General features: G+C 38.2%; 49 protein-coding genes (2 of these 49 cut by a window edge). 30 read left to right on the forward strand and 19 right to left on the reverse strand.

The features are described from left to right. Together tssB and ACT4_RS09300 are read right to left on the reverse strand one after the other, a co-directional pair. A protein-coding gene (tssB, locus tag ACT4_RS09295; RefSeq protein WP_007481647.1) for a type VI secretion system contractile sheath small subunit crosses the window boundary here: on the reverse strand, positions 1-13 show its beginning. The gene continues 491 nt to the left of window position 1, outside the view; the window shows 13 of its 504 coding nt (coding positions 1-13); its start codon is at positions 11-13; the stop codon falls past the left edge of the window. A gap of 19 nt (positions 14-32) precedes the next feature. Next, a complete protein-coding gene (locus ACT4_RS09300) occupies positions 33-734 on the reverse strand; it encodes a hypothetical protein (protein ID WP_007481649.1) in 702 nt (233 codons plus the stop codon). Positions 735-1,097: 363 nt separating this feature from the next. Here ACT4_RS09300 and tssH point away from each other — a divergent pair, with 363 nt between their 5' ends. Genes tssH through ACT4_RS09335 form a run of 6 tightly spaced genes read left to right on the forward strand, consistent with a single transcriptional unit; the run spans position 1,098 to position 8,663 of the window. Continuing rightward, positions 1,098-3,767 carry a type VI secretion system ATPase TssH gene (gene tssH, locus ACT4_RS09310; RefSeq protein ID WP_007481650.1) on the forward strand — a complete coding sequence of 890 codons (2,670 nt, stop codon included), beginning with the start codon at positions 1,098-1,100 and terminating at the stop codon, positions 3,765-3,767. Between the two features lie 27 nt (positions 3,768-3,794). Then, the gene (gene tssA / locus ACT4_RS09315) at positions 3,795-4,892 is read left to right on the forward strand and encodes a type VI secretion system protein TssA (protein ID WP_007481652.1); all 1,098 of its coding nucleotides are present in this window, start codon (positions 3,795-3,797) and stop codon (positions 4,890-4,892) included. Between the two features lie 16 nt (positions 4,893-4,908). Beyond that, a complete protein-coding gene (gene tssK / locus ACT4_RS09320) occupies positions 4,909-6,273 on the forward strand; it encodes a type VI secretion system baseplate subunit TssK (RefSeq protein WP_007481653.1) in 1,365 nt (454 codons plus the stop codon). Between the two features lie 10 nt (positions 6,274-6,283). After that, positions 6,284-7,093, forward strand: a complete 810-nt coding sequence (gene icmH / locus ACT4_RS09325; RefSeq protein ID WP_007481655.1) for a type IVB secretion system protein IcmH/DotU — start codon at positions 6,284-6,286, stop codon at positions 7,091-7,093. 10 nt (positions 7,094-7,103) lie between these two features. Next, positions 7,104-7,703, forward strand: coding sequence for a hypothetical protein (locus tag ACT4_RS09330; protein WP_007481657.1), 600 nt, complete (start codon positions 7,104-7,106; stop codon positions 7,701-7,703). A 3-nt stretch (positions 7,704-7,706) separates the two neighbouring features. Then, entirely contained in the window at positions 7,707-8,663 is a 957-nt protein-coding gene (locus ACT4_RS09335) for a M15 family metallopeptidase (RefSeq protein WP_007481659.1), read from the forward strand. A gap of 99 nt (positions 8,664-8,762) precedes the next feature. Here the strand turns inward: ACT4_RS09335 and ACT4_RS09340 are convergent, their stop codons facing one another. Then, positions 8,763-9,134 (reverse strand): DUF962 domain-containing protein, encoded by a 372-nt coding sequence (locus tag ACT4_RS09340; RefSeq protein WP_007481661.1) that lies wholly within the window; start codon positions 9,132-9,134, stop codon positions 8,763-8,765. 177 nt (positions 9,135-9,311) lie between these two features. Between ACT4_RS09340 and ACT4_RS09345 the strand changes: the two genes are divergently transcribed. Beyond that, positions 9,312-10,757, forward strand: coding sequence for a CYTH and CHAD domain-containing protein (locus tag ACT4_RS09345; RefSeq protein WP_007481663.1), 1,446 nt, complete (start codon positions 9,312-9,314; stop codon positions 10,755-10,757). 348 nt (positions 10,758-11,105) lie between these two features. Here the strand turns inward: ACT4_RS09345 and ACT4_RS09350 are convergent, their stop codons facing one another. Continuing rightward, a complete protein-coding gene (locus ACT4_RS09350; protein ID WP_007481665.1) occupies positions 11,106-11,738 on the reverse strand; it encodes a hypothetical protein in 633 nt (210 codons plus the stop codon). A 104-nt stretch (positions 11,739-11,842) separates the two neighbouring features. Between ACT4_RS09350 and ACT4_RS09355 the strand changes: the two genes are divergently transcribed. Next, positions 11,843-12,226: a DUF3144 domain-containing protein gene (locus ACT4_RS09355; protein WP_004878403.1), complete on the forward strand. Its 384-nt coding sequence runs from the start codon at positions 11,843-11,845 to the stop codon at positions 12,224-12,226. A gap of 74 nt (positions 12,227-12,300) precedes the next feature. On the opposite strand, the gene ACT4_RS09360 is transcribed toward ACT4_RS09355, so the two are convergent. The 3 genes from ACT4_RS09360 to ACT4_RS09370 form a co-directional block, all read right to left on the reverse strand. Further along, positions 12,301-13,266 (reverse strand): calcium/sodium antiporter, encoded by a 966-nt coding sequence (locus ACT4_RS09360; RefSeq protein ID WP_007481668.1) that lies wholly within the window; start codon positions 13,264-13,266, stop codon positions 12,301-12,303. Positions 13,267-13,405: 139 nt separating this feature from the next. Continuing rightward, complete coding sequence (locus ACT4_RS09365; protein WP_007481670.1) at positions 13,406-16,174, reverse strand: pitrilysin family protein; 2,769 nt, start codon at positions 16,172-16,174, stop codon at positions 13,406-13,408. 145 nt (positions 16,175-16,319) lie between these two features. After that, positions 16,320-17,138 (reverse strand): PhzF family phenazine biosynthesis protein, encoded by an 819-nt coding sequence (locus ACT4_RS09370; RefSeq protein WP_007481672.1) that lies wholly within the window; start codon positions 17,136-17,138, stop codon positions 16,320-16,322. Between the two features lie 272 nt (positions 17,139-17,410). Here ACT4_RS09370 and ACT4_RS09375 point away from each other — a divergent pair, with 272 nt between their 5' ends. After that, the gene (locus ACT4_RS09375; RefSeq protein ID WP_007481674.1) at positions 17,411-18,034 is read left to right on the forward strand and encodes a DJ-1/PfpI family protein; all 624 of its coding nucleotides are present in this window, start codon (positions 17,411-17,413) and stop codon (positions 18,032-18,034) included. Between the two features lie 76 nt (positions 18,035-18,110). On the opposite strand, the gene icd is transcribed toward ACT4_RS09375, so the two are convergent. Next, positions 18,111-19,367 (reverse strand): NADP-dependent isocitrate dehydrogenase, encoded by a 1,257-nt coding sequence (gene icd / locus ACT4_RS09380; RefSeq protein WP_004878398.1) that lies wholly within the window; start codon positions 19,365-19,367, stop codon positions 18,111-18,113. 194 nt (positions 19,368-19,561) lie between these two features. Between icd and ACT4_RS09385 the strand changes: the two genes are divergently transcribed. Beyond that, positions 19,562-20,365 carry an rRNA large subunit pseudouridine synthase E gene (locus ACT4_RS09385; protein WP_007481676.1) on the forward strand — a complete coding sequence of 268 codons (804 nt, stop codon included), beginning with the start codon at positions 19,562-19,564 and terminating at the stop codon, positions 20,363-20,365. A 263-nt stretch (positions 20,366-20,628) separates the two neighbouring features. On the opposite strand, the gene ACT4_RS09390 is transcribed toward ACT4_RS09385, so the two are convergent. After that, complete coding sequence (locus tag ACT4_RS09390; RefSeq protein ID WP_007481678.1) at positions 20,629-21,099, reverse strand: hypothetical protein; 471 nt, start codon at positions 21,097-21,099, stop codon at positions 20,629-20,631. Positions 21,100-21,290: 191 nt separating this feature from the next. Further along, positions 21,291-23,522, reverse strand: a complete 2,232-nt coding sequence (locus ACT4_RS09395; RefSeq protein WP_007481679.1) for an NADP-dependent isocitrate dehydrogenase — start codon at positions 23,520-23,522, stop codon at positions 21,291-21,293. Positions 23,523-24,013: 491 nt separating this feature from the next. Between ACT4_RS09395 and uraH the strand changes: the two genes are divergently transcribed. Then, positions 24,014-24,412 (forward strand): hydroxyisourate hydrolase, encoded by a 399-nt coding sequence (gene uraH / locus ACT4_RS09400; RefSeq protein WP_007481680.1) that lies wholly within the window; start codon positions 24,014-24,016, stop codon positions 24,410-24,412. A 72-nt stretch (positions 24,413-24,484) separates the two neighbouring features. Here uraH and ACT4_RS09405 read toward each other — a convergent pair whose 3' ends face one another. Next, positions 24,485-26,188, reverse strand: a complete 1,704-nt coding sequence (locus tag ACT4_RS09405) for a M61 family metallopeptidase (protein ID WP_007481681.1) — start codon at positions 26,186-26,188, stop codon at positions 24,485-24,487. A gap of 170 nt (positions 26,189-26,358) precedes the next feature. Between ACT4_RS09405 and ACT4_RS09410 the strand changes: the two genes are divergently transcribed. From ACT4_RS09410 to ACT4_RS09450, 9 genes are all read left to right on the forward strand, one after another. Beyond that, on the forward strand, positions 26,359-27,678 hold the full coding sequence (locus ACT4_RS09410) for a D-alanyl-D-alanine carboxypeptidase PBP6B (RefSeq protein ID WP_007481682.1): 1,320 nt from the start codon (positions 26,359-26,361) through the stop codon (positions 27,676-27,678). A gap of 93 nt (positions 27,679-27,771) precedes the next feature. After that, a complete protein-coding gene (locus ACT4_RS09415; protein WP_007481683.1) occupies positions 27,772-29,058 on the forward strand; it encodes an NAD(P)/FAD-dependent oxidoreductase in 1,287 nt (428 codons plus the stop codon). Positions 29,059-29,171: 113 nt separating this feature from the next. After that, complete coding sequence (locus ACT4_RS09420) at positions 29,172-29,654, forward strand: peptidylprolyl isomerase (RefSeq protein WP_004878390.1); 483 nt, start codon at positions 29,172-29,174, stop codon at positions 29,652-29,654. A gap of 114 nt (positions 29,655-29,768) precedes the next feature. Beyond that, entirely contained in the window at positions 29,769-31,217 is a 1,449-nt protein-coding gene (locus ACT4_RS09425; protein WP_007481686.1) for a deoxyribodipyrimidine photo-lyase, read from the forward strand. A gap of 151 nt (positions 31,218-31,368) precedes the next feature. Further along, positions 31,369-32,115, forward strand: coding sequence for a hypothetical protein (locus tag ACT4_RS09430; RefSeq protein WP_004878388.1), 747 nt, complete (start codon positions 31,369-31,371; stop codon positions 32,113-32,115). Next, complete coding sequence (locus tag ACT4_RS09435) at positions 32,116-33,018, forward strand: hypothetical protein (RefSeq protein WP_007481688.1); 903 nt, start codon at positions 32,116-32,118, stop codon at positions 33,016-33,018. Next, positions 33,005-34,255 carry a glycosyltransferase family 2 protein gene (locus ACT4_RS09440; RefSeq protein WP_007481689.1) on the forward strand — a complete coding sequence of 417 codons (1,251 nt, stop codon included), beginning with the start codon at positions 33,005-33,007 and terminating at the stop codon, positions 34,253-34,255. The genes ACT4_RS09435 and ACT4_RS09440 overlap by 14 nt, the downstream gene beginning before the upstream one ends. Further along, entirely contained in the window at positions 34,256-36,103 is a 1,848-nt protein-coding gene (locus ACT4_RS09445) for a hypothetical protein (RefSeq protein WP_007481691.1), read from the forward strand. 54 nt (positions 36,104-36,157) lie between these two features. Continuing rightward, complete coding sequence (locus tag ACT4_RS09450) at positions 36,158-36,958, forward strand: hypothetical protein (RefSeq protein WP_007481693.1); 801 nt, start codon at positions 36,158-36,160, stop codon at positions 36,956-36,958. Here the strand turns inward: ACT4_RS09450 and ACT4_RS09455 are convergent. After that, on the reverse strand, positions 36,955-38,169 hold the full coding sequence (locus tag ACT4_RS09455; protein WP_007481694.1) for a M48 family metallopeptidase: 1,215 nt from the start codon (positions 38,167-38,169) through the stop codon (positions 36,955-36,957). The genes ACT4_RS09450 and ACT4_RS09455 overlap by 4 nt on opposite strands. 228 nt (positions 38,170-38,397) lie before the next feature. Here ACT4_RS09455 and ACT4_RS09460 point away from each other — a divergent pair, with 228 nt between their 5' ends. The 5 genes from ACT4_RS09460 to ACT4_RS09480 all read left to right on the forward strand — a co-directional run bounded on the left by ACT4_RS09460 (position 38,398) and on the right by ACT4_RS09480 (position 43,662). Beyond that, a complete protein-coding gene (locus tag ACT4_RS09460) occupies positions 38,398-39,099 on the forward strand; it encodes a VIT family protein (RefSeq protein ID WP_007481695.1) in 702 nt (233 codons plus the stop codon). 183 nt (positions 39,100-39,282) lie between these two features. Continuing rightward, the gene (locus ACT4_RS09465; RefSeq protein ID WP_171054792.1) at positions 39,283-39,735 is read left to right on the forward strand and encodes a DUF2946 domain-containing protein; all 453 of its coding nucleotides are present in this window, start codon (positions 39,283-39,285) and stop codon (positions 39,733-39,735) included. A 155-nt stretch (positions 39,736-39,890) separates the two neighbouring features. Next, positions 39,891-41,324 carry a cytochrome ubiquinol oxidase subunit I gene (locus ACT4_RS09470; protein WP_007481698.1) on the forward strand — a complete coding sequence of 478 codons (1,434 nt, stop codon included), beginning with the start codon at positions 39,891-39,893 and terminating at the stop codon, positions 41,322-41,324. 2 nt (positions 41,325-41,326) lie between these two features. Next, positions 41,327-42,328, forward strand: coding sequence for a cytochrome d ubiquinol oxidase subunit II (cydB, locus tag ACT4_RS09475; protein ID WP_007481700.1), 1,002 nt, complete (start codon positions 41,327-41,329; stop codon positions 42,326-42,328). A 290-nt stretch (positions 42,329-42,618) separates the two neighbouring features. After that, positions 42,619-43,662 (forward strand): nitronate monooxygenase family protein, encoded by a 1,044-nt coding sequence (locus ACT4_RS09480; protein WP_034604873.1) that lies wholly within the window; start codon positions 42,619-42,621, stop codon positions 43,660-43,662. An 88-nt stretch (positions 43,663-43,750) separates the two neighbouring features. Here ACT4_RS09480 and ppk1 read toward each other — a convergent pair whose 3' ends face one another. Together ppk1 and mtgA are read right to left on the reverse strand one after the other, a co-directional pair. Next, on the reverse strand, positions 43,751-45,829 hold the full coding sequence (gene ppk1 / locus ACT4_RS09485) for a polyphosphate kinase 1 (protein WP_004878374.1): 2,079 nt from the start codon (positions 45,827-45,829) through the stop codon (positions 43,751-43,753). Positions 45,830-45,939: 110 nt separating this feature from the next. Next, positions 45,940-46,614 (reverse strand): monofunctional biosynthetic peptidoglycan transglycosylase, encoded by a 675-nt coding sequence (mtgA, locus tag ACT4_RS09490; RefSeq protein WP_007481704.1) that lies wholly within the window; start codon positions 46,612-46,614, stop codon positions 45,940-45,942. A gap of 106 nt (positions 46,615-46,720) precedes the next feature. Here mtgA and ACT4_RS09495 point away from each other — a divergent pair, with 106 nt between their 5' ends. After that, complete coding sequence (locus tag ACT4_RS09495; protein WP_007481705.1) at positions 46,721-47,527, forward strand: rhomboid family intramembrane serine protease; 807 nt, start codon at positions 46,721-46,723, stop codon at positions 47,525-47,527. Here the strand turns inward: ACT4_RS09495 and ACT4_RS09500 are convergent. Both ACT4_RS09500 and ACT4_RS09505 read right to left on the reverse strand, forming a co-directional pair. Continuing rightward, on the reverse strand, positions 47,524-50,007 hold the full coding sequence (locus ACT4_RS09500; RefSeq protein WP_007481706.1) for an ABC transporter permease: 2,484 nt from the start codon (positions 50,005-50,007) through the stop codon (positions 47,524-47,526). The genes ACT4_RS09495 and ACT4_RS09500 overlap by 4 nt on opposite strands. Next, positions 50,004-50,708, reverse strand: coding sequence for an ABC transporter ATP-binding protein (locus ACT4_RS09505; protein WP_007481708.1), 705 nt, complete (start codon positions 50,706-50,708; stop codon positions 50,004-50,006). The genes ACT4_RS09500 and ACT4_RS09505 overlap by 4 nt, the downstream gene beginning before the upstream one ends. Positions 50,709-50,750: 42 nt before the next feature. Here ACT4_RS09505 and ACT4_RS09510 point away from each other — a divergent pair, with 42 nt between their 5' ends. Then, positions 50,751-51,374 carry an arylesterase gene (locus ACT4_RS09510; protein ID WP_171054795.1) on the forward strand — a complete coding sequence of 208 codons (624 nt, stop codon included), beginning with the start codon at positions 50,751-50,753 and terminating at the stop codon, positions 51,372-51,374. Between the two features lie 29 nt (positions 51,375-51,403). Here ACT4_RS09510 and ACT4_RS09515 read toward each other — a convergent pair whose 3' ends face one another. Then, positions 51,404-52,018 (reverse strand): carbonic anhydrase, encoded by a 615-nt coding sequence (locus ACT4_RS09515; RefSeq protein ID WP_004878368.1) that lies wholly within the window; start codon positions 52,016-52,018, stop codon positions 51,404-51,406. A 237-nt stretch (positions 52,019-52,255) separates the two neighbouring features. On the opposite strand from ACT4_RS09515, the gene ACT4_RS09520 reads away from it, so the two are divergent. Together ACT4_RS09520 and ACT4_RS09525 are read left to right on the forward strand one after the other, a co-directional pair. Continuing rightward, the gene (locus ACT4_RS09520) at positions 52,256-53,269 is read left to right on the forward strand and encodes an alpha/beta fold hydrolase (protein ID WP_029424850.1); all 1,014 of its coding nucleotides are present in this window, start codon (positions 52,256-52,258) and stop codon (positions 53,267-53,269) included. Between the two features lie 23 nt (positions 53,270-53,292). Then, positions 53,293-54,300, forward strand: a complete 1,008-nt coding sequence (locus ACT4_RS09525; protein WP_007481715.1) for a hypothetical protein — start codon at positions 53,293-53,295, stop codon at positions 54,298-54,300. 32 nt (positions 54,301-54,332) lie between these two features. Here the strand turns inward: ACT4_RS09525 and ACT4_RS09530 are convergent, their stop codons facing one another. Continuing rightward, entirely contained in the window at positions 54,333-56,342 is a 2,010-nt protein-coding gene (locus ACT4_RS09530) for a ligand-gated channel protein (RefSeq protein WP_007481716.1), read from the reverse strand. A 226-nt stretch (positions 56,343-56,568) separates the two neighbouring features. Continuing rightward, positions 56,569-57,207 (reverse strand): Fe-S biogenesis protein NfuA, encoded by a 639-nt coding sequence (nfuA, locus tag ACT4_RS09535; RefSeq protein WP_004878363.1) that lies wholly within the window; start codon positions 57,205-57,207, stop codon positions 56,569-56,571. A gap of 152 nt (positions 57,208-57,359) precedes the next feature. Here nfuA and ACT4_RS09540 point away from each other — a divergent pair, with 152 nt between their 5' ends. Beyond that, a protein-coding gene (locus tag ACT4_RS09540; protein WP_007481717.1) for a rhomboid family intramembrane serine protease crosses the window boundary here: on the forward strand, positions 57,360-57,671 show its 5' portion. Its footprint extends 306 nt past the window's final position; 312 of the gene's 618 nt are visible here — the first part of the coding sequence; its start codon is at positions 57,360-57,362; its stop codon lies off the right edge, out of view.

Below are 57,671 nucleotides of genomic sequence, written 5' to 3' on the forward strand. Positions count from 1 at the left end.
CTCTTTTCGCCATAACTCTATACCTCTGATTGTTATTTCAACGAATCGAATGGATTCGAACCTGTCTTTTGAACAGTATTTGGTTGTTTAGAAACAGTTGGGGTCACTGTTGTTTGACGTTTCGTAGTCGTGTTGACCTGATTTACTGTTTTTCGGGTTGATTGTGTAGTCCGAGTTTTCTGCCTATTGGAGGTACGGCGAGAATTCGTAGTTTGCTGAATTTCTTTTTGAAGCGACTCATCCGTAATTGCTTTACTTGTCGATGTATCTGGTGCCGGAATTGCACTGCGAATATTGTCACTCAATTGCTTTGCAGGCGGATAAGTTGAGTCATTACTGAGATAACGCATTTCTTCAGAACGCATATGCTTTAAAGCATTATTTGCAATTTCTACACTTGCAAGAAAAGTTACATCTGTGAGTGTCGCGCCTCGCACGTTTTGTTGTTGCAATTGATTTGCTAACTGCAATGCATTCATGGGTTGCTTTAACTGATACATACGCATGGCCGCTTGAGCTAACAAATCATTAACTCGCGAAGCATTGTCTTTATCACACACCTGTTGGTAAATATTTAATAACTCTTGATCCGTCTGATTCGCAGCTAATGGGTTGTGTCTAATACACTTACTTTTTAATTTAATTGGCTTAATTTCTTGATCTCCAGCATAAACAGAGCTGTCTACCAGACAAATCGTTATACAAAGAGTTGATATTAAAATACCTTTTTTCAAAATATGCCTCATCATTATTTAGTTTATAATTGAAGAGTGGACAATTATTGTTAAAAAACCCTCTTACTCGTCAATTTTTATACACACAGAACATTTCGGCGAATTTAACAAAAAAATCACACAGAAAGTCAATACTAATTACGTTTATTAACATTATTATTTTTTTGATAGAATTTTTTTTAATAATTCTGATGCAATTTTTGTTTAAAAGTGACAATTTTTGTAGTAGAATAATCTGTATACCTTTACAAGGTTTAGATAAGTTTTTGATTTTATTCAAAAAATATACATTCAACATAACAAACATATCAAGTCAAAATTTATGAACTAGTGCTTGGTATTCGAAAAACTTGTGAGTCATAAATGAGTAACCTTAAGGTTTTAATTACAAAACTATCCCAACCTACTCGTTCAGCTTTAGAAAAATCTGCAAATTATTGTATTAACCAATTGAATTATGAAATAGAAATAGAACATTTATTTGTAGAATTATTAAATCAAAAAGACCCCAATGATTTACTTATTTTATTAAAGAAAAATAATATATCTTACGAAGCATTAATTAATGATTTAAAAGAAACTATTCTATCCTTACCTAAAGGCAATACTAGAACCCCTATTTTTGCAAAATCTATTGTTAAATTATTTGAACAAGCATGGTTATTAGCTTCTGCAGAACAAACACCTATCATTCGTAGCGGCCACTTGCTTGTTGCATTACTAACTGCACCTGATTTGCAACAAATTGCCGCGCGAGCTTCAAGTTTATTTGAGCTATTCCCAATAGATACAATGAAACACAAGTTCCTTGATATTTGTGAACAAAGTAGCGAACAAACCCAAATTGAAAATAGCCTTTCGATAGATGGGCAACAGAATAAATCTCAAAATGCTCCGATCCCTGTTAAGACGCCAGCCTTAGATCAGTACACAATCAATTTGACCGAAAAAGCGCAAAAGGGATTGATTGATCCAGTGATTGGTCGTGAATTCGAAATTCGTTTAATGCTGGATATTTTGATGCGTCGTCGTCAAAACAATCCAATTTTGACAGGTGAACCGGGCGTAGGAAAAACGGCTGTTGTTGAGGGCTTAGCTTTAAAAATTGCTCAAGGTCTGGTTCCAGAGGCACTCAAGAATGTACATATCCATGTTTTAGATATGGGATTATTACAAGCAGGTGCTAGCGTAAAGGGTGAGTTTGAAAACCGATTAAAACAAGTGATTCAAGAAGTTCAAGCATCAACACATCCTATTATTTTATTTATTGACGAAGCACACACGTTAATCGGTGCTGGTGGTCAAGCGGGACAAAATGATGCTGCGAATCTACTCAAGCCTGCTTTAGCACGTGGTGAGTTAAGAACGATTGCCGCAACAACATGGGCTGAATATAAACAATACTTCGAAAAAGATGCGGCACTTAGCCGTAGATTCCAAGTTGTCAAAGTTGAAGAACCCACAGAAGAAGTTGCTATTGATATGCTACGTGCCATGATCCCAGTCATGCAAAATCATTTCAATTTACATATTGATGATCAAGCAATAATTACTGCGGTTCAAGCCTCTCATCGTTACATTAGTGGTCGACAACTTCCTGACAAAGCGGTTAGCGTATTAGATACGGCAGCAGCCCGTGTTGCATTAACCCAGAATGCTCAGCCAGTTCTTCTGGATCAACTTAAAGCACAGCAACACAACTTAAACCTTGAGCAACAGATTTTAATTCAAGAACATCAGCATTTCCCTATTCATCATGAACGATTAGAGTCACTTAAACAGCAACTTGCGACTTTAGATCAAGATATTCAGGCAACAGAGGAAAAATGGCAGCAAGAATTAAAACTTGTACAAGAAATTAACCAACTAAATACTCAATCTGAGGATGAATCAGCACATTCTAAAATTGAGGCTTTAAGGACAGAATTAGAGCAACTGCAAGGCCAAGCACCATTGGTATTTGAACGTGTAAATGCACGTATTATTAATGAAATTATTTCTGACTGGACTGGTATACCTGTTGGAAATATGGTCAATGATGAAATTAAGCAGATTTTAACCCTTGAAGATAAATTAGCAGAACGAGTTATGGGGCAAGACTATGCCCTGTCACAACTCGTACAAGGAATCAAAACTTCTAAAGCAAAATTAGAAGATCCAAATAAACCACAAGGTGTTTTTTTGCTGGTTGGTCCAAGTGGTGTAGGTAAGACAGAAACTGCGCTCGCGCTTGCAAATGAACTGTATGGTGGTGAACAACATTTAATTACGATCAATATGTCTGAATATCAAGAAGCACATACAGTTTCATCTTTAAAAGGTGCGCCTCCAGGTTATGTCGGTTATGGACAAGGTGGTGTCTTAACTGAAGCTGTGCGCCGAAACCCATATAGCGTGGTTCTATTAGATGAAATAGAAAAAGCACATAGTGATGTTCAAGAACTTTTTTATCAGGTCTTTGATAAAGGTATGCTTGAAGATGGAGAAGGTCGTATTATTGATTTTAAAAATACCACGATCTTGTTGACCTCAAATACTGGTTCAAGCGCGATTATGCAAGCCTGTTTAAACCAGCCTGTTGAAGATTGGCCAAATGCTGAGGATCTGATTGAGCATCTAAAACCAAGTTTATATAAACAATTTAAACCTGCTTTTATTGGACGTATGCGAATTGTTCCATACTTTCCATTACATGATGACCTACTTGTTCGAATCATTAAACATAAACTTGGCAAAATTATTCAACGTATTGAAAACCAATATGCAACGGCAGTTGAATATTCTGATGACCTCGTCGAATTACTTTTAAGTCGTTGTACCGAAGTTGATAGCGGCGCACGTAATGTCGATAACATTTTGAATTCAAGTGTATTACCTTCTCTCGCGACTGAGATTTTAGTGGCATTAGCTGAACATAAACTCCCTAAACGCATCGTAATTGATATTAAAGATGATGATATTAGCTATCAATTAGATCCAGCAGAGAAAGTCACTAAAATGCGCACTAGTAAGAAAACTAAAGCTGACGTTTAGTAAGTTAAAGATTGAGTCAACATTGTTATGTACATGGATATATCATCTCTCCTCACCCCAATTTACGAGCAAGCGCCGTGTGGTGAGGATTTTTCTTTTTCCAATGAGTTTCATGCAATTAAAAAAGCAAAAACTCAAGATGACCTACTATTAGATCAAGGTGATTGGGTTACTGAACCTAAACAAGCGGATTGGGATTTTGTCGCATCTACTTCAGTCGATTTACTTCAATCCAAAAGTAAAGATATTCGCTTACTTACTTGGCTCTCTGAAGCTTGGGCCAATCTTTATGGTTTTGAAGGGATCTCAAAAAGTCTTGAATTAAGTCATCAACTCCTTGAGCAATATTGGTTAAGCATACATCCAGAAGTAGAAGATGATGACTTAGATCAACGCATAGGTTTATTACAAGGCTTAATTAATCAACTTCCTTTATTAATCAAGAAAGTCCCGTTAATCAATCAAGCTCCTTTCTATCATCTTTTAGATTATGACAACTTTCTCTATCACGAAAATATTCGTCGCAAACAGAGCGATGAATATGAGAGCTCGCAGAATTCAACTGAGTTAGAATTATTTGAACAAGCTGTATCGAATACCGATAAAAATTTTGTTATCAAGAATTACCAATATTTTAATGAAATACTCCAGCAATGGTCTGTTTTAAAACAAGTATTGGATGACTTATTAGGCTTAGACTCACCAAGTTTTGCTTCAATAGATTCAAATTTAGATAACATTCATATCAGTCTGAAAAAAATTTATAAAACAGATAACTTTGTGCAAACCTCTCAGCGACACACAACTGTGACTGAAACAATAATGGCACCGACAACAACTGAAATATTGACTCAACAAAGCATTCCTCAAAACCAAATGTCTTTTCAGCCCCAAGTTCAATCCCACATTGAGAATCGTGAACAAGCAATGAGAGTATTACAGGACATTGCAACTTACTTTGAGAAAAATGAACCTCATAGCCCTGTTAGCTATATGCTGCAAAAAACAATTAAATGGAGTCAGATGCCACTTCATGAATGGTTAACACATGTAATTAAGGACGAACATCCACTGCAAATGTTGCAAGACACATTAGGTGTTCAACCAAAGAATGAATATGAATAAAGATTGGTAAGTAAAGATGTTTAAAGCAGAAAAAGTATTGTGGGGTGAAGGATTATTTTTACGCCCTCAACATTTCCAGATCCAAGATACCTATCATGAGCAGCGTTTGAATCATACTGTTCGAGCAATGATTCCTCATGCTTATGGCGTACAGAAACTAAAATTTGATTCAATACAACTTTCTACACACGTACTTGCTTTAGAAGATGTCGAAATTATTTGGCAGGACGGTGAAATCTACCACGCCCCTGCCCAAGATCTGTTACCTGAACCACTTTTGCTAGATGATCTAAATCTCCAAGGTGAAATGATTGTTTATTTGGCTTTGCCAATGTTACAAGCAAATAAAAAGAATATTGCAGATGACACTCGAACCGTATCAAGCCGTTATCATAATTATTTAACGGAAACCCATGATTTATTTACAGACGCAAGTCCTGCAGAACTCAATTTATTACGCCGTAGAGCTGAATTCAAATTACTCGAACCACATATTCAACCCAGCCAAAATTTGGATGGTTTCTTATATTTAGCGATTGGCAAATTAAAACGTCAAAGTTCTGGCAGCTTTGAACTTGATCAAAAATTTATTCCACCCATTTTACATATTGCAGCTTCAGAGTCTTTAACTGGAAATCTGAAACGTACGCTAAATGTCATTAAGGCAAAAATTAAAACGATCCAAAGTAATAATCGTGAGAATGAACAAAAACTGATTGAGTTCCGTTCTGGTGATATTGTCTCTTTCTGGCTAATTAATGCATTAAATACCGCTTATGCAGGTTTAAATCATCTTCAACAATATCCATTGGTACATCCTGAACGTTTATTCGCTGAATTGTTGAGACTTGCAGGTTCACTGCTGACATTTTCCACTGCTTATGATGTTGATCATTTACCACATTACCAACATCAACAGCTGCAAGACAGCTTTCAAAAACTGGATATTATTTTAAGAGACTTGTTAGACACTATTATTTCAAGTCGTTATTTCAATATTGCATTAAAAGAAACTCGACCATCTTATTGGGTCGGTAGTCTTGAGTCAGACAAAATTACCCGAGATACACGGTTATATATTGCTGTTTCAAGCAGCATGATGCAAACCCATGAACTTATTCAAATCGTTCCTTTACGCTTTAAAGTTGGCAGTACCATTGACGTGGAGCAAAGGGTTATTGCTGCACTTCCAGCTGTACCAATTCATCACTTAATGCAAGTTCCTACCGCAATTCCTGTGCGTTCTGGAGTGAGCTATTTTGAAATTGAGCCACATCATGAACTGTATCAACGAATGCTTGAATCAGAAACGATTTGTGTCTATGTCCCTGCGGGCTTTCAAGACATTAGCATTGAACTGATTGCTGTAATGAATACCTAAGAGAATAGCAATGACACAACATCCTACAGGCATCCCGTCTTTATTTGAGGATGGTAAAATTGGTTCAGGACTTCCAAGTTCTGATCACACGCAAAATAAAATTCAAGCAACAAATTTAATTGATTTATTGCATGATGGCTTTTACCTCGTCTTCTTGCTCCGAAACAAATATATTCCTTCAAATCCAAATGATTTTCGTGAAAAGATTTTGGATTTACTCAATCGCTTCGAACAACAAGCGAAACGATTACAATTTCCTGCTGATGATATTCACGATGCAAAATATGCCTTTTGTGCTTTAATCGATGAAACTATCGCAACACAACAAGATGCTGCTTACTTTAATCTACAAAACACATGGTTAATAAGCCCATTACAGCTTAGTTTGTTTGGTTCTCAACTAGCAGGTTATCGTTTTTTCGAAATCCTCGAACAACTTCGTAGCCGTGGAAAAGAACGCTTAGCATCACTTGAAGTTTTTCACTACTGCTTACTTCTTGGTTTTCAAGGTAAGTATCGTTTGGAATCAGTGGAAAGTCTAAACCATCTAGTTGCTCGTGTCGGTGATGAAATTGATTATTTAAAAGGGAAAAAAGCCGCCTTTTCACCTTTTGCTGCGATCCCTGATCAAATTAAAAATATTATCCATCATGAGTTACCATTTTTGTGGATTTTGATCTTCTTATTAATATTCAGTGTACTGACATTTTCAGGACTGAGATTTATGTTGTCAAAACAAAATCAAAGTGCTTTATCGCCTTATCAGAATGTTATTTCAGCACCAGCTGAAGAAGCACATATCACCATCCATTTACCTTAGTTGATAGCGCATGATTCAGGAAAAACCAACTTCTTTACGCTTATTACAAACCAATAAGAAAAAAAGTCTATCTCCTATCATTTATGTTTTGATTGGATTTATTTCAGGTGTAGCTTTTACTTTATTGATTAGCTTTGTTTTCTTTATGTCGCAACAGAAAAGCAATACAGAAGTAAATAATGTCCAAACGGAGCAAGAACACCCAGTATTACCAGTTGAAACCAAAAATGAATCATCAAAAGAAATTGTTGTAACCCCAACTCACGATGATGCTATGGGAGCAGAAGAGGACAATAATCTCGTACAACCTGGCAGTAATGACTTAAATAAGTTCTTCCAGCATGCACCAGCAGTACCTACCGCCCCAACAGAACAAAGGAGCTCTCCATTTGCAAATGAACCAAATAAAAAAGTGGCACATCCACCTTTAGTTGTTAAATCAACTACGACAGCAAACAGAACAACCTCACCGCAAAATAACAATATTTCGAAATCTATCCAAACAAACGAACCTAAATCACAAGTTACCGAACCAGAAGTTGAAGCACCTCAAGCAACAGTTCAAATTAAAGTGACGCAAAAACCTTTTACAGTGAACGAACTCCATTAAACAATGATTTGGTTTATTGCAATCTGCTTCATAAGTGTCGTCATTACACTAACACTATTAATGTCACACGAATTGCGTTTTAAAGTTAAGCAAAGTTTGCTGTCTGTGATTCCTGATAGTAAGAAGCGATTAGCAAATGCAATGCAGTTTGCTGAAAATATGCATCAAGCAGCATCTCCTTCACGAATCCAGTCGGATTGGCATTTACAACAATGGTGGATCTTAATTGCAGGTTTCTTTTTATTTTCTAGTATTCTGATCTTTGCATTTACACGGCCGATTGATTCTACTCGAATCGAAGCAGAATATTTGAAGGAAACTGATCCGCAAATATATGCGTTACTCGATGGAGAAATACTCAGTCCTCCACCAGAAGTAGATGAAACACTAGTTCAAGATGCAATTGTTGAAGCAACTCGATTAGAGCAAGCATATCAGGCTCAACATAATATGAGCATTGATGCATCTCAAATCGAGATTCCAATAACACACTCACATGGCAGTTTAGACTCGCCTCTTGTTGATCGTAAATGGGATAAAATTAATCCTCGTTATAAACAACGTCTACTTATGGTCTTTAAAATCATGAAGGAACAACATGGGTATGACCTTGTGTTACTGGAAGGTTATCGCAGCCCAAGTCGACAAAACATGCTAGCAGGCAATCCAAATACAACACGTGCTAAAGGTTATCAAAGCTATCACCAGTTTGGGCTTGCTGCCGATGTCGCATTTAGACGCAATGGAAAAATTGTGATTACGGAACGAGATCCTTGGGCAATGCGCGGCTATCAACTTTATGGGGAAGTTGCAGAATCTGTAGGATTGACTTGGGGTGGCCGTTGGAAGTCAATCAAAGACTATGGTCACACTGAATATAGAATGCCTGGTTTAAGAAAAACCAAAGAAATGGCAGAGCAACTTATTGCCGAAGGGCAGTTAACGGCAAGTCAATCTTAGCTTGTGTTTTAAATAAAAAATTAAGGCTTGTACTTCATCAAGTATTTAAAATATATCTATCTAAACTTATTTATCTAAATAGATATATTACAAAGATAATTAGCTATCAATCTTATCAAACTGACGATCAACTAAACTCAATCGTCCACGTACAACATCTGACAACATACGCCAATCTGAAATAAAGCTATATAAAGGTTGCTTGAAACTTGCTGGCTTATTATGTTCAAAGAAGAAATGCCCCACCCATGCACAAGCATAACCAGATAGTAGACCATAAACCAAATATTTTGCCTTGCGTTGGCGGATTGCTTTACTCCAGAAATACAAACCGATCGAACTGCCTACCACATGCATACGGCGACTCGTAATATTTCGATGCTCAGTTAAATAAAAACGGTAAAACTCATTATAGTTTTTAATAGGCAAAGAGAATTCCACTGGCTGAGGTAAATTTGCTGGTGCATTCATTTTATGATCATCCTAATCTTATAAGGTTTAGCACACGTTAATGCATTTTTTGTTCAAAATAAAGTCATTGCATGCCATCCTTTTCCAACTTAAAACAACTTTATAATGATTGTTAAGATCAACAGGTTATACTCATTTTTATATTTATCAGTCTCATTGATCAGGAGTCATTACATCATGGAAATAGAGTTAAAATTTCAACTTCCTGAATCTAAGAAAAAAAATGTCTTACAAACTTTAAATAAGCAAAAAGCACAGAAAATTCGTTTACAAGCTAAGTATTACGATACAGCAGACCGCCTACTTGCGAAAAATTACGTTGCGATTCGTCTACGTCAAGAAGGTGAACATTGGGTACAGACATTTAAAGCGGCGAGCAAAAATCATTTACAGCGTATCGAAGAAGATATTTTCTTGGGTAAATGCGCAGAAGAACCTGAACTCGATCTATCTCTTTATAAACATAACCAAACTGTTCAAAGTGTCCTACGTGATATTTTGGGTAATAATGCTCCAGAATTAATCTTGCAGTTTCAAACTGATGTACAAAGAAGCTTTCATGTATTTGAATTTGAAAACTCAAAAATAGAAGTCTGCTTAGATGACGGAGAAATCCGTACACCTACCGATCAAGCAAAAATCTGTGAGGTAGAATTTGAGCTGAAACAAGGTTCTGCTCAAGATTTAATTCTTTTCTCTAAAACTTGGGTAGAAAAATATCAGTTATGGCTCGATGTAAGAAGCAAAGCAGAACGCGGTAATTTATTGGCTATTGGCAAAAAAGTTTCTCCTGCCACCAAAGCTAAATCGTTAAATTTAGAATCAAATGCCAGTGCCGAACAAGCAATAAAACAGATTATTGAAAATACCTTGAACCATATTCTGCCTAATGCAGCTGCGATTGCAGATGGTGTAGCCAAAGCGACTCATGTTCATCAAGCGCGTGTCGGATTACGCCGCTTGCGTTCTGCTTTGAAACATTTTTCCAATTGGTCGACACAAATTGATCCAACATGGGAAAGCCAATTAGCTGAAATTTTTCAAGCTCTGGGAGAATCTCGTGATTTTGATGCAATCAAAGACGCTGTCATCCCTTTGGTTCAACAGGTGTCTCATTTTGAATTTGGGCTGATCACTAATCAGCCAAATAACATTGCCCAACAGTTTAGTCATCCCAAAACAACGCAGTTATTTTTATCACTATTAAACTTTGTGTATAGTGAAAATGAACATAAAGCCAAACTATCTAAACAGGTGGCAAAAAGCTTATCTCAATTGTACGCCAAAATTCTAAAAGACTCAGCTCAGTTTCTAGATCTTCCTGTTGAGCAACAACATCGCACTCGTAAACGTGTTAAACAATTGCGTTACTGCATCGACTTTATTGCAGGTCTTTATCCTGAGAAAAATATCCAACCGTTTTTAGATAAACTGGAGCCGATTCAGGAATATTTAGGATTTTATAATGATCTTTATGTTGCTGAAAAAATCTTTGAGCAACAAGCAGTAGGACAATCAGAGTTTCTATTTGCATTAGGTTGGGTCAAAGCGCAACAACCGCATGTTGCAAAGAAAGCAGATAAAAAGCTGAAAACTCTATCTATTCAAGACGCTTTTTGGTAATAAATTTTCATTTTCTAAGTTTATTTCATATCGGAGTCATGCCGACTTTTCATTCAATTTCAGAAGATACCTTCGGAGACCTACCTTGCGAAACGTTGTTTCTCATTTCGGGAAAAGTAGGTAAAACCTGAGTTGCGGTTATAGCAACGTAAGATCTACAAAACCTGAGGTACGAATAGCAAAGATTAATAATCTTTGCCGTACCGCAAGGTGAAAGCTTGCTTGAGCATGAACTACGCACTTCGTTTGTCTTGCGCTGTGCCAAAGCTTTAATCGCTTTGGCTTGCTCAGGTTGTAGATGACGCTCCCGACACTCATATTTGCGAGTAAAATACTCAATTAGATCATTTACCGATACTTTCCAAAAATTTTCCAAATCCCATTATCTGCAATCGGATCACTATAACTATCATTACGCTGCTTACGTGGCTTATCCCGTGCATCTACTAATTTAAAATGTGGCTCAACACTCAGAATCACACCATTCATATAAAAACGTGTTCGTGTATATTCACTTTGTCCATGCTGAAACACATAAGTTCGTAAATCAATAAATTCACGATGGGCAACTAAAGCTGCCGTGTCATCACTTCCCAACCATTCCTGCATCGCAAAAATTTGATCTGTATCAAATTGTCCACATTTCTCCACCAAAGCAGCCACACCACGAAAGGTCTTTGATTCTTTAGCTCGCGTTTTATTAATGCGAATTCGATCTACATGAAAGAAAAACAAGGGCAAATTTAAATGACTTGGAAGATGAATCGCTTCCACAGCTTCATCTTCCATAAATGGCTGGCACAACTGCTGTGCTCTTTCGATTAAAGGCTGCCATTGACGATAATACGCTTCAACTTCTTCTTTCAATCCATAATAAATTGGCAAACCTTCGACATGTTGTAAGTATTGTGGTGGATAAATATGTTGACGAAGTAAGGCTATATCTGTTTTTAGACTTTGAATGGCGATCGCATCTTGCATCATCTTGATCCGTATTGCTTAGGCTATTTTAGATTAAGGCAAAGGTTTAGTTTCGACAAGGCTTTGTCTATAATAATGTGTCTTATTTGTTGTTTGGAATTACCATGTCTCAAAAAATTAATGCCACTGATGTAACGGAAGAAGAAGCTTTAAATGCGGTGTTTTTTGAGCGTGCGGATGAGTTTATCAAGCAAGCAAATGATTTCTGTCGCCCACCGAAAGGTCAACAAGCAAAGCCAGAAGAATTACGTGGTCAAGTGAGCGCGGCTATGTTATTCGCCACTGCTCGTTTTAATACGTGGGTTGCTGCCAATAACTTTAAAGATGGCGAAGAAATGCGTGAAGCGAAAGAACAAGTGATGTCTTATTTACTCCAACAATTCCAAATGATGTTAGAAGATAATTTTGATGAATATTGCGAACAATTTGAAAACTATCTTCGCTTCCGTAAAAACGAAGACTTCCACGCACATAAGCATGATCACTAATTCGAATGTACGGGAATGACTATTTCATTCCTCAATAAGAAAAAGGCATTGAATATTTCAGTGCCTTTTTCCATTTAAAATGCAGTATTAATCAAATAACATGTGTATGCAACAAAACTAAATAGCCAGATACTACCTTTAACGCGTCCAATCCGCCCTTGCCCTTTAAAGCTCAACGTGAAAAGTAACAAGCTCAATGTCAGTGTGCCCATTACAACCATATCGCGCTGTAAAACTTCTGGCGGCACTATCGTAGGATGAATTATGCCAGCAAGCCCAACCACAGCGAGTGTATTGAACATATTTGAGCCGATCACATTGCCAATCGCAATATCAAGCTCTCCTTTTCGGGCCGCTGCAATAGAAGATGCCAACTCAGGTAAGGATGTACCAACAGCAACAACGGTTAAACCAATAATCAGCTCGCTCACACCAAAAGCTTGAGCGATTTCCACGGCTCCCCAAACCAATAGTCGTGAACTAATCACTAAGACAATCAGACCAAAAATCAACTGAAATACTGATGTCTTTAAAGGGACTTCTGTCTCTTGTAATTGGTGATCAAACTCATGACTTAATACATCACTTTGGTTCCGCATTCCTTGCCAAATCGTCCAGCCCATATATAGAACAAGCATCAACAGCATAATAATGGCATCATTTCGACTAAGCACGCCGTCAAAGATCTGGAAAATACAAATACCTGTCACAAGTAATAACAGAGGAAGCTCTTTACGCACAACAGCGGAATGCACCATGATCGGTTGAATTAGAACCGTAACACCAAGTATTAATGCAATATTTGCGATATTGGAGCCATAAGCATTGCCTAATGCCAGTCCTGGATTGCCATCTATCGCAGCCATCACAGAAACAACAATTTCAGGTGCAGACGTCCCGAAGCCAACAATCACCATACCAACCAATAAAGGTGGCATACCAAAATGACTTGCCGTTGCTGAAGCGCCATCAATAAACTTGTCTGCGCTCCAAACTAATAATACCAATCCGAGAATGACCGCGATCACAGCCCAAAGCATGATTTGTTCCTCTATTTATAATGATCAACAGCATAACAATTGATTGTACGCATAATAAAATGCAAGCAGAAAGAAATGATCTATCTACTTGCATCTAAGTAAAGTTGTGGGATAAAACTAACCCACTATATTCAATAAATTATTGAGAGTTCTGAGCCTGTCCATATTGATCAGCCATCACCTCAACGAAATGATCTAACTTGATGTATTTTTTAATCACCGCATCTACATCTGCTTTGGTTAATTTAGCAAGTGCTTGATCTCGAGTAGCACGATCAAGTAGCGTTTTATGACGCTCTAATTGACCAGTGAGCATCCCATGAATATTTCGTTCATCTTCCAAAGAAGTCACACGTTTTTTCATGATGTCTGCTTTTGCAGCTTCGACTTCTTGTTCAGTCACACCTTTACTCAAAAGCTCATTCAACACTTTATGTACAGATTGAGAAACTTGATCAGAACGACCAGAAGTGTAGTTTGCCGTAATACTTAGCGTACCATCATTCACATCTGGATCTAAGTCTAGGCCGCTACCAAAACCGTAAACTAATGCATTCTTCTCACGTAGCTCTTGCGCTAAACGAGAAGACAATTGCGAATTACCTAGAATATGGCTGAGTACAATCAATGCTGGTGCATCTTGATGATATGAACCTACAGGAAGTGCCAAAATACTTTGATAACTACCAAATTCACGCTGTTCAGAAAGTGCATGAACTTTCTGTGCTTTATAAACGGTATATTGCCCAGTTACCTTTTCATAAGGTTGTTTTGATTTCCAAGAACCAAAAGCTTTCTGCAACGTTTTTTGCATTTTCTTCGCATCAAAATCACCTGTTACAGCAATCTGAGCATGATCAGTAATAAAGAACTGATCATAGAATTGTTTTACTTGAGCTTGAGCCGAATTACTGATTTCTTTTTTAGCAAGTTCAGGTTCAAAGTGATAACGCAAATCGCCTGGCTGATAAATCTCTAGAATTTTAGAGAGTGTCATTGAAGCCACTACCGCAGGTTCAGTATATGGTCGATCTAAAACAGACAAGCTCTGATTTTTTGCTAGGTCAAATTCCGTTTGCGAGAATTTTGGTTGTTTAATGACATCAATAATGAAGTTTAAGAAATCCTCAAATTTATCTTTCTTCGCTTGAACAACGATCGTAAAACCATTGCCGTTTGAACTGACTGACGCACCACCACTTGCAGCAATGGCTTTATCAGTAATTTCTTGCAAGGTATGTTTCTCTGAACCACGCAGCATTAAATAACTGGTTAAATCTAAAGTAACACCTTTGCCAAACAATGATTTTTCGTTACCGAAATCTAAGCTAATCGTCGCATAGGTTTTATCATCACGAGTCGATGTTGGGAACAAAGCATAACGAATCCCATTTTTTAACTCACCGCGTTTGATCTTCTGCTCATTCTTTTGCAATTCTTGTGCAGACTGGGCTACAAACTGAGCAACCTCTTGTTTATAAACGCTTGGATCTTTCATTGGTTCAGGCTTTTCAGCAGTTTGATCCAAAGTTTTTGGTTTATCCTCTGCTTTTAAAGTCATCGCTTTCTTTTGATCTTCAGGCGTAGGTAATATGTCGCCTGAAATACGATGTGATGACACTAAAAACTGTTTCAGTGTTTTATTCGCATCATCAAGTTTTAAATCTTGAACTGCTTGTAAATCTTTAAAATATTGATCCCATTGACCATGAGATGAAACAGCATAATCACTTAAACGAGAACCTAAAGCCACCGCATCATTCATAATAGTATCAGCAGAGTTTTGGGTAATATTTTTAATACGCTGCAATTCAGCTTCAGTAAATGGTTGGCTATTTTCAACACCGACTTTTAATGATTCATCGACTTTTTTAGCATCATGATTTGGTGCGTAAATTGCCCCCATAAACACAACATTAAAATCTTGATCTAACCATGTTGTCGATTGCACAGCGGTGCTTATACCCGTTTCAACCATACTCTTATACAACACTCCACTTGGTTGCATTGTATATAGTGCAGGTGCGAGTGCTAAAGTTGGTTGTAATGCTGTATTTTTTCCATTCATGTAAATATGGAATTTGGCTAAGTCACTGCCCTTTTGAACGGTAAACTGACGTTGTTCAATTTTACTTGAATCTAAGACTGGCACTTGGACTGGTGCAGGTACAGGACGAGCAGCAATCGGACTGAAGTATTGGTCGATTTTGCTTAAAACTTCAGCCTTATCAAATTTTCCTGAAATCACCATCACTGCATTATTTGGTGCATACCATGTTCTATAAAACTGATTCAGCTCATTCATTTTTATAGATTTTAACTCTGGTAAATCACCAATCGGCAAACGACCTAAATATTGATTGCCATAAGCGGCTTTCCACATCTGATCTAATAAAACAGCAAAAGGTTGATCCATACGGATTTCACGTTCACGTTTTACGATTTCAATTTCAGAAGGAACGAACTTTTCTTGCAACACCAATTTATCCATACGCTCAGACTCAAGGTATAGAATTTCATTCAATGCATTTTTTTCAGGGCGAACAATATTTAAGTACTTAGTCGAATAATAATCCGTACTGGCATTGGTCATTAATGTGTATTGATCTAAACGGCGCTGGAACTCTTCACCTTTAACATTTTGTGTGCCTTTAAATGCCAAATGTTCAAGTAAATGAGCCAGACCACCTTTACCTTTTGGATCATTTAACGAGCCTGTTAAATAAACCGTATTTACATAAACTTTATTTTCTTTATCGTTTGGCGCAAGAATAACTCTAAAACCATTATCTAATTTATATTCCTCAATATTCTTTTCACTTTTTACGAGCACCGTCTGAGACCAAGACGCTGCACTCAACCCGATTAAACAAAGAGAGAGAGTAAGCTGCTTAAACCGCATTAACATAGATTATCCAATTATTTTTGGTGATTTAAATAAAAATGACAGACTATAGTAGAGAATGATTCGCATCTTTAATAGTTATGTTTTGAAAAAAGCTGCTTATTTAAACAGCTTTTTTCTTTGTTTTTATATTGATTTAGTTAAAAACTTAAAGCGTAAGTTCCGCTTGCATATACAGATGTGCATAACCTGAGATTTCAATACGATCTTCAGATGCGATAACACATTCTAAAATCCCACCACGTTTGGAAGCTTGTAAAGCAATTAATCTTGTCTGATCTAATTTTTCAGCCCAAAGAGGTACAATCGCAGTGTGGATTGAACCCGTTACAGGGTCTTCATCAATCCCAATTGCTGGAGCAAAATAACGGGATACACAATCAAACTGCCCTTCTCCTCGTGCTGTAATTGCAACATCTGGCTGAGATGCCGTAATCGCTGTACGGACTTGTCCCAATAATTTGAGTTTTTCCAAGTCAGGTCGCTCGTCCAATACATCTTGCACTGTTTCATACTCAACAATATAAGCTTGAGCATTTCGATAAACTGCTTTAAACGGCTTGGTTAATCCATCACGTAACGCTTGTGGATACTCAGAAACTAATTCAGCTTTACGAATCGGAAAGTTCATTTTTATTTTGCCATCTGCATCTTGGCTAACAATAAAAATCCCCAATTCACGTACATGGAATTGAATTGTTTTCGCCGTGGTAAAATCCTTAAAAAGAACAAAAGCACTGGCTAAAGTGGCATGACCGCAGAATGCAACTTCATCCGTTGGAGAGAACCAACGAATCTCATAGTTGCTCTCATCAAGCGTTTTCACAAAAGCCGTTTCTGATAGATTGTTTTCCATGGCAATATTTTGCATCAGCTGTTCATCTAACCATTCATCCATCACAAAAACTGCCGCTGGATTTCCTTTGAATAATTCTTTTGTAAAAGCATCAACTTGATACATTTTCATGTCACAGCACCTTCTCTAATTTTCAGTTATTTTGAACGTTTGGTAGATAAATCATAGATACAGTTTTTTCTAAATTTTCGATACACCTACTTTTTTGAATACTTGGTCTCTCGAATGTTCAAAAAATCTTCTAAATTCAGGCATCGCTTGCTTTCAGATCAACTCAAAAGTCCAATGATTTAGCATAAATAAAAATAAGCCATACAGTTATTCACACAGAAAAATAGGCAGATCTTTATGGTGTTATGCAGATTAAATCTGTGAGAAATAAAATGCCTATTCCAGTGAATGCTATCGTATTTGATGACTTTGAGACGCTCGATATTATGGGGCCCGTTGAACTCTTTGGCTTACTGCAAATGCATTATCAAGTGCAATTCTATAGTCTACATGGCGGATTAATTTCCAATAAACATGGGGTCACAGTTCAGACTCAAGCTTTTCAGGCAATGGAAATCAATAGCCAAAGTATTTTAGTCGTACCAGGGGGTATCGTCACTTTTGAACTGATTAAAAATCAAGCATTCCTAGATGAGCTAAAAACTTTAGCTTCACAAAGTGGCTCTGTGCTGAGTATTTGTACGGGTAGCTCACTGCTTGCTGCGACAGGTATTCTTGATGGAATCAAAGCCACTTCGAATAAAATGGCCTTTGAACTCGTCAAAAAGTTAAATGACAAAGTGTTATGGCAAGCACAAGCACGTTGGGTAGTTGATGGAAAATTTTATACATCTTCAGGTGTGAGTGCGGGTATGGATATGACCCTTGCATTTATCCACGAGACTCAAGGTGAAAAAGTTGCACAGTTATGTGCAGAAGAAGCAGAATATATTTGGAATAATGATCCAAATGTAGATCCTTTTTCTAAACTAACAACCACTGAAATAGTAGGCTAAAAATTACGTCAAGAATTCTTAGCTGAAAATAAAAAAGAGCGGATCATACCGCTCTTTTTGCTTAACTCAATAAAAGTTAATCTTCCATATGTTCAATGATCGCTCGACCAAACTCTGAACAACGTAACAAAGTTGCATTTGGCATTAGACGCTCAAAGTCATAAGTCACAGTACGAGCGGAGATTGCACCAGAAACCCCTGTGATAATCAAATCAGCAGCTTCTACCCAGCCCATATCACGTAACATCATTTCAGCTGACAAAATAATCGACCCTGGATTGACTTTATCCTGTCCTGCATATTTCGGAGCTGTACCGTGAGTTGCTTCATAAACCGCAATTGCACCACCAATATTGGCACCCGGCGCAATGCCAATTCCCCCAACCTCAGCAGCAAGCGCATCAGAAATATAATCACCATTAAGGTTTAATGTCGCAATCACAGAATAGTCAGCAGGTCGCATCAAAATTTGTTGCAAGAAGGCATCTGCAATCACATCTTTGATAATAATGTCTTTGCCTGTTTTGGGATTTCTAATTTTTACCCAAGGACCACCATCTAATAACTCACCACCAAAACGCTCAAGAGCCAATTCATAGCCCCATTCTTTGAATGCGCCTTCGGTGTATTTCATGATATTGCCTTTGTGAACAAGCGTCACAGAAGGTTTGTCATTATCAATTGCAAACTGAATTGCTTTGCGTACCAACCGCTGAGTACCTTCTTTCGAAACAGGTTTGATTCCAATGCCACAACCCTCTGGGAAACGGATTTTGGTCACACCCATTTCCTCTTGCAGAAATTTAATGACTTTTTTGGCTTCTGGAGAGTCGGCCTTCCATTCAATCCCAGCATAGATATCTTCTGAGTTCTCACGGAAAATAACCATGTCTGTTAGTTCAGGATGCTGTACTGGTGATGGTACACCTTCAAACCAGCGCACAGGACGAACACATACATATAAATCTAATTCTTGGCGTAAAGCGACATTCAATGAGCGAATACCACCACCAACAGGTGTGGTTAATGGGCCTTTAATTGATATAATAAACTCACGTAGAGCTTCAAATGTTTCTTCTGGCATGTATGTGCCATAAATTTTATCGGCTTTTTCACCGCAGTAAACTTCCATCCATTCGATCGAACGTTTGCCACCGTAAGCTTTTAAAACTGCAGCATCTACTACTGCTTTCATTGCTGGTGTAATATCCACACCAATACCATCACCTTCAATGAAAGGAATGATTGGATGATTTGGAACATTCAGTGACAGGTCTGCATTCACTGTGATTTTGTCACCATCTGCAGGAACCACGATCTTCTGATAACCCATTTTGCAGGTTCTCCCTCATGTATTTAGCGAATTTATACATGCCTTCTATGGCATACTTTCGTTTTTTATTACATGAAACAGTTTAGTTCAAAACAAAGGTTGTTTGCGATTTATACGGGAAATAACAACATTTTCCCTATAAATAAAAACCGTTACTTTTGTGATGCCGCCTAAAACCCAAGTAGTATATTTATATGAAAATAGTCGTATTTAACAAACCTTTCGACGTATTGTCGCAGTTCCGTGAGGATGAGGCTCATCTCACGCTTGCTCATTTTATTCACGACCCAGATTTACGTCTCGCAGGTCGATTAGATCTTGACTCAGAAGGTCTAATGTTTCTTACTGATCACGGCGGTTTAAATCAATACATTACCAACCCAGTGAATAAGAAATTTAAAACTTACCTCGCTCAAGTTGATGGTGATGTAACTGAAGAAGCACTGGAGCAACTTCGTAAAGGGGTTGAACTTGCTGATGGTATGACTTTACCTGCAAAAGCGATCAAGGTTGATGCACCTGAATGGTTATGGGAGCGTGATCCACCTGTTCGTTACCGTGCAAATATTCCGACGAGTTGGATTGAACTACAAATCTGTGAAGGTCGTAATCGTCAAGTTCGTCGTATGACAGCTGCTGTTGGTTTTCCGACTTTGCGTTTGATTCGTACTAAGATTGGTTCTATTGATTTAGTTCGTATGGGTTTACAACCGGGCGAGCAAACCGAAATCGAACCTTTGCTATATCCTGATTTTAAAGATGTGCCTGAAGATAAGCCTTATCGCTCTCGTTCTTACGTGAAAAAACCAGGTGGTACTGGCGGTAAGCCAATGCATCAGAAAAAGAAAGATGGCGATGCAAAAGGTGGGGAAAAGAAAAAGTCAGGTACAAAGCGTATTTGGCAAATGGATGAAAGCGAGAAACCACGTCGTAAGACTAATGGTACGACGCGTCCAAATACCAAAGCACCACGCGGTCGCACCCGTAATGGTCGTTAATATCTTTTAAAGTATTAGTATTAAGGAGCTATAAAATAGCTCCTTAATAACATATTTATTTTTCCAAATCTTTATGTTTAAACCTTAAATAGACTGAAATTTATTAAAAAACAAGATGAAAGCCGCAACCATACTCAATGGCAATCCAATTTTAACTATCCAATATTCCAATTGATTCACTTCAGCAAAATCCTTTTTCCTCGTTAAAAGCCATTTTCTTATAATCCAAATATGTGCAGCCAAACATAATAAGAGAGCAATGATTATAAAAAAATATTATTTCCCTTTTTAGGACTAGTATCTACCAAAGAATAATCAATTTTTTTATTTTCCCTATTATTTATTATCTCAAAAGACTGAACATAATAAATAACATCTTGATTAGATCCCCCTATGCCTTCCTTATATTTTAAATTTTGAATTGGTAGGCCTCCACTTTCAATTATAGATTTACAGTAATTTTCTAAAGATAAGGCACATTCATCTGTATAAAAAAGTTGATCTCCTTTATATATTTTTAAATAATAATTCTTAAAAAAGCTTTTCCTTTTTACTTTATAAGAACTATATATCTTAAATGAAGAATCTTCATGAATAAATTTCTCAGTCCATTTGTAATTAAAGTTTTTATGATAAATATCAACTTGCATTGCCAAGATACCATAAGTAATTACAAGCAAAGTACAACTTATTAAGATTTCATTCCAACTCTTTCTTTCAACCATTATTTTCATCAAAACAATCTTCTATAATTTTAATTAGCGTTTGAAGTTTTCATCTTTACAACGTCATATCCTATTAAATTAATTTCCTTGGTATTTTGGGTCTATTTTAATTCAACCATTTAATATTATAAATAAAAAACCGATGCTTTAGCATCGGTCTCTTTACATTACCAACAAGCTTGTTAGTTCTGTATTAACACTTAAATTGTTTCAAGCGCAGCATTAAGCGTAGCACTTGGACGCATTACAGCATTTACTTTTGCAGTATCTACTGCATAGTAACCACCGATGTCCGCAGCATTACCTTGTACTTGAGCAAGCTCAGCAACAATTTTCTGTTCATTTTCAGCCAATGCTTTTGCAAGAGGTGCAAATTTAGCTTTCAATTCAGCATCTTCGTCTTGAGCAGCCAAAGCTTCAGCCCAGTACATTGCTAAGTAGAAGTGGCTACCACGGTTATCCAACTCACCTGTACGGCGCGATGGAGACTTGTCGTTATCAAGAAGTTTGCCAGTTGCTTGATCTAATGTTTTAGCAAGCAATTTAGCGCGATTGTTATCTTCTTTGATACCAAGCTCTTCTAAAGAAACAGCAAGCGCAAGGAACTCACCTAAAGAATCCCAACGCAAGTGGTTTTCTTCTACAAGCTGTTGTACATGTTTAGGTGCTGAACCACCCGCACCTGTTTCATACATTCCACCGCCAGCCATCAACGGTACGATAGACAACATTTTCGCTGAAGTACCCAATTCCATGATTGGGAACAAGTCAGTTAAGTAGTCACGTAAGATGTTACCTGTTACAGAAATCGTATCTAAACCACGAGCTACGCGCTCAAGCGTATAACGCATTGCACGAACTTGCGACATAATTTGGATATCTAAACCATCTGTATCGTGATCTTCCAGATATTCTTCAACTTTCTTGATCAACTCATTTTCGTGTGGACGGTATGGATCTAACCAAAAGATTGCTGGCATACCAGAGTTACGCGCACGCGTTACAGCAAGTTTCACCCAGTCACGGATTGGTGCGTCTTTCACCTGACACATACGCCAGATATCGCCTTCCTCAACGTTTTGAGACATCAACACTTCGCCAGTTTCTAGGTCAGTGATGTTTGCTACACCTGCTTCAGAAATTTCAAAAGTCTTGTCGTGTGAACCGTATTCTTCTGCTTTTTGCGCCATCAAACCAACGTTTGGCACTGTCCCCATGGTACGTGGGTCAAAGTTACCATTCCATTTACAGAAGTTGATCATTTCTTGGTAAATGCGTGCGAAAGTTGATTCAGGCATAACTGCTTTAGCATCGTACTGCTTACCATCAGCACCCCACATTTTACCGCCCGCACGGATCATAGCTGGCATAGATGCATCGACAATGATGTCGTTTGGCGAATGGAAGTTAGTAATACCTTTTGCTGAATCTACCATTGCTAATGCAGGACGGTGTTCTTGGCAAGCGTGTAAGTCTTCGATAATTTCTTCACGGAGTGATGTAGGTAGCGTCTCAATTTTCTCGTAGAGACCAGCCATACCGTTATTGACATTAATACCTAATTCGTCAAATAACTTACCGTGTTTTTCAAAAGCATCTTTGTAGTAAATTTTCACACAGTGACCGAATACGATCGGGTGTGACACTTTCATCATGGTTGCTTTAACGTGTAATGAGAACAAGATACCAGCTTCACGACAATCTTCGAGTTCTTTCTCATAGAAATCGCAAAGTGCTTTTTTGCTCATAAACATTGAATCAATGATTTCACCGTCTTGAAGCGCAACTTTCGGCTTAAGCACAATGGTTTCACCATTTTTAGTGATGAGTTCCATTTTTACGTTACGTGCGCGATCAAGCGTCATTGATTTTTCACCGTGGTAGAAGTCACCTTCTTCCATGTGCGAAACGTGAGTTTGTGACCATTGCTTCCACTCGCTCATTGAGTGCGGGTGTTTTTTAGCATAATTCTTAACAGCAGTTGGTGCACGGCGATCAGAGTTACCTTCACGTAAAACAGGGTTTACTGCTGAACCAAGACATTTACCGTAACGAGCTTTGATTGCTTTCTCTTCTTCAGTTGTCGGGTTTTCTGGATAGTCAGGGATTGGAAAACCTTTTGATTGAAGCTCTTTGATACATGAAGTCAACTGAGCAACAGAAGCACTGATATTTGGAAGCTTAATGATGTTTGTATCTGGATCTTGCGTGAGACGACCTAGCTCCGCAAGGTTGTTAGTCACTTTCTGCTCGTCGCTTAAATAGTCCGAGAATTCTGCAAGTACACGTGCAGCTACAGAAATGTCACTCTTGACAATCTCGATGCCAGCTGGCTTAGTAAAGGTCTCAATGATCGGCAGTAGAGAATAGGTCGCCAGTAGTGGCGCCTCATCAGTCAGTGTGTAAATGATTTTTGACTTTCCACCAGCCATATATAGCCCCTTGTGTTAGGTTGAGTTTTTGAGGAGCGAGCTTTTGACCCAGTCCTTTAAAACCGGTTTGCTTAAATAAGGTCTGAGAGTATCAGCCCTGATCTTGTCGCAGTCAACGCAATATCCCGTGATAATGACATTTCGCTACGAAATAATAGTATAAAGCTTAAGCTTTACCACTAACGAACCGGTTAGATTAAATAAAACATGAGAGTATCAGCTTTGATTACTTCTCAGTCAATGCAATATATCGTGATAACGACATTTCGCTACGAAATACCACAATATGAATATTCTTTATCCAATTTGTGCATTCATCTTTGGACTTATATTTGTACATAAATATATGTCCAATCTTTTACAAGAAATATCTATTCATAATAGATTGTTTGAATCGAAACGAATATTCGACTCTAGTTTCATATACATTTTGTAAACCTAAATTTTGAACAAATGATTAAAATCATTTTTTTATTTTTAGGATCAGAAACATGATTAAAGCGCTTGTTCCACTTTCAGCGATTTTTATTTCATCTTTTAGCTTTGCTCAAAATCCACTAAGTGTGCATGTTCTCAATCTAGAGAATGGTCTTCCCTCTGCTGGCGTAAAAGTGATTTTAGAAAAACAACAAAATAATCAATGGAAAGAACTAAGTGAAAGCACGACAAACCAACAAGGTCGAATCACTGCACTATATCCACAGGATACTCCTTTTGAAAAAGGTATTTATAAAGTGACGTTTAAAACAGGTGAATGGTTTCAAAAGAATAAACAGAGTTCATTTTTCCCAGAAGTTCCAGTTATCTTTTCTGTTGATGGAAAACTTGAGCACTACCATATCCCTCTGCTCATTAGTCCTTATGGATATTCAACATATCGTGGAAATTAAATCCAATTGGAAAAGAGGGACTCAAAACTGAATCCCTCTTTTCCAATAAAAATCTTGATCCTAAAATTTAGATCAATTTTTCAACCAAGCATCCAACTTCACTTGATCATCAATGTTAAATTCAACTGTTGAGAGTAAATTTTCTCCTGCTGAAATTTCAAACTGCAACAATTCATCACGACGGAATGCATAAACTGTAAATGTGCCTTGTTGCTTTGCGTACTTCGCTAAGAGTTTTTCAGATGCCTTTAAACCATCAACGGCAATAATGACATCGTTAGCAGATAAGCCAGCCTGAGCAGCGGCACTCTCGCGACGCACTTGTTGAATCACAACACCTTCCGCCTTATCTGCCACTTTTAAACCAAATGGCAAAGCCTTGTCATTTTTAATGCTGTAACTTAAACCAAACTCAGGAAACAACTGATCGAGTGGTAATTCATCTGTAGTATTGATGAGGTGATTGATTTGTTCAATCCAATTATCCCCCGTCAACTCATTGCATAGCTCAACAATGGTACGATCATTTACTTGCATCCCATTTTGAGTATTTTCATATAAACGACGCATGAGAGAGTCAAGATTCGAACCACGCAAACGCAATCCTAAATCTAAACACAGTGCGACTAAGCTGCCTTTGTTGTAATAACTCGTTCCCGCATTATTTGAGTTCTCATCTTGGCGATAGAATTTAATCCACGCATCAAAACTCGACTCAGAAACTGACTGAATAAAGCGACCAGGATTTTGCAAATAACGATCAATTTGTGCTTTGAGTAAATCTAAATATGACTTCTGAGAAATCACACCGCTACGCAATAAAATTAAATCATCATAGTAAGAGGTGAAACCTTCAAAAATCCAAAGTAAGCTGGTGTAGCCTTCTTTGTGCAAATCATAATTGGCAAAATTTTCAGGACGAATAAATTTAACCAACCATGAATGGAAATACTCATGACTACATAAGCCTAAGAAACGTTGATAATCCTTAGATGGTTCTTCAGCTTCGCCCGCTTTTGGAAGATCATCGCGTGGCGTAATTAAACTCGTACTATTACAGTGTTCTAATCCACCATAACTATTACCAGTCGCCATCGTCATAAAGGTATAGTCTTTAAATGGCGCAGAACCAAACATGTTAATTTCAGTTTCACAGATTTTCTTGATGTCTGCTTTTAAACGATCCAAATCGGTACTGTGTTTACCTGAAATCACAAACTCATGTGGAATACCATTAGCTTCGAAACTAAAACGACTTTGATCAGCAAGTTCAAATGGACTATCAATCAACTGATCATAATTTTCAGCTTTTAATGTGAAACGACCTTTGACGAGACTCTTTGAAGTTAGACCTGTTGCAATCTGAAAATGCTTTAGCTCATCAGGTAGGAAGACCTCAACTTCACAAGGCGCTTGTTCTTGATCTTGTAAACCTAAGCAAACACATGCTGGGTTGATATATAAGCGAGTTTGATCAACATAAGCACCACGAACAGATAGATCATATGCATAGACATCATATTCAACTGTAATCAGCTCATGATCCGTATTGAATAAACGCCAGCGATTCTTTTCTGTCTTTTTAATGCTCAGTATGCGCCCTGCTTCATCAGAAGCCTTCACTGATTCAATATGCTTTGAAAACTCTCGAACCAAATAACTACCCGGTATCCACGTTGGCAACCAAAGTTCTTGGTTAGGATTTGCTAGAAAACGAAGGGTGACATGAACAAGATGTTGGCGATAATCGTCGAACTCAATTTGGTAGTGCAACATAGCTTTAGATCGTAAAAATAAGAACAATTTCTCACAGCTTAGCATTTTTTTACAAAGTCATGCGTAGATGTCGTAATTGTCAGCAAAAGTCGCTAGCTTCCATAGCCAAAAAGTCATAGGATGCTTCTTTCGCATTTCGTGCCATTGGATCGGCAACACAAGGTGTTTACGTGAAATTCATCCTCTCTCTCTTTACGTTGTTTAGCTTGCTATGTGTCAACTTCGCGCATGCAAATTTACTTAATATCGCACCCGAATCAGTTGAAGCACAGGCTTGGTCTATCATCGATGCTCAGTCAGGACAGATCATTTCAGAGCACAATAGTCATGTACAACGTGCCCCTGCTTCACTGACAAAAATGATGGTTGCTTATATCGCGTTAAAAGAAATAGAAGCTGGAAAATTACGTAAAGAAGACGTTATTACGGCAACGCCTGTGGTGAATACCATCATGTGGGATGAGTCCCAGATGTATTTAAAAACGGGCGAACAAATTTCTGTTGATCAGCTTTTAGCAGGCTTGATTGTCATGTCTGCCAATGATGCGGCAGTAACACTTGCGGAAAAGATTTCAGGTAGTGTTCCTCAGTTTGTTGCTCGAATGAACCAAGAAGCTCAAGCACTTGGTATGAAAGACACTCACTTTAGTAATCCAGCTGGGATCACGATGACTGATCACTACTCTACTGCGGCTGATCTGAGCATGCTTGCAAAAGCAATCGTGAAACAAACACCAGAATATTTATATTATTCAAAAATGCCAAGCTTTAGCTATAACCAACATTTCCATCATGCAACTAACCTTGCATTAAAAATGGATCCAACAGCAGATGGTTTAAAGACAGGTTATACCAAAGCAGCGGGTTATAATTTGGCACTCACTGCTGAACGCCCAACCCTTAATCCTCATGTTGAAAAACGCCGTCTGATTGTTGTGGTTCTAGGTACGCCAAGTGCGGAAAAGCGTGCGGAAGTGGCGCATAAGCTTATGAACCTAGCTTATACCTATACGCGTGACGAAGAAGTTATTCCACAACAAAGATTGATTGCTGAGTTGCCCGTAATTAAATCAACGTTAAAAATGTTTAAGGTTGAAACTCAACAACCCACGATTGTAACTACCTCTTTATACGCTCCAACGGCACCCATCGACTTAAATAGCTTTGACTTAACGACACAACGTATTCATTTAGTGGATGCTAACCAGCAAGTAACATCGGTTGAGCCATTACAAACAACAAATACGCATATCAATATTGAGTTGAATGAACAGCATTTAACTGCACCATTGATGCAAGTGATGAACTTGGCAACTGTGTCAATTTATCAAAATAATCAGTTAATTCGCAGCTTTCAGATTGAGAATGATGTGCATATTGAAGAGGCTAATATTTTCCAGAAAATTATGATTTGGTTCTCTAATTTATTCTCATTTTTTTCAACCAATGATTCTAAGGTTGCCAAACTTTACCCTCTAAATCAAGGATAAAAAGTCTACTATTTTTATCAAGATTGACCATACAATCGTGAAAAAAGGATGGCATAATCCAACCATCCTTTCACAAAAATAATTAGGTTAATCATGAGCAAAACCTTACATCATATCGTGATTGTGGGCGGTGGCGCAGGTGGTTTAGAGCTTGCAACACAACTAGGTGAACGTTTTGGTAGACGAAAGAAAGCTAAAATTACCCTAGTCGATCAAAACCTCACACACATATGGAAACCTCTCCTTCACGAAATAGCCGCTGGCTCTCTCAATCCTCACGAAGAACAAACCAATTATTTTGCCCACGCTGAAAAGCATCATTTCGAGTTTGTACTCGGCACACTCATTAAGGTCAATAAAGACCAAAAGCAAATTGTGATTTCTCCCCCACAGCTTTCCAAAGAACACACACCTCAAATTCAAAACCTCACATACGATACCTTAGTGCTTGCTGTCGGCTCGGTATCTAATGATTTTGGAACAGAAGGTGTTCGTGAACATTGTCATTTCCTAGATAGCCGTCAACAAGCTGATATTTTCCAACAAGATTTATTCCATCTTTATATCGAGGCGCAAAATCAAGCAGATGTACGCGCTTTGAATATTGGAATTGTCGGTGCGGGTGCAACAGGCGTTGAACTTGCTGCTGAGTTAATTGAAACTACCAAGAACTTCTACCGTTATGGCTTGAAGAAAATTGACCCTAAACAAGTCAAAATTACGCTGATCGAAGCATCTGACCGTATTTTGCCAGCATTAAATGAAAAGACTGCTGCGCATAGTACAAAACAGCTTAAAAAAATGGGCATTGAAATTTTGACTCAACATAAAGTCCAAAAAGTGGATGAGTCAAATGTCTATTTTAGTCATGGTGAAGTCATCCATTCAGATATCACAGTCTGGGCAGCAGGAGTAAAAGCACCTAAGGTTTTAGAAAGTTTCGAGGATTTCAAACGAGATAAGATTAATCGTTTGATGGTTTATGCAACGCTACAAACTTACTCAGACCAAAATGTCTTTGCTTTTGGTGACTGCGCGAATTGCCAGTTAGATGCGCGTCAACCACCATTGGGCCCTCGTGCTCAAGTCGCTAGTCAGCAAGCAACGTTTCTAGTCGATGCAATGGCTGCTCGTATAGCAGGCACACCACAACCTATGTTTAGCTTTAATGATAAAGGTTCATTGGTTTCATTGAGCCGTAATCAAGCTGTAGGAGAATTGCTCGGCGATGTTAGCGTACAAGGCTTTATTGCAAAAACCATGTACGTCTCACTCTACCGACTGCATCAAGCAAATATTCATGGTTATACCCAAGCAGGCATGTTAACCATGAAAGATTTTCTAACGCGTCGTGTACGCCCAAAAATTAAACTGTATTGAGTTGAAATCTCAAATTTCGTTCCCATTTATAGTTGAATAGTGTCAAAAAGTGGAAAAGAACCTATTTTTCACTTTATGATGTACACCTAAATTGATTGAATGGATCAAATAACATGACTGCTATTGCAAATAACCACGTGGTTTCATTCCACTACACTTTAACAAACGCTGAGGGTGAAACACTTGATCAATCTCAAGGTGAACCACTTGCATATTTGCACGGCGCGGGCAACATCATTCCTGGTTTAGAAAATGCACTTACAGGTAAAACTGTTGGTGAGAAATTCACTGTAAACGTTCCAGCTGCTGAAGGTTACGGCGAATACAATCCTGACCTAGTTCAAGAAGTTCCAGCTCAAATGTTCCAAGGTGTAGACAACATCCAACCTGGTATGCAATTCCAAGCTCAAACTGATGACGGCGTTCAAATCGTTACAGTTAAAGCGATTGAAGGCGAAAACGTTATCGTTGATGCAAACTTCCCGCTTGCTGGTCAAGACCTTACTTTCGAAGTTGAAATCGTAGAAATCCGTGATGCTTCTCAAGAAGAATTAGATCACGGTCATGTACACGGTGTAGGTGGTCACCACCACTAATTCATTTCTTGAATTAGATTAAAAAAAGCAAAGCTTCGGCTTTGCTTTTTCTTCACATAGACTTAGATAAAATAATAATTAATCTTTTAAATTAAATTTTAATACAGCCATTCTATGTCAAATGCTTATCAGTTAATTTGGTTTCGCCAAGATTTAAGAATCCATGATCATGCTGCGATATGGCATGCAACTCAAGCTGGTCCTTGCATTGCAATCTGTATTTTGTCACCTGCACAATGGCAACGACATGATGATGCAGCGATTAAAATAGATTTTTATTTACGCCAATTACAAACATTGGAACAACAACTAAACGCACTCAATATTCCGCTGATTATAAAAAACATTGATTTTTGGAAAGATATTCCCGATTACTTCAACACACTTCTGCAAGACATTCAGATTGAAAACATCTTTGCCAATATCGAACTCGGAGTCAACGAGTTAAAACGAGATAAGGAAGTACAAGCCTTTTTCAATTCGCAAAATAAAGAATTTCATCTTTTTCATGATCGTACTCTATTCCCTATTGCTTCGATCCGTAATCAATCAGATACCCCTTATCAAGTTTTTGGCGCATTTAAGAAAACCTGCTATCAACGTCTAGAACATGGTCTACCGCAATGCTACCCATCACCCTCTTCTCAGAAAAAAATACAAATTGATATTGATATTGCTCAATCATCAACAGCGGATATCGAAACATTACGTTCAGTTTACTTGACCCAAATCAAGGATCGCCATTTAACAGAATGGCCTATTGGAGAATCTTATGCTTTATCGTTGCTAGATCAATTTATCAAAGATCATGTCACAGATTATAAAACAGCAAGAGACTTTCCAGCCCTATCTGGAACGAGCCAATTATCCGCTTACTTAAATATCGGTATTATTTCGATTCGACAATGCATTCAAGCGTTGTTCAGACAACAACATGGTGATTTTTTAATTGAGTCTGAAGGTCAACAGACATGGTTAGATGAGTTGTTATGGCGTGAATTTTATCAACATATCTTATTTGACTTCCCACAAGTGTCTAAGCATCAGCCATTTAAAGCATCTACTCAAAAAATCACATGGAATGATGATCCGAGTGGATTGGAACGATGGCAACAAGGGCAAACAGGCATTCCAATTGTTGATGCGGGTATGCGTCAACTCTTAGCGACTGGCTGGATGCACAATCGTGTTCGCATGATCTGTGCGATGTTCCTCAGCAAAAATCTACTCATCGACTGGCGCAAAGGTGAACAATGGTTTATGCAACAGTTGATTGATGGGGACTTAGCAGCCAATAATGGTGGCTGGCAATGGTGTGCTTCAACAGGAACAGATGCTGCTCCTTATTTCCGTATTTTCAACCCAATCAGCCAATCACAGAAATTCGATGAAAATGGTGACTATATCCGTCGATGGGTACCTGAACTTGCCCATTTAGATGCTAAAACCATCCATGAGCCTTATGCAAAAAATGCAATAAAACACTTAGATTATCCACGCCCTATGGTTGATCTAAAGATATCAAGAGCAAAAGCGATTGAAGTATTTAAGACTTACTTATAAGTTGCCTCGCATATCATAAATTTAATAGATAAAAAATTTATGTTACTGTTTTATACAATTATTTTAAAAAATAAATAACATAAAACAATCGAATGCATGCGGCTAAAATGCTAAATTAATCACAGAATAATTTAATAAAATTAAAACTATTATGCAAAAAAATCCTGCTCCAGCCCTCGTCTTATGGATTATCTCCTCTCAAATTTTTATGGGAATAATCGCATATGAGTGGCTGCCTGCAACTTATCGCGGTAGTTGGATTTTCCTATTGCTCTTATTAATCGCGGGTGCTTTTTTAAATGTCGGTTTAGCACTGATTTTAGGCTTAGTTGCATTCGTAAGTATGGCTGTTTATTTTGCCTTAGATTTAGCCAATCAAACCTATATTGAAAGACAGCTACTCTTACTTTTTGTGATTCCAATGGCACCAATTTTTATGAGTGCAGTACGTCATAATATTCAAAACGCCCTTAAAACTTATCGTGATATTCAAAGTTATGATCGAAACTATCAACATGATATTTTACCGTTAACAGCTTTAAATCATTTTCAGGTTGAATTACGCAAGTTATTGAAACTCACTCAAAAAGATCATTATAAAGTTTTTAGCATACATATCACTAACACTGTTCTTATCCGAGAAATGTTAGGTGAAGATATTTGGAAAGAAACTCAGAATAAGATCATGGAGATTTTATCAAGTGATCAAGACAGTGTCATTTATCATTTCATTAGTGAAGAGCTTAGTGAAATTAGAAGTATTGTCATTCATGAAAATAAATCAGATGATGACCTCTCCCCCCCTCTATTTGTACAACGCTTACAAGAACTAAGCGTGCTTAAGCTTCAAATTGAACAACACAATGAATGCGTTGCTCCTATTAGTGGAGATGCATAAATGTCAGTGATCGTAAACATTTGCGGAATATTAGTGGCAACCGCTAATTTCCCAGATCAAACCTTACAGGATTTTTATCAAGAATATTATCATTGTAAAATTGAGCGTCGTTATGATGACTCATTAACGCAAATCCAATCTACTCAGGCAATTCCGCACTTTTTTTCAAAGCCTCCGACATGGTGGCCAGTATTCACTTCCGATCAATTACAGTCTGAAAGTTTTCAAAAGTTAGTTGAACACGGTATTAAGCCTGGTGTTATTTTACCCAATGAATATTTTAGTTTAATTGATTATATAAGAATTAAAAAAGCAGTGAGTGAAGGTGCTATTCCTGTTGCTTACTATCAAATGAAACAATCAAGATACTTTGCATCTAAAGCGACTTTTTCTACTGCAATTGGTTTACGACCGTTGGTTGCGTTTGTACAAACAGGCTGGGATGAAAACATCATTTCACAACCTGCGGGGAGTTATATCATCCAATCACAAGACGATGATTTAAATATTCCAGCTCGTGCCATCCAACGTAAACAACAATATTTTTATAACGCGACCACAGATGCGACATTAAGTTCAGGTTATCAAGTGATTATCAATCCTCCTGAGAATATGTCTCTAAATAATATTGAATATCCACAGCTTGGAATTTCTTGGAAAATACATAAGACCAAGTTTCAAAGTACACCTCAGGGAGTAAAAACCAGCCCATCGGGTTACTTTTTAATAGTGATGAGTACCGTGGTAATTCCACTCGATTATATCTTTTCTGCCCGTTATCCAAGCTTATTAAGTACATTTGGTAGCTCGATTTCATGGATTTCTTTATTACTCGGATGCACTTTATTGCTGATCCTGATTATGTCAATCATTCGTAGGAGAAGAATAAATGCCCGCAATTGATGTTCTTTTCTTATTTGGTTTTTTAGGTATTTGGATTCCCCAAGCCTTTTGGGCATGGCTCAGTTATCAAGCTTGGAAATACTCAAAAAATGCCGCACGCGAACTCGAAAATATGCCTGTACCCGAGCAATGGCCATTTTTAAGTGTCTTGATTCCCGCCTATAACGAAGGCGTTGTTATCGAAGATACTTTACATGCAATTGCACAACAAGATTATCCAGCTCATGCCTATGAAGTCTTACTGATCAATGATGGTTCCAAAGACAACACCTTGGAAATTGCGGAGCGCATGGCGGCAATTTATCCCTGTATTAAAATCGTCAATGTACCTAAAGGCATGGGAGGTAAAGGCAAATCTCGTACCTTAAATAATGGTTTACCTCATGCCAAAGGTGAATTAATTGTTGTTTATGACGCTGACAGCACCCCTGAACCTGATTGCGTTCGTTTACTTGCTCAGACCTTACTTGCCGATAAAAAGCTGGTTGCAGTAAACGGTAAAGTTCGAACACGGAACTGGCGAGATAGTATTTTGACTCGCTTTATTGCGATTGAATTTATTTTCTTTCAGTGGATTTTCCAAGGTGGACGCTGGCAACGTTTTGAGCTCTCAACATTGATGGGAACCAACTATGTGATCTGGCGTGATGCCTTAGAAACTTTAGGTGGTTTCGATGAAAAATCGCTGGTAGATGATACTGAAATGAGCTTTAGGATTTTCTTGGGTCAGCGAAGAATCAAATGGGTGCCTTACGCGGTGGGTTGGCAACAAGACCCTCCTTCACTCAGCGTATTTATCAAACAACGTTCTCGTTGGACACAAGGTAACTTTTATGTAACCAGTAAATATTTACCTATTGCATTAAGAAAACCTTTTCCAATTGGGATCGAGATCTTTAATAACATCATGTGCTATGTGCTGTTTGTGCCAGCACTAATATGGAGTCATATCACGCTAAGCTTAGGCTTACTCGGTATTGCAGGGATCACACTTGCGGGTCCATTCACCTTACTTTGGGGCTTATCATTTTGCTTATATGTTGCCCAAATGTGGTTCACGCTTTCATTAGAAAGAGCAAAACCACAACTGTATTTCTTCTCAGTTTTATCCTATGTAACCTATTCCCAAATTTTCTTATTCATCGTTTTCAAAGCAGCATACGATATGTTGAAAAATAAAATACAGGGAAACTCATTACAGTGGTACAAAACTGAACGTAGCAAAGAGAGAAAATAAATGAAAAAAAATCCATTACATCATCAAGTATTGAAAGTTCTTTTAACCAGCGCAGCGCTCTCTTTGCCGATTTTATCCAATGCAGAGACATGGAATACTTGGACTTTTGACAATATTGATACCTCAAATAAATACACCATTGAGCCTCACTATTTCTATATCGGAAAAGGTTCAGAATGGCAAAGTATTCGTTTTAGCAGTGAATATGCTACTGAACACTACACATCTCTACTGGTGAAATATGATGACAAACTCATCTATAACACTATGCTTAACGGCACGGGTGAACTGAGTTTTAATATTCCTGCGAGTAAAAGTGGCTTCCATCGCCTTGATTTTATTCTGCAACAATATTCACCATCAACTTCACCTGCAGCGAATCGCACGACATTCTGTAGTGAAGATGTGGATCAAGTTACCTACCTAACCAACTCAAAAATAGATTATTTACGTCATCGCCCAGTTTACAAACTGAAAGACTTACCTGATGCCCTTTTCAATCCTCAAATTGTTCGTCCAACACCTTTTATCGGTGTTTTAAAATATAACCCCGCCAACTTAACTGAAGCTTCGATGCTTGGTCGCTTAGTGAGTGCATGGACACCAGTTACTCAAATCAAATGGTACGAACAAAATGCGCCGACGAATCAATCTGCTAATTTCTTTATTGAACTGAAAAAGTCAGCAACACCTTTACCAAATGGCACATTCGCTCAAATTATTCTAAAGGATGATATCCCTACTTTAGAAATTCAATATGACCAACCTGAGAAACTAAAATCGGCAATCAATGGCTTACTCAATACTAATTATTTAGATCAGTTAGATACTTCGGCAACATATCTTCCAAATAAAATTGCTGCACCTAACTGGGCACAGTTGAAAGAAATTAAAACGCTTGCCGATCTGGGGATTAGTGATTTTCGATTAAACCAAGCTGAGAAAAATCTATTCTTAAACTTCCCTGCTGTTTGGCAACCGACCGATATCTTACAAGGTCAAATTGCACTTCGGGTACAAAGTGGTTTACTCGAAGGCTCAAATATCACCACGTGGATTGATGGTGGATTAGCAGGCAGTTTAAAAACTGCTGACTTAGCTTCTGATCCAGTCAATCGCCAATTCAACTACTTTGCTAAAAATATTTCTAATGACACAACGTTTAGCATGAAGTTGGAAAACTCAGTGATTGTAAACTCACAATGTTTACCGACGGCAAAAGGTTCATTATGGATTGATACCCAAAAATCAACCGTAAAATTACCGCATAAAATGAAAAACGGTGTTGGATCACTCTCAGTAAGCTTTGCAACTCACCCAACCATCGCAATAGATAGCCATCCTGGTAGTTTAGAAATGGCGATTGCAATTAGTCAAACAGCCAAGAAAATGTTGATGACCAATGATCCTGTGCCATTAAACCTAGTGAAGTTTGACAATGCCAAACCAGAAGTCTTAAACGTTCAAGTCAATCCTAATATTTATCGACAACAAGTTTTAATGCATCCTGACGTGATATATGCACCAGCAACTGCACGTGGTTTTTTGGTAAGTTCACATGATCAACGTTTTGATGTAATTACAGACTCGTTAGAGGGAGCACAAAACTTCACACGACTTTGGGATAAAATTCAGCATGACATTCCAAATAATGCCAGCAAGATTTTAGTTGCCGAAAATGGCCAAGTTTTTATTTTGCAAAAAATCATCGTTGGTAATCAAAAAGCGCCTTTAGTACAACAATCTTCATTTTTCATCTTGATTGTTACCATCTCTACGATCATTATAATGGTGATTCTATTCTGGTATTGGCGAAAACGTCGCAATGATAACAACAAGGCCGACTAAAAAAAATCAATTATAATTGGCCTTATTCTCTCAGCGCTAATTGGCTCAGGTTGTATGCACAGTAGCCCTGACATACAACCTCCTCAAATTGAAGGTATGTTTTGGCAACCAGACCTAGCCACAACTGCCCCCAAGGGAAATTGGGACTTATTAGGGGTAAATACTTTTGTTCCACAGTGGTCGATTGTTGAATCAAAATCTTGGTTTGATCTCGATATGGATTTTCCCAAATGGGAAAAGAATATCAGCCTAAAAAAACTGAATCAAAAACCGTGGGCAGAAAATATTATTTTAGGTCTTGCTGGTGAATATGATGAAAAAACAGCACGAGCAAATGTTGTAAATCTGGCAACACACTCAAAAAAAATTATTGAGCAAACTCAATCATACCCGCTTAAAGGATATTACTTCCCCGTAGAAGCAGATCCAACATGGATTTGTGTAGACGATCTAGCTAAAGCGATTAATATTCTAGCCAAGCCAGTCTGGATCAGTATTTATAGCGCTGAGCAAACACCACATCACTTAGATTCTTGGTTAAGAAGTTGGTTACCTGAGCATACTGGTGTGTTCTTTCAGGATGGCGTCGGTGTAGGAACTCGCACTCCTGAACAAGCAAGAAAGACTTTGGAACAGCTTCAACTTGAGTTTGGTAAAGAACATATAATTATTGTATTAGAAGCATTTAGGCCAAAGAAAAATGGACAATTTCGTTCAGCATATCCTTGGGAAATCGCTGAACAATTAAAAGCTTATGAAGGTCAAAAAGTTTATATTTTTGACGGCCCACATTACATGAACCGCTGGACTGTTTATGCTGTTACGCTATGGTATAAATTGCGTTATGGTTCTTAAAAATCCTTATAAAAAACAAGTTCGGTACGGGTATTGTTATAGCTGTCAGTACCATCCGCCAAAGCATCTTTAAAATAGTTCCCATATAGACGTTCAACACGAATTTTCACAGGTATGTAGTTAAATGGTTGCCATGCCACACCAGCACCATATTCAAATAAGTTATTGTAGTTTTCACCTTTTGAATCGGCTAAAGCATGTAATTTGCCATAGGCCTGTACCGTACCAGCTTCACCTCGATATATATTAAAACCTGAACGTAATCTCAAATCAGCAATCACGTTATAGTCCTCTCTCGAGTAACTCGCTATGTTTCCATATAAGTCAGTAAAATAGTCATTCCAAACTGTACGTTGTTCAATGGTTGGATTGGCATACCATTCTTGATAACCCGTTACACCACCGACCACACTTTCACGGAATTTATCGCGATTACGATCAATCAGATCATAACTGCCACCGATTTCTAAATAAGCTCGAAGTGGTATTGATGTCCAAGGTTGATAATTTGCACCGACGCCAACAGTTACAGCATTCTCATCAATAATCTCAGGTCGAACACCACCTTTAGACTTTGTATCTCGGTTAAGGTTTATAAAACCATAAACTTGTGCACGTCCATTATCTAAGTTTTTCCCATAGCGCATTTTTAATGGGAAAATAAAGTCGTCATAACGTGATTCATATGATGGCGCGAAATAGATATCTTTAAATGTTGATTTTACAGTACCACCACTTAAATTATGAACCGCCTCTTGTGCTTTGCTTGCAATTTCAGGGTTATTTGAAGTCGCTAAATCTTTGAAAATAGGCAGTGCATCTTTATCTTTTTTGAGCTGATTTAACAGATAGGCTTGTTGTAATTTAAGTTGATCATCTTGCGGGGCAAGTTTTGAGGCTTGTTGTACGCTCTGGAGTGCTAGCTTCTGCTTATTTAGTCGAATTTGTAGATAAGTTAAACTTTTCCAAACCTTTACATCTTGAGGTGTAATTTCGCTCAATTCTAGCAAAACTTTTTCAGCCTGCTCTGGCTGATTTGGCTCAAGCTTATAAAACTGATCCCAACGATCATAAATCGGGTTGCCAGGCTTATACTCAGCATCTCCCTCTTTTACAAAACCAGCCTCGGCACTGAATGAGGATTGAAAAGGAAACATTAAACTGAAAGCTAATAATGAATATGTTATGGGCTTTTTCTTAGAATAGTTCATTTTATATCTCAACTAAAAGCACTCAGCGCAACTACTATGAATAGTAGATTAAACAAAGAGTTAAAACGGTGAATTATTCACATATTATAACTAAACAGCTGTTCTGATATCGTTAAAATAAGTTATTTTATAAGTAAGTTAAGTTGATGAATCATTGATAAAACCAAAAATAAAACTTGAAGACATCACTGTGTAGATAACAAACAATATTTTCATACGAGTAAAATTATGTCGCATTCTCACCACTCTGAAATCCATGTTATGCAGCGTTCTGGCTGGCTTCGTGCAGCCGTACTTGGTGCAAATGATGGAATTATCTCTGTCACAAGCTTAATTATGGGGATGGCAGCTAGTGGCGCTAGCTCTCATACACTTTTAATTACTTGTATTGCTGGCTTGATTTCTGGTGCCACATCTATGGCTGCTGGTGAATATATTTCTGTTAAATCACAAGAAGACATTGAGCAATCTGATCTACGCTCAGAAGCCCATGAACTTGAAAAAAACCCTCATGCCGAGCTAAAAGAATTAACTCAAATTTATATTTCGCGTGGTTTGAGTCCAGAACTCGCCCATGAAGTTGCCGTACAATTAACTGCTCATGACGCGCTTGGTGCGCATGCTCGTGATGAAATCGGTATCCATGAAAATACCGCAGCAAACCCTGTGCAAGCAGCGCTTTCATCAGCAGCATCATTTTCATGTGGCGCAGCGTTGCCAATGTTAGCGATTCTACTCAGTTCTCACGAATGGGTAGTTCAGTCAGTGTTAATTACAGGTATTATTTCTCTTGCATTTTTAGGTGCTTTATCGAGTTATTTTGCAAAGACCTCAATGCTCAAAGGCAGCTTACGTATTACCTTGTGGGGAATTTTAGCAATGGCATTTTCAGCTTGGGTCGGTTCTTTATTCAACGTTCAGCCTCTATAAGAAACTATAGCAAAATCATTATGTAATAAATCACATTTAAAAATAATAATATATGTAATTTATAAGTAAGATTTTTCTAAAATTTAGGTGTATGATGACTACTAATCGAAAGTTGAGTTAGCTAGTAAGAATTACTTGAAATCTCAACTTGCTGGTTTGAAGTAACCAATGTAGAGAAGTGTCTTGATACATCGACTTGGGATATTGTTTGCTTTTGCAACAATAGCATTACAGATAGCTGTCTTCTTGCAGCCTCTATTGCCAGAGAAATATCAAATTTCTCCAGCTTGTGAGACTGTAACGCATCTGTCTTCCCAAATGAAACATGAACACACTGCTCACTCAGCACATACATCACATCAAAATCATTTAGAACATAATCACGCAACAAGCGATCATGTACATTTTGATTCGACACATCATTCGCATCAACACGACTTTAACCATCAATGTCCATTCTGTTTCTTTTATGGGCATTTAGTTGCGCCTCCAACACTTGGAGTTAAAGAAGTTTTTGTTCGCTTACAAGTCCGCTTTTTACACTTATATCAAGTTTTTATTGCGTTCTTTTTCTCATTACAACGCTTATTTCTCATCCCCCAAGGTCGAGCCCCTCCTTTTGCTTTCTCAATGTAATCATTTATTTAACTAAATTATTGAGAAAGTGAGTTTTATATGCTTTATCGAATTTCTTTTGCTGATCCACAGCAAGAGCGAGACAAACGCATCGCTAAAAAAGTGTCTGTTGAACCAGTTTTTCAACGATTCAATCATCCGTTGGAGGATTCCTTATGGACTTAGGTTTAACAGCGTTAGAGTTAGCACGTATCCAATTTGCCTTTACAGTCTCGTTTCATATTATTTTTCCTGCAACGTCAATCGGTCTCGCTTGTTTTTTAGCAGTTTTAGAATGGAAATGGCTACGTAGTCATAATCCAATCTATCAAGACCTTTATAAATATTGGCTCAAGATTTTTGCCGTGACATTTGGTATGGGGGTCGTTTCTGGGGTCGTTATGAGCTATCAGTTTGGAACAAACTGGAGTGAGTTTTCTCGAATTGCAGGAAGTATTACTGGGCCACTGCTGACCTATGAAGTATTGTCCGCCTTTTTCCTTGAAGCAGGATTTTTAGGAATCATGCTATTTGGTTGGGGACGAGTCAGTGAAAAAGCCCATTTCTTTGCAACGTTCATGGTAGCAATTGGCACTTGTATTTCCATGTTTTGGATTTTGTCTTCAAACAGTTGGATGCAAACGCCACAAGGCTTCAGCATCGAAAATGGCATCATTGTGCCTCAAGATTGGTTCGCGATTGTCTTCAACCCATCATTTCCGTATCGCTTTGCACATATGGCGGTTGCAGCTTTTCTAGTCTCGGCATTAGTTATCGCAGCAACAGCGGCTTGGCATTTAATTCGTGGTCGTCGAGATGAGTTAGTAAAGAAATCCTTCTCTATGGCGATGTGGATGATCTTATTCGCAGCACCTGCGCAAGTCTTAATTGGCGATCATCACGGTTTGAATACCTTAAAGCATCAACCAGCTAAGTTAGCGGCGATGGAAGGTCACTGGGAAACAAATGTCAATGAACCAATGCCCCTCTATTTATTTGGTATTCCAGATATGCAAGCAGAAACCACTAAATATGCTGTGGGCATTCCTTATTTAGGTAGCTTGATTCTAACCCATAGTCTCGATGGTGAAGTCAAAGGGTTGAAAGAGTTTGCCCCTAAAGATCGACCAAATTCAACTTTAGTTTTCTGGAGCTTCCGTATCATGGTTGGTCTAGGAACACTAATGGTTTTACTGGCAGTGGTTGGTTTGTGGTTGCGCAAAAAAGAACGAATTTATGAGAACAAATGGTTTCATAAGTTCGCCTTAATCATGGGGCCAACGGGTTATATCGCGTTACTTGCTGGATGGTTTACCACTGAAATTGGTCGCCAACCTTGGGTTGTGTATGGTGTCCTGCGTACAGAGGATGCTTTGTCCAATGTTTCTGCAAATCAAGTCGGTATTACGCTGATTATCTTTGTATTGGTTTATACCGTTGTCTTTGGAACAGGTATCTATTACATCCTTAAACTCATGTACAAAGGCCCTCAATTCATTCATACCCCTGTTGAAGAACAAGGTGGTGTTGGACACTTTAGAACGCCAATGCGCCCACTCAGTGCGGTTGAGGATAGCCTCGAAACCAAAGATCAGACGAAAGGAGAATAAGGATGGATATTTCTCTCATTTGGGCCATGATCATCGCGCTAGGCGTATTGATCTACGTCATTTTGGATGGCTTCGATCTTGGTATCGGCATCCTGTTCCCATTTATTAAGGGACAACAAGAGCGTGATGTCATGATGAATACCGTTGCACCTGTTTGGGATGGCAATGAAACATGGATGGTACTGGGAGGTGCTGGATTATTTGCAGCCTTTCCAATTGTCTATGCAACTGTTTTATCTGCACTATATATGCCGATTACCTTGATGGTAATTGCGCTAATTTTTAGGGGAGTTGCTTTTGAGTTTCGCTTTAAAGCAAATCGCTCAAAAGCATTATGGGATCTGGCTTTTATTTGCGGTTCAACCTTAGCAAGTTTTCTACAAGGCGTGATTTTAGGTGCTTACATTCAAGGTTTAGAAACTGAAAATGGGATCTTTGTCGGTGGTAGTTTGGATTGGCTAACACCCTTTTCTCTCTTTACAGGTTTAGGCGTTGTGATCATGTATGCCGCATTGGGTTGCGGATGGTTAATTTTGAAAACTGATGATGGTTTACAAGATCGAATGTATCAATTAATGCCTAAATTAATCTTTGCACTGTTCGTTATTTTCGCAGCCGTCAGTTTATATACTCCTTACAGCCAACCTGCTATTGCTGAAAAATGGTTTGCAATTCCACAACTGATCTATTTCAGTCCTGTTCCTATTTTAGTCGTTATTTTTACGTTCTTGACATGGCAAGCTTGTTTAAAAAGGAGTGAATACAAACCTTTCATTTATACTTTGATGCTGATGTTCTTGGCTTACTCTGGCTTTGTCATCACTCTATGGCCAAACATTATTCCTCCATCTGTTACCATTTGGGAAGCTGCCGCACCGCGAGACAGTCAGGTCTTTGCATTAATTGGTGCATTGATCATGATCCCAATTATTTTAGTGTACACCTTTTGGGGATATTGGATTTTTCGAGATAAAGTCCGTGTTGGCGATCAAGGCTACCACTGAGGTGAACGACGATGAAATCATCACAAATCAAATGGTTTATCGGCTTATGGATCGTGGGTTTTGTAGGTTTAGCAATTATTGCTGGCCTATTTAAAGCCTTACTGGTTTTAGCCTATCATTAAGCAATAACATTATCAGATGTTTGGTTAATTCATTAGCCAAACATCTTTTTATTTTCAGATAGATAAACAATCCACGTATCTCCATTCTAAAAAGAAATAACCAGTATTATTTGCTATTTTTTTGATATTTAAGCTATGTTGAATCAAAACCAATTAGGTATATATGACATGACAATTTTAGAATTATTAGAAATTAAACATCCTATTTTTCTTGCACCAATGGCTGGTGTTTCTACACCTGAACTTGCTGCTGAAGTTTCTAATCAGGGAGCTTTAGGTTCATTAGGTTTAGGCGCAAATACACCTTCGGCAGCTAAGGAGCTGATTTTAAAAACTCAAGCGCTAACTGAAAAACCATTCCAAGTCAACTTTTTCTGTCATCAATCTGAATCACTCAATCCAGACATCGCACAGCAATGGATTGAATATATTGCGCCACATTTTGAAAAATTTGGCACAACACCACCGACACAACTGAACTGTATTTATCCAAGCTTTTTGGATAGTGATGATTTCTTAAATATTGTTTTAGAAACTCAACCTAAAGCAGTGAGTTTCCATTTTGGGATTCCCCATCATCATCAAATTAAAGCATTAAAAGATGCAGGTATTATCACAATGGTATCTGCAACTAACTTGATCGAAGCGCAGCAAATTGAAGCTGCTGGAATTGATCTGATTATTGCTCAAGGGATTGAAGCAGGTGGGCATCGAGGAATATTTAATCAACATTTTGATGCTGCAATCAAAACCTTAGATCTGGTACAGCTAATTTCTAAACATTGCACAACACCTGTAATTGCTGCTGGTGGCATCATGAATGGCGAACAGGCAAAGCAGATGTTGAAAGCTGGTGCTTCAGCCGTTCAATTAGGCACAGCCTTTGTTCAATGTAAAAGCTCAAGTGCGAATACTGCATATCGTAAAGCATTATTTAATCAAAATATTACCCAAATTAGTGCTAGCTTATCAGGTCGTCCTGCACGAGGTCTGATCGGGACTTGGCATACTGAAATTGATCGTCCTAACCGACCAAATGTTCCAGCCTACCCATATACGTACGATTTAGCTAAACAGTTGATGGTGATTGCCAATCAACAACATGATTTTAGTTATGGTGCATTTTGGGCAGGTAGTAATGTTGCTCAAATTCGAGAACTCGAAGCTGCTGATCTGGTAAATCAATTGGTTTTAGAAATTAAAAGTAACTAAGCAGAAAATAAAAAACCGATCTCTGATCGATCGGTTTTTTTTCAAGGCATCTTGTATAAATGCTTATACAAGATGCCTAATTTTTTAATTACTTAATCGCATCCAACAAAGTCTGTTGAGCGTTATGCGGTTCCTCACCTTCCACAAGTTTAGCGCGTTCCCAAACGCCATCACCTTGCAACAACCACGCTTGTTGATTGTCTTTTAGATAGTTCAATAAACCTAGTTGATAGATACGTTTTTTCAAAACTGGATCTTCAATCGGAAAGCATGCTTCTACACGGTTGAATAAGTTACGATCCATCCAATCTGCACTTGAACCATAAATACGTGGATTACCATTATTACTAAAATAAAACACGCGTGTATGTTCTAGGAAACGTCCCACGATTGAGCGAACACGAATATTTTCAGATAAATTTGGCAAACCCGGGCGTAAACAACAAATCGAACGAATGATCAAATCAATTTGTACACCCGCTTGTGAAGCTTCATACAATTTATTAATGAGCTGAACTTCGGTGAGTGCATTCACCTTCACAATAATCTGTGCAGGTTTACCGGCTTTTACATTGGCAATTTCATCGTCAATGAAGTTAATCAGTTGAGCATGTAAAGTGAATGGTGCATGAAGCAGCTTTTTCGGCTTCGCCATTTTCCCCATACCAGTCAATTCTTGGAAAATACGGTGCACATCTTCGCAGACATCTTTATCTGTCGTCATCAAACCATAATCGGTATAAATACGCGCATTACCCGCATGATAGTTACCTGTTCCCAAATGAACATAGCGTACTAATTTATTATTTTCACGGCGTACCACTAAAATCATTTTGGCGTGAGTCTTATAGCCTACAATGCCATATACAACGACTGCACCTGCTTCTTGCAATACGTTAGCAACCTCGATATTTGACTCTTCATCAAAACGAGCACGCAACTCAATAACTGCGGTCACTTCCTTACCATTACGTGCAGCTTCGGCAAGTACTTGTACAATTTCAGAATCCACACCACTACGATAAAGTGTTTGCTTGATTGCAAGCACTTGTGGATCACGCGCTGCTTCACGTAACAATTGAATGACTGGTGCAAATGATTCAAATGGATGATGCAATAGAATATCTTGCTTTTGCATTGCAGCAAAAATGCTTTCCGATTTTTTGAATGCTTTTGGAATCACAGGTGTATGTGAGTCATAACGTAAATGCGGACGTTTAAAATTTGAAAGTAAACGCGCTAAATTTACCGGCCCATCAACACGATAAAGCTGCTCTTCGTTTAAGTCGAACTCGTCCAATAAATATTCATAAATATGTTTTGGACAATTATGCGTTACTTCTAAACGTACCGCTCGACCAAAACGACGTGAACTCAATTCACCTTTTAGTGCTTTAGCAAGATCTTCAACATCTTCATTCAATGCTAAATCAGCATTACGCGTCACACGGAATTGATAACAACCTGTTGCTGTCATGCCTGGAAATAGATCAGAAACATGCTCGTGAATAATCGCAGAAAGCATGACATGGTGTTCTTTACCATCGGTCAGCTCATCTGGTAAACGAACAACACGAGGCAGTGAACGCGGTGCAGGAACAACGGCTAAATCAATTTGACGACCAAAGGCATCTTTGCCTTCTAAGGTGACAATGAAGTTCAAGCTTTTATTGACTAAGCGAGGAAATGGATGCGCTGGATCAAGGCTGATTGGTGTCAATACTGGCGCAACTTGCTCTTGGAAATACTTCTTAATCCAAGCAGATTGCGCAGGTGTTAACTCGCCACGACGTAAGAAGCAAATATCTTCTTCACGTAACTTCGGTAAGATTTCTTCATTTAAAATACGATATTGGCGTTCGATTGCCGCATGTGCAGTTCTAGAAATTTCATCCAAAACTTGTTTAGGTGTCAAACCATCAGGAGTGCGACTTTCATTGCCTAAAGTCAGTTGCTCCATCATGCCAGCAACACGAATCTCGAAAAACTCGTCTAAATTACGCGAAAAGATGAGTAAGAAATTCATCCGCTCTAACAAGGGATGGAGTGGATCAACCGCCTGTTCTAGTACACGTAAATGGAAATCGAGAATCGAAAGTTCACGATTTATATAACGATCGTTGTAACTATATTCTATGGGCGCTGTTGTCGTCACTGCAGTATTCATACCGAACCTTATCGCTTTAATTTATCAAGTGATCGTTTAAGTATGCTGCAAAATTATGTCATTTTGGTAAAAAAGCCCAAAAATATTAGGCTTTTTTTAAATAAAATGAACTATTGAGGAATTTGTGTACCATTCATATATTTTAAAATGACACGTTTGCGATATTGCAACTTACGATCATTTCTATGGTCTTGGTAATATTTAGGATTCGGTAATAAAGCAGCTAAAAATGCAGCTTGTTCACGCGTTAAACTTTTTGCACTTTTTCCATAATAAAACTGAGTTGCCGCCTCAACGCCATAAATATTTTGTCCAAACTCCACAGAGTTCATATATACCTCTAGGATTCGACGCTTTGACCACATACGCTCCATCATCCAAGTTGCCACGGCTTCCTGACCTTTACGGATGAATGATCGTTGATTGTAGAGAAATAAATTCTTGGTAAGTTGTTGTGAAATCGTAGAACCACCTGCGACCACTTCACCTTTTTCACTATTCCGTTCTAAAGCATGTTGGATACCCGCCCAATCAAAGCCATGATGATGAATAAACTTCGCATCTTCACCAGCTAAGATCGCATGCTTGAAGTTATCACTAATGTCATCGTAATCACGCCATTCTTGCTGAATAGGTTTGAAATCCGACCAATAATCTAGCCGCATGAACATTGTTGTTTGAACAGGATGTGTTCTCCACCACACCAAGCTAGAAAAAATCCATAGCTGGATAAGCAGAATTACCCCAATAATCAACATGACTGTACGTGCTAAAAAGGCTTTCATTAAAGTGCTTCACTCCTTCGGATATCGGCGTTATGACATATGATCCATGTCTCGTCCCGTCAATTCATGCTAAGCTATTTTTCATATTCATGGCTAGCTCAAACATATGACGGAAACGACTCCACCACAAATCAATCAAAAATTGCAAATACAAACATGGTGGTTTACTGCAATCTTAATTGCGGTCAATGTTGGATTATTTGGTTGGCAAATCCTTACAGGTGTGAATATTACCGACCCATCCCCTATGGATGCAATCGCTTGGGGCGCTGATTTTACACCACTCACCTTTTCGGGTGAGCCTGAACGCCTTTTTAGCAGCATGTTTTTCCATTTTGGATTGATCCATTTAATGTTAAATATGTGGGCACTTTATATATTTGGCAGTGTCGCTGAGCAGTTATTTGGTCGTTCCTATTATATCGGTATGTATTTTCTTGCGGGTTTGATGGGAAGTGTACTTTCTAGCTATCTGAGTATTCGTGACGGTTATCAACTCTTACAACATTTTGACCCAAGCTTGCTCCCTCATATCAGTGCAGGTGCATCAGGAGCAGTCATGGGGCTGGGCGCAGCACTGACAGCTGTTTCATTATTTCCAGCATTACCAAGACAACGTTTTTGGTTAGATAAAAAATCTCTAGTTATGGTGATGGCGATCAACCTAATCTTTGGTTTTACGGTTTCAGGAGTTAACAATGCAGCCCATATCGGCGGCATGATCATGGGGGCTTTGCTTGCAAGTCTTTGGTATTTCGGTCAAAAGACCCAACGTAAAGTTGCTATACAAATGATTGCACTGGTTCTGTGTAGCGTATTACTTGCTGGATTTTATTTTTATTGTACGCAGTTAAGTACAGGTCTCACCCCATTATGGGATGAGATTCTGCGTCAAAATCAACTGACTTTTTAAGATTGATTGATTTCTCTTAAACTTTGTAATGGCGGAATATCGCATAAATAACTCAGACGATATCGTCCAATTAAAGTACATACCAGCATCATTGCTAAAGGTAAAATAAACCAAATTTCTGGATGCAATTGGACTGCCATTTGCATCTTATAACTTGCAATTGCACTGATTACTTCTGCAAATAAGCACGCCACAATACCAGCAAGTAAACCAATAAAACCAATCTCTAAGCTGAGCATCCGCTTTAATTTATTTTTAGCGACACCAAATGAACGCAATAATGCAACCTCTTTACGGCGCTCATCCATCAATACATTTAAGCAGGCAATTAAAACCAACACACCAGACATGCCAACAAGCACAGCCAATACCGTCACGATCTGAACCAATACATTCATCAAGCGTTTAACTTCATCCAATATCCGCCCAACATCAATAAATACTGTATTGGAAAATTGCTGAATGAGCTGTACCATTTTTGGCTGATCGACTGTCGGAACATAAAAACTGCCTAAATAACTTCCTGCATTTTCATCCATGGTTTGAGGAGAGAAAATAAAGAAGAAATTGGGGCTAAAACTTTCCCATTCCACTGAACGAAGATTAATTACTTTGGCTTCTAATATCCCCTCAGGCAAGCTAAAGCGTAATTGATCACCAATTTTAATGCCTAACTCAGTGGCTAATTTTTCCTCAACAGAAACTTGCCCTACTGCACTGAAATTTGCTTCGCCTTGTGTAATGACATTGTCAGTCGGATATGCACTCGCTTGCGTCAGATTCAATTCACGTCGAAGTGAATTATTTTGCTTAATCAACTCAGGAGAAAATGCCTGATTATTCTTCGCAATTAATCGCCCTCGAATGTTTGGATATAGTGGTGTTGAAGACCAATTATTCTGCTCAAGCTGTTGTTTAAATTGAGGCATATCAAATGGAGGTAAACCATATACAAATTGGTTTGGTGTTCCCTCTGGTAATTGTTGCTGCCAACGTTGCAATAAATCTGTTCTTAATACACTCAGCACTGTAATCAAGCTTAAACCAAGTGCTAATGCCGTGATTTGTAAAGCTGTTTGATGCGGTATACGTACATAAGCTGACAAAGGATGCTTTAATCGTTTAATGGCTTTTAACAGCAACCAGATCATCGCAAAAAGCACAGTACATAGCACAAGAATCGCCACTAAAACCAAAAGGCTTAACTGTAAATTATCGCTCAACACCAAACTAAAAATGATAAGACTAGAAATCCCCACAGCGAACATCGCCACATAGGACTTACGAGAACGTTCTTGTTGACGAATGACTCGAATAGGCGGAGTGTTTAACAGCTCCCAAATACTTGGCAGAATAAAACCTATCAATACCATTACACTGGTAAAAATAGCGATAGGCAAAGCCATGAGTAAATCACTTACCGCAAAGCTCAGCTGCAATTGAGGAATCAACTGTAGCATTAACTGCAACAATCCATATCCCAAGCCAATCCCAATCAAACTACCAAGTGCAATCGAAATCAAACTCACAATCCCAAGTAAAATAATGTAAGCCGATAAAATCTGACTCTTACTCGCGCCTAAACAGCGCATCAGTGCAATATGATCTTGATTTTGTTGTACATAACGCTGGCTCGTTAAAGCAATCGCAATACCACATAGCAGAATCGTCAAAAGATTGGCAAGCTGTAGAAAAGTATCTAAATTCTCTATGGGCTTCATCAATCTTGTATTGGATTGACTTGCATCTCGTAACTTAAGTGATGTTTGTTCGGCTGTTTCTGCTTGTGACTCTACTTTTTGATTATCGGATTCAGGGTCAATTTGTTGCCTAAATATCTTCTTATAAGCATCGACAGCATTTGGTTCTCCAGCCATCAATAAGCGATATTCGATACGACTACCAACTTGAATTGCATTGGTTTTAGCAATATCAGCTTGATGAATAATTACGGTTGGAGAAAAACCTGAGAACCCAAGCTCTTGATTTGAATCATGTTCAATGAGACCTGTGACTTTAAACTCGCCATCAGCAATTGCAACATTATCCTCCAATTTAACGCCGAGAAGATCCATCGCACGGGGACTCAGCCACACCTCTCCTTGTTTTATTTGCTGAGCTTTTGGTGCAATCTCAAGCTGTCCACGAAGCGGGAAAGCGCCATCAATGGCTTTGACATTCACCATGACAAATTGATCTTGAGTATGCGCCATTGAACCAAACAGCGTGACCGAAGCCTGTTTTAAATTGAGTTTTTTTGCCTGTTCATGCCAATTTTCTTGAATCGGTTGATTATCAGATAGAACGAGATCCGCACCCAGCATTTCAGCAGCTTGAAGCGTTACTGCATTCTGAACTTGAGTATTACTGAACTTTAAAGCGGTTGTCGCACTAATAGCCAATGACAGTGCAATGATCAGTAAATATAAACCACCTGTGCGAAAGCTTTGTAACAGTAAAGGTTTCAGGATCGAGTTCATATTCTCTCCTCAGCCTTTACAATTTCTTGAATCTGACCATCCACAAGTTTGACATGACGTTGACACAGCGCTGCTAAATTTTGATCATGTGTTACCAACACTAAAGTCGTGCCCAACTCACGATTTAAATCAAATAATAGTTGTTCGATTTCTTCCGCTGTTTGTCCATCCAAGTTGCCTGTAGGTTCATCTGCAAAAATAATTTTTGGCTCAGCAATCAATGCTCGTGCAATGGCAACGCGTTGTTGCTCACCGCCTGATAAAACTTTAGGTGTTTGTTGAGCCTGACGACTTAATCCAACTCGCTCTAACCAAGCCAAAGCCTTTTGCTCAGCTTGTTTAAAATGAAAATCAGGCTGTAGACGCAAAGGTAACATCACATTTTCCAATGCGCTAAGCTGTGGCAACAATTGAAATGATTGGAAAACAAAACCAATATTCTCCAAGCGAACCTGCGCTCGTTGCTCTTCAGTCAACGAATGCACAGCCTTTCCACACACCCATAATTCACCGTCACTCGGACGATCTAGTGTTGCTAAAATACCGAGTAAAGTCGATTTCCCTGAACCTGAACGTCCTGTAATGGCAATTTGCTCACCTGCATAAACCTCTAAATCAATCTCTTTTAAGATGGTGAGATTTTGCTGATTGATTTGAATATTTTGTGTAACTTTTTGGGCAGAAATAATCGCTTGTGGCATGATGTCACGTATCCTTTAGGACAAATTTGAAGTGCTATGCAAATATCTAAAGTTATCTTGTCGGTATCAAAAACGCTTGGAACAATCACTCTATGTTTAGTACCAGCACTGGTTTCTGCAAAGACTATTTTAATTTTGGGTGATAGCCTGAGTGCAGGTTATGGTATTGATGCAAAACAAGGTTGGGTTCATTTACTCCAACAACGCTTAAACCAACAGTATCCGAAACAACATAAAGTGGTCAATGCAAGTGTCAGTGGAGAAACAACAAGTGGTGCACTGGCGAGACTGCCAAAACTACTACAGACTTATAAACCAGAAATTGTTGTGATCGAACTTGGCGGTAATGATGGTTTACGCGGTCAGCCACCGCAAATGATTCAAAAAAACTTGGCACAATTGGTACAACTCAGTCAGAAACAAAAAGCCAAAGTTTTACTGTTTGGTATGAAGATACCACCAAACTATGGAACAGCGTATAGCACTGCCTTTGAAAATAATTATAAAGTTGTAAGTCAGCAATATAAGATCAAGCTCTTACCATTTTTTCTTGATGGTGTAGCAGGAAATAAAAGTTTGATCCAAAACGATCAAATCCATCCGAATGCGAAAGCTCAACCGATTCTACTCAATCTCACCTACCCATACATAAAAAGTGCTTTATAAGCACCTTTTATGACGAAATATATGAGTCGTTAGAAATCAAAAAAAATCACTTCACCAGTTTCTAAAGAATACTCAGCACCCACTACAATCAATTTGCCTTTTTCAATCAAGCTTTCAAGCACTGCTGAGCCGTGACGTAATTGATTCACAGATGCAAATACATTTGAACGAACAGCATGTGCAGACAATTTTTTCAAATCATCCTTTAATTCAGTCTGCATTAAAATTTCGACAGAAGGACGCACACGATTCACAATCGACATTAGATTTGACGATGGTGGTTGATCTGGATTTTTTAAGGTATCAATCGTTGCTTGAATCGCACCACAGTGGCTATGACCCAATACAACAACAACAGCGCAATCATAACGCTCAGCTGCGAACTCAACACTTCCGACTTGTGATGGCGCAACAACATTGCCCGCAACACGAATAACGAATAAATCCCCTAACCCTTGGTCAAATACCATTTCAGCTGGTACTCGAGAATCTGAACATCCTAAAACAATTGCAAAAGGATTTTGTTCACTGGCCATTTCGGCGCGCTCTTGGTGAGAGAGTAGTTTCTGTTGGGTTGCTTCCCCTTTCACAAAACGAGCATTACCAGCTTTTAATCGTTCTAGCGTTTCTTGGGCGGTGAGCATGCTTAAATCCATCTATGATTGACATGAAAAAATAGTTTAATGTGGACATGTTCGAAAGTCACTGACAAAAATAAAAACTCTCAAGTTAAAGGCTGTCGTTTTCATCAAGGAAATAGTGGAAATTTACTCATTTCATTGGCAAGAATTTCCAGACCCTTGTAGATTATGCAAATGACTCAGCTGGAAACTTCAACAATAATCAATTGGTTTAAAAAATAAATCAAGGATAGAACAATGATGATGAATACCCTATTACCAATACCATTTCGTAAAACATTTACAGCTTTTTTACTCAGTTGTAGCCTTGGAGCGATGGCAATTCAAACCACACAAGCTGCTGAAATTGAAATGAGTTTTCAAAATTTATTACAACAAGAACGTGCTTGGGCAGGCTTACAAACCAAAACTTTAAAAGTTGGCGATATTACGTGGTCATACAGCGAAGGCGGACAAGCTGGTAAGCCAATTGTTATTTTAATTCACGGCTTAGCTGGAAGTCGTGATAACTGGAATCGTGTGGCACATGCTTTAACGGCAAATTATCATGTGATCATTCCTGATCTGCCTGCCAGTGGTGAAACAAAAGTCCCTAAAGAATTTGATTATTCTGTTCCAAACGTCACAGAAAAATTACGTCGTTTTATTGAAGCTGCAAATCTTACAGGTCCAGCTCATATCGCAGGACATTCATTAGGTGGCTCAATTGCAATGCTCTACGCTGGTCAGTATCCATTCGAAACGAAAAGCCTGTTTTTAATCGATGCAGCAGGTGTTTATAAGTCAGCGACCACACCTTACCTAAAAGATCCAGCTCAAGTTAAAAATATGATTGTGAGCAAGAAAGGTGATTTTAATTACTTAATGCAACAAGCGATGTACTCGCCACCATTCATTCCGAAAGAAATTGCGCAAGCACAAGAAAAAATGATGATTGGGCAAGTTGAAGAAACACAAAAGATGGTTGATCAAATTATTGCGCTCAATAAGCTCTTTACGCCTGACTCTTTTGCTTTACTTGCGAAATCAATTGATGCCCCAACACTGATTTTATGGGGCAAACAAGATAAAATTATTAATGTTGAAGTAGCACCTGAGTTAAAATCCCTGCTGAAAAATGCACAGACCCCAGTGATTTTGGATAATGTTGGTCACATGCCAATCTTAGAAGCAGATCAATTGGTGGTTCAGCAATATTTACCATTTTTAAGCAAGATTCAGGCACAAAAACCTGCAACTGCCCCATCACCATAATTTAAATCATTATTTGAGCTTTTATGTCTAAACATCCAATGATAGAACAACTGATTGATGCACAACTTGATTTTTTAGATCATGAATTTGCACAAGCTGAAACCATTCAACATGAGTTTAAGCAGTTCTATCATTGGTTGCGTTTACAACAACTTCAGCATATTTGGTCATTTGAACAGATTATTGATCTGATCGAAAAACAAATTTTAGCAACGCCTGCGAGTTCTTTTTTAGTCGAACAAATTGCAGAACATATCCGATTTGCTTTAATTCATCCGTTAAATGATCAAACTACAATCGAAGATGTAATTCCTGTACTGACCATTGATTCAATCGCGCAATACGTTGCGAGTAAAAGTGGTCATCGTCAACGGCTCATTAAAACGATTGTCAATAATCCTGCGTTCTCAGCATTAGTCACTCAACTGATCCAACACTCAATTCAAGACTATTTAGATAACTCTGTTATCTCTAAACGTGTACCTGGTGTGGGTCACTTTATGAAAATGGGGAAATCTGTTTTAGAAACAGTCACTGACTCAAACCTGAATGATACTATCGGCCATTATTTGCAAAAGAATATTTTGAAGATTAGCCAAATGAGCGAAAGTGTTTTAAATCAACATTTTAATGATGAAAAACTTTATCATTTTCAGGCAAATCTTTGGCATAAAATTAAAGTCATGCCATTATCAGTTTTACATAATTATTTAGAAGTTCAGGATTTACCCAAAACCGTAGGTATGGGACATGAAATTTGGGAGCATATTCGTCAAACACCGTATTTAAAACAGCAAGTTCATGACGGTGTTTATGCATGGTATGCACGCAATCAAGAGCGAAGCTTTGATCTATTGTTACGTGATCTCAATATCGATGAAGACTTAATTCAAAATGAGCTAAGCAAATTATTAGCGCCAGTTTTAAAGCAAGTGATTGAAACAGGTTATTTAAGAGAACGAGCACGTTCTTATTTAGAAAAGTTTTATTATTCTGAACAAGTGATGAGTATTTTAAAACAAGAAAGATAAGGCAAATTCACCTTACCTTTCTTGCAATCAACTTAGAAGCTATAAGTCACACCGAGATTATAACGACGACCATCTAAGACATAGTTATAGGTATCTTTATCAATCTCTTTGTCAAATAAATTATAAACGCCTGCTGCAACTGCAATGTTTTGTGTTGGCTTATAGTTCAATCCAACATCAACCATCGTATAAGCAGGTTTACCTTTTGCCATTGCGGTACGACTCAAATAATCAGATGTTTTACTGCGATAGTTGACACGTCCCCAGCTTGAGAACTGATCGTTAATTTCCCAGTCAGCAGTCGTATTGAACATATGCTTTGGCATTTCATTTAAAGGTTTTCCTTTATTGATACCACTTTTTTGTTCCGTATCCGTGAAGGTGTAATTCGCAGATACATTCACATTTGGCAGAGCCTGCCAACCAAACGTTACTTCCGCACCACGCATGCTCGCTTTATCAACGTTCTCACGTAAGCTAACAAAGTCAAATTTTTCACCTAACCAATCACACTCTAACGCACCAACATTTTCACCCTGACAAGTTCTAACTTCAGTAATCTTATCTTTAAACTCACTATTAAATAGTGTTAATCCAGCATTTAAGTTATCTAAATTATCCCAGTTAAATGACACTTCATAGTTCACACTTTTCTCTGGTTTTAGATCAGGATTACCGACAATAACTCCCTTACTTTGTCCGCCACCTGTTGCTTGTCCCCATTCAGCAACGGTTGCACGCAATGCTGGTGTTTTATAGCCTGTAGATACACCACCTTTGATCACCCAGTTATCATTTAAACCCCAAACGCCATAAACCTTTGGACTCCAATGATCACCAAACTTCTCGTCTTCATCTAGACGTAATGAAGTTGTCAAAGTGAAATCATCCACAATGTTCCATGCATTTTCAGCAAATAGTGCCCAGCTATAACGATCTAAGCTCGAAACAGGTGTAGAACCACCGATGCTTAATTGATTGCCCTTATCTTCTAATTCTTCTTTTAAATACATCCCACCAAAGCTAAGACTGTGACGATCAAAATTAATTTTATTGATTGTATTAAATGTCGTATTAATCGCTTCCATATTACGTGATGGATTTTCATTTTCCTCACGTTGAATATAAGAGTGTGTTTCTACTGCACCAAGTGTACCTCGGTGTGTCAAACTGTATTCTGTACGGTAATAATCTGTGAGTGAGTTTACTGGTGGATTTCTGCCTGTTTGAATTGGCGAAATACTCTTGCCAACCGTTGCATCACGATTTTGAATTGAACGTTGATATTCCAAATCAAAAGTATGTTGATCATTTGGCGTAAGTGTTAATGCTGCCCCACCTGCACGAATTTTTTGCTCACTATACCCCCCATAAATTTCATCTTCATCACGTTGCGAATATAAACCATTGGCCTTGAAAGATAAAAGATTTGCAATTAAAGGGCCTGCAATATATGCATTGGTTTGATAAATATTTCCTGATTTTGAGTTTTCTTGTAATGTCGTATCTAGCTTAATTGATCCAGTCCATTCATTGGTATTTTTCTTGGTAATAATGTTAATTACCCCGCCCATGGCATCAGAACCATATAAGCCTGACATTGGACCACGAATCACTTCAATTCGCTCAATCGCACCAATATTAGGTAACCATCCCTGTTCAATTCCAGAGTTATCACTATTTGGTCTTACAGAACGCGTGTTTACTTTTTTTCCATCAACCATGATGACTGTGTAAGCACTCCCCATACCACGGATACTAATATCACTTGAACTTCCACCGCCTGTTACCACAACCCCAGGTACATCTTTCAATGCATCAGTGACATCGCGATAAGCTTTTTTATTAATTTCTTCTTGTGTGAGAACTGAAATAGAAGCAGCAGCTTTTTTAATATCTTGCTCAAAGCCACTTGCTGTGATCACAATTTTTTCTAGTTGAGTAACTTCGTTTGTCTGAGTGTCGTTCGCATTCGCGATTGCCATCATACTACCAAGAACAGAAATTGCGAGTAGTGATTGACGAGCTAATTTATTGGACATATTCCCACCTAAACATGACAAATCTTAAGATTTGCTTAAAAAATTTAGGAGAATTCTAACAAAAAACAAATAAAACTCAATACAAATGATAATTATTATTATTTATATATTCATCTTTTTTGTTCTACATCTTGTTATGAAACAAAGAAAAATATTTACTGATGTTTTTCTGACATGAAAAAAGCCCTCGAAAGGGCCTTTTCCAATAGATGATATTTCAAGTTTTTTACTTAAAATATGCGCCTTCTGCTTGGCTATGGTCAGTTTGATCAACGACACGCTGTAACTCAGGAACGTGTTGCTTTAATGTGGTTTCAACACCTTGCTTTAAAGTTACATCAATCGCTGAACAGCCTTGGCAACCACCACCGAATTTTAATACAGCAGTTAGACCGTGTTCTGCATCATCCTGAACTTCAACAAGACTACAGTTACCACCATGCCCTTCTAAGCTCGGGTTAATTTCAGATTGAAGTACATAAGTAATGCGCTCTTCAATTGAAGCATCTGGACCAACACGTGGAACCTTTGAGTTAGGTGCACGGAATGTTAATTGTCCACCAAAACGATCTTTGTTGTAGTCAATTACAGCATCAAGCAAATATGGAATTGATGGTGCATCTACATAAGCTGGAAAGTCTGGATAATCCTGCTTATAGTCTGTTGGCACAACCTCTTCAGGTGCACTATAAGCCATACAACACTCTGCACGTGGTGTACCCGGATGCTCTACAAAAACACGAACGCCAATTCCTGGAGTATTTTGCTTTGCTAATAAATCACGTAAATACTCTTGTGCAGAGGGAGTAATCAAAAGGTTTGGAATTTCTTCTGCGACAGCAGTGTTGGTGTTCTCAGTCGACATAACAATAATCCTCAAGCTGATGTCGTTATATTAACCGAAGATGGAGGGTAATAAAAAAAATCAACCATTTTTGTAGGAATTATATGCAAGATCATTGTTTATTAAGTTTTTAATGGCATTATTGCTTAGACACTGATCAATTTAAAACATTTATGTTACATCTACCCTTTAGCCATACTGTGACGCTTATCATTATCACAGTTGCAATTTCTTTATTGGCATTCTCCAATCAGGCAGTGATGAACCGTCTGATTTTTTGGCCTCCTGCAATGCAACGTGGTCAATTTGATCGTTTCATTACCCATGGTTTTGTCCATGCTGATGGTACACATTTACTTTTTAATATGATTACCCTGTTCTTTTTTGGGAATATCATTGAGAGTTTTTATCGTCAGTTTTTCTACGACATGGGCTTTGTGTTGTTTTATCTAGGTGGTTTGATTTTTGCGATCTTACCAAGCTAT

This window comes from Acinetobacter sp. NBRC 100985, from assembly GCF_000241225.1.
GTDB lineage: Bacteria > Pseudomonadota > Gammaproteobacteria > Pseudomonadales > Moraxellaceae > Acinetobacter > Acinetobacter venetianus.

What these genes read in the sequence shown, in the direction of transcription:
- tssH (WP_007481650.1), top strand. Translation starts at nt 1,098, where the DNA reads ATGAGTAACCTTAAGGTTTTAATTACAAAACTATCCCAACCTACTCGT.
- tssA (WP_007481652.1), top strand. Translation starts at nt 3,795, where the DNA reads ATGTACATGGATATATCATCTCTCCTCACCCCAATTTACGAGCAAGCG.
- tssK (WP_007481653.1), top strand. Translation starts at nt 4,909, where the DNA reads ATGTTTAAAGCAGAAAAAGTATTGTGGGGTGAAGGATTATTTTTACGC.
- icmH (WP_007481655.1), top strand. Translation starts at nt 6,284, where the DNA reads ATGACACAACATCCTACAGGCATCCCGTCTTTATTTGAGGATGGTAAA.
- ACT4_RS09330 (WP_007481657.1), top strand. Translation starts at nt 7,104, where the DNA reads ATGATTCAGGAAAAACCAACTTCTTTACGCTTATTACAAACCAATAAG.
- ACT4_RS09335 (WP_007481659.1), top strand. Translation starts at nt 7,707, where the DNA reads ATGATTTGGTTTATTGCAATCTGCTTCATAAGTGTCGTCATTACACTA.
- ACT4_RS09340 (WP_007481661.1), bottom strand. Translation starts at nt 9,134, where the DNA reads ATGAATGCACCAGCAAATTTACCTCAGCCAGTGGAATTCTCTTTGCCT.
- ACT4_RS09345 (WP_007481663.1), top strand. Translation starts at nt 9,312, where the DNA reads ATGGAAATAGAGTTAAAATTTCAACTTCCTGAATCTAAGAAAAAAAAT.
- ACT4_RS09350 (WP_007481665.1), bottom strand. Translation starts at nt 11,738, where the DNA reads ATGCAAGATGCGATCGCCATTCAAAGTCTAAAAACAGATATAGCCTTA.
- ACT4_RS09355 (WP_004878403.1), top strand. Translation starts at nt 11,843, where the DNA reads ATGTCTCAAAAAATTAATGCCACTGATGTAACGGAAGAAGAAGCTTTA.
- ACT4_RS09360 (WP_007481668.1), bottom strand. Translation starts at nt 13,266, where the DNA reads ATGCTTTGGGCTGTGATCGCGGTCATTCTCGGATTGGTATTATTAGTT.
- ACT4_RS09365 (WP_007481670.1), bottom strand. Translation starts at nt 16,174, where the DNA reads ATGTTAATGCGGTTTAAGCAGCTTACTCTCTCTCTTTGTTTAATCGGG.
- ACT4_RS09370 (WP_007481672.1), bottom strand. Translation starts at nt 17,138, where the DNA reads ATGAAAATGTATCAAGTTGATGCTTTTACAAAAGAATTATTCAAAGGA.
- ACT4_RS09375 (WP_007481674.1), top strand. Translation starts at nt 17,411, where the DNA reads ATGCCTATTCCAGTGAATGCTATCGTATTTGATGACTTTGAGACGCTC.
- icd (WP_004878398.1), bottom strand. Translation starts at nt 19,367, where the DNA reads ATGGGTTATCAGAAGATCGTGGTTCCTGCAGATGGTGACAAAATCACA.
- ACT4_RS09385 (WP_007481676.1), top strand. Translation starts at nt 19,562, where the DNA reads ATGAAAATAGTCGTATTTAACAAACCTTTCGACGTATTGTCGCAGTTC.
- ACT4_RS09390 (WP_007481678.1), bottom strand. Translation starts at nt 21,099, where the DNA reads ATGAAAATAATGGTTGAAAGAAAGAGTTGGAATGAAATCTTAATAAGT.
- ACT4_RS09395 (WP_007481679.1), bottom strand. Translation starts at nt 23,522, where the DNA reads ATGGCTGGTGGAAAGTCAAAAATCATTTACACACTGACTGATGAGGCG.
- uraH (WP_007481680.1), top strand. Translation starts at nt 24,014, where the DNA reads ATGATTAAAGCGCTTGTTCCACTTTCAGCGATTTTTATTTCATCTTTT.
- ACT4_RS09405 (WP_007481681.1), bottom strand. Translation starts at nt 26,188, where the DNA reads ATGTTGCACTACCAAATTGAGTTCGACGATTATCGCCAACATCTTGTT.
- ACT4_RS09415 (WP_007481683.1), top strand. Translation starts at nt 27,772, where the DNA reads ATGAGCAAAACCTTACATCATATCGTGATTGTGGGCGGTGGCGCAGGT.
- ACT4_RS09420 (WP_004878390.1), top strand. Translation starts at nt 29,172, where the DNA reads ATGACTGCTATTGCAAATAACCACGTGGTTTCATTCCACTACACTTTA.
- ACT4_RS09425 (WP_007481686.1), top strand. Translation starts at nt 29,769, where the DNA reads ATGTCAAATGCTTATCAGTTAATTTGGTTTCGCCAAGATTTAAGAATC.
- ACT4_RS09430 (WP_004878388.1), top strand. Translation starts at nt 31,369, where the DNA reads ATGCAAAAAAATCCTGCTCCAGCCCTCGTCTTATGGATTATCTCCTCT.
- ACT4_RS09435 (WP_007481688.1), top strand. Translation starts at nt 32,116, where the DNA reads ATGTCAGTGATCGTAAACATTTGCGGAATATTAGTGGCAACCGCTAAT.
- ACT4_RS09440 (WP_007481689.1), top strand. Translation starts at nt 33,005, where the DNA reads ATGCCCGCAATTGATGTTCTTTTCTTATTTGGTTTTTTAGGTATTTGG.
- ACT4_RS09445 (WP_007481691.1), top strand. Translation starts at nt 34,256, where the DNA reads ATGAAAAAAAATCCATTACATCATCAAGTATTGAAAGTTCTTTTAACC.
- ACT4_RS09450 (WP_007481693.1), top strand. Translation starts at nt 36,158, where the DNA reads ATGCACAGTAGCCCTGACATACAACCTCCTCAAATTGAAGGTATGTTT.
- ACT4_RS09455 (WP_007481694.1), bottom strand. Translation starts at nt 38,169, where the DNA reads ATGAACTATTCTAAGAAAAAGCCCATAACATATTCATTATTAGCTTTC.
- ACT4_RS09460 (WP_007481695.1), top strand. Translation starts at nt 38,398, where the DNA reads ATGTCGCATTCTCACCACTCTGAAATCCATGTTATGCAGCGTTCTGGC.
- ACT4_RS09470 (WP_007481698.1), top strand. Translation starts at nt 39,891, where the DNA reads ATGGACTTAGGTTTAACAGCGTTAGAGTTAGCACGTATCCAATTTGCC.
- cydB (WP_007481700.1), top strand. Translation starts at nt 41,327, where the DNA reads ATGGATATTTCTCTCATTTGGGCCATGATCATCGCGCTAGGCGTATTG.
- ACT4_RS09480 (WP_034604873.1), top strand. Translation starts at nt 42,619, where the DNA reads ATGACAATTTTAGAATTATTAGAAATTAAACATCCTATTTTTCTTGCA.
- ppk1 (WP_004878374.1), bottom strand. Translation starts at nt 45,829, where the DNA reads ATGAATACTGCAGTGACGACAACAGCGCCCATAGAATATAGTTACAAC.
- mtgA (WP_007481704.1), bottom strand. Translation starts at nt 46,614, where the DNA reads ATGAAAGCCTTTTTAGCACGTACAGTCATGTTGATTATTGGGGTAATT.
- ACT4_RS09495 (WP_007481705.1), top strand. Translation starts at nt 46,721, where the DNA reads ATGACGGAAACGACTCCACCACAAATCAATCAAAAATTGCAAATACAA.
- ACT4_RS09500 (WP_007481706.1), bottom strand. Translation starts at nt 50,007, where the DNA reads ATGAACTCGATCCTGAAACCTTTACTGTTACAAAGCTTTCGCACAGGT.
- ACT4_RS09505 (WP_007481708.1), bottom strand. Translation starts at nt 50,708, where the DNA reads ATGCCACAAGCGATTATTTCTGCCCAAAAAGTTACACAAAATATTCAA.
- ACT4_RS09515 (WP_004878368.1), bottom strand. Translation starts at nt 52,018, where the DNA reads ATGCTCACCGCCCAAGAAACGCTAGAACGATTAAAAGCTGGTAATGCT.
- ACT4_RS09520 (WP_029424850.1), top strand. Translation starts at nt 52,256, where the DNA reads ATGATGAATACCCTATTACCAATACCATTTCGTAAAACATTTACAGCT.
- ACT4_RS09525 (WP_007481715.1), top strand. Translation starts at nt 53,293, where the DNA reads ATGTCTAAACATCCAATGATAGAACAACTGATTGATGCACAACTTGAT.
- ACT4_RS09530 (WP_007481716.1), bottom strand. Translation starts at nt 56,342, where the DNA reads ATGTCCAATAAATTAGCTCGTCAATCACTACTCGCAATTTCTGTTCTT.
- nfuA (WP_004878363.1), bottom strand. Translation starts at nt 57,207, where the DNA reads ATGTCGACTGAGAACACCAACACTGCTGTCGCAGAAGAAATTCCAAAC.